The sequence below is a fragment of the Streptosporangium sp. NPDC049078 genome (genome assembly GCF_040648855.1).
Classification (GTDB): domain Bacteria; phylum Actinomycetota; class Actinomycetes; order Streptosporangiales; family Streptosporangiaceae; genus Streptosporangium.
On record NZ_JBEZEL010000018.1, the window covers coordinates 1 to 57671 of the forward strand.

General features: G+C 70.9%; 50 protein-coding genes (1 of these 50 running past the window's edge). 36 read left to right on the forward strand and 14 right to left on the reverse strand.

The window, feature by feature from the left end; genetic code table 11:
* Window positions 1-226: 226 nt before the first annotated feature.
* Window positions 227-412, reverse strand: coding sequence for a hypothetical protein (locus AB0B90_RS28620; RefSeq protein WP_350947319.1), 186 nt, complete (start codon window positions 410-412; stop codon window positions 227-229).
* A 447-nt stretch (window positions 413-859) separates the two neighbouring features.
* On the opposite strand from AB0B90_RS28620, the gene AB0B90_RS28625 reads away from it, so the two are divergent.
* From AB0B90_RS28625 to AB0B90_RS28690, 14 genes are all read left to right on the forward strand, one after another.
* Window positions 860-2536 carry an ABC transporter substrate-binding protein gene (locus tag AB0B90_RS28625; protein ID WP_350947320.1) on the forward strand — a complete coding sequence of 559 codons (1677 nt, stop codon included), beginning with the start codon at window positions 860-862 and terminating at the stop codon, window positions 2534-2536.
* A gap of 3 nt (window positions 2537-2539) precedes the next feature.
* The gene (locus AB0B90_RS28630; RefSeq protein WP_362925773.1) at window positions 2540-3550 is read left to right on the forward strand and encodes an ABC transporter permease; all 1011 of its coding nucleotides are present in this window, start codon (window positions 2540-2542) and stop codon (window positions 3548-3550) included.
* A complete protein-coding gene (locus tag AB0B90_RS28635) occupies window positions 3550-4395 on the forward strand; it encodes an ABC transporter permease (RefSeq protein ID WP_350947322.1) in 846 nt (281 codons plus the stop codon). The genes AB0B90_RS28630 and AB0B90_RS28635 overlap by 1 nt, the downstream gene beginning before the upstream one ends.
* 6 nt (window positions 4396-4401) lie before the next feature.
* A complete protein-coding gene (locus AB0B90_RS28640) occupies window positions 4402-6543 on the forward strand; it encodes an ABC transporter ATP-binding protein (protein ID WP_350947323.1) in 2142 nt (713 codons plus the stop codon).
* A gap of 8 nt (window positions 6544-6551) precedes the next feature.
* The gene (locus AB0B90_RS28645; RefSeq protein WP_350947324.1) at window positions 6552-8609 is read left to right on the forward strand and encodes a hydantoinase/oxoprolinase family protein; all 2058 of its coding nucleotides are present in this window, start codon (window positions 6552-6554) and stop codon (window positions 8607-8609) included.
* Window positions 8606-10330: a hydantoinase B/oxoprolinase family protein gene (locus AB0B90_RS28650; RefSeq protein ID WP_350947325.1), complete on the forward strand. Its 1725-nt coding sequence runs from the start codon at window positions 8606-8608 to the stop codon at window positions 10328-10330. Before AB0B90_RS28645 ends, AB0B90_RS28650 begins: the two co-directional genes overlap by 4 nt.
* Window positions 10323-12167, forward strand: a complete 1845-nt coding sequence (locus AB0B90_RS28655) for a hydantoinase B/oxoprolinase family protein (RefSeq protein WP_362925774.1) — start codon at window positions 10323-10325, stop codon at window positions 12165-12167. Before AB0B90_RS28650 ends, AB0B90_RS28655 begins: the two co-directional genes overlap by 8 nt.
* Window positions 12164-13516 (forward strand): amidohydrolase family protein, encoded by a 1353-nt coding sequence (locus AB0B90_RS28660; protein ID WP_350947327.1) that lies wholly within the window; start codon window positions 12164-12166, stop codon window positions 13514-13516. The genes AB0B90_RS28655 and AB0B90_RS28660 overlap by 4 nt, the downstream gene beginning before the upstream one ends.
* Window positions 13513-14001 carry a DUF4440 domain-containing protein gene (locus AB0B90_RS28665; RefSeq protein WP_350947328.1) on the forward strand — a complete coding sequence of 163 codons (489 nt, stop codon included), beginning with the start codon at window positions 13513-13515 and terminating at the stop codon, window positions 13999-14001. Before AB0B90_RS28660 ends, AB0B90_RS28665 begins: the two co-directional genes overlap by 4 nt.
* Entirely contained in the window at window positions 13998-14987 is a 990-nt protein-coding gene (locus tag AB0B90_RS28670) for a zinc-binding dehydrogenase (protein ID WP_350947329.1), read from the forward strand. Before AB0B90_RS28665 ends, AB0B90_RS28670 begins: the two co-directional genes overlap by 4 nt.
* A gap of 13 nt (window positions 14988-15000) precedes the next feature.
* Entirely contained in the window at window positions 15001-15348 is a 348-nt protein-coding gene (locus tag AB0B90_RS28675) for a TIGR04076 family protein (RefSeq protein ID WP_350947330.1), read from the forward strand.
* A gap of 140 nt (window positions 15349-15488) precedes the next feature.
* Complete coding sequence (locus tag AB0B90_RS28680; RefSeq protein ID WP_362925775.1) at window positions 15489-16517, forward strand: LLM class flavin-dependent oxidoreductase; 1029 nt, start codon at window positions 15489-15491, stop codon at window positions 16515-16517.
* A 151-nt stretch (window positions 16518-16668) separates the two neighbouring features.
* Entirely contained in the window at window positions 16669-18171 is a 1503-nt protein-coding gene (kynU, locus tag AB0B90_RS28685) for a kynureninase (RefSeq protein ID WP_362925776.1), read from the forward strand.
* Window positions 18126-19502 (forward strand): NAD(P)/FAD-dependent oxidoreductase, encoded by a 1377-nt coding sequence (locus AB0B90_RS28690; protein WP_350947501.1) that lies wholly within the window; start codon window positions 18126-18128, stop codon window positions 19500-19502. The genes kynU and AB0B90_RS28690 overlap by 46 nt, the downstream gene beginning before the upstream one ends.
* A 24-nt stretch (window positions 19503-19526) precedes the next feature.
* Here AB0B90_RS28690 and AB0B90_RS28695 read toward each other — a convergent pair whose 3' ends face one another.
* Window positions 19527-20156: a cupin domain-containing protein gene (locus tag AB0B90_RS28695; RefSeq protein ID WP_350947333.1), complete on the reverse strand. Its 630-nt coding sequence runs from the start codon at window positions 20154-20156 to the stop codon at window positions 19527-19529.
* Between the two features lie 95 nt (window positions 20157-20251).
* Between AB0B90_RS28695 and AB0B90_RS28700 the strand changes: the two genes are divergently transcribed.
* Window positions 20252-21469 (forward strand): damage-control phosphatase ARMT1 family protein, encoded by a 1218-nt coding sequence (locus AB0B90_RS28700; RefSeq protein WP_350947334.1) that lies wholly within the window; start codon window positions 20252-20254, stop codon window positions 21467-21469.
* A 9-nt stretch (window positions 21470-21478) separates the two neighbouring features.
* On the opposite strand, the gene AB0B90_RS28705 is transcribed toward AB0B90_RS28700, so the two are convergent.
* The 3 genes from AB0B90_RS28705 to AB0B90_RS28715 all read right to left on the reverse strand — a co-directional run bounded on the left by AB0B90_RS28705 (window position 21479) and on the right by AB0B90_RS28715 (window position 23885).
* Window positions 21479-22144, reverse strand: a complete 666-nt coding sequence (locus tag AB0B90_RS28705; protein WP_350947335.1) for an AIM24 family protein — start codon at window positions 22142-22144, stop codon at window positions 21479-21481.
* Window positions 22145-22248: 104 nt separating this feature from the next.
* Window positions 22249-22908 (reverse strand): DUF47 family protein, encoded by a 660-nt coding sequence (locus AB0B90_RS28710; protein WP_350947336.1) that lies wholly within the window; start codon window positions 22906-22908, stop codon window positions 22249-22251.
* Window positions 22905-23885, reverse strand: a complete 981-nt coding sequence (locus AB0B90_RS28715; RefSeq protein WP_362925777.1) for an inorganic phosphate transporter — start codon at window positions 23883-23885, stop codon at window positions 22905-22907. The genes AB0B90_RS28710 and AB0B90_RS28715 overlap by 4 nt, the downstream gene beginning before the upstream one ends.
* A 456-nt stretch (window positions 23886-24341) precedes the next feature.
* Here AB0B90_RS28715 and AB0B90_RS28720 point away from each other — a divergent pair, with 456 nt between their 5' ends.
* The 5 genes from AB0B90_RS28720 to AB0B90_RS28740 all read left to right on the forward strand — a co-directional run bounded on the left by AB0B90_RS28720 (window position 24342) and on the right by AB0B90_RS28740 (window position 29278).
* Complete coding sequence (locus tag AB0B90_RS28720) at window positions 24342-25088, forward strand: dihydrofolate reductase family protein (protein ID WP_362925778.1); 747 nt, start codon at window positions 24342-24344, stop codon at window positions 25086-25088.
* Window positions 25089-25113: 25 nt separating this feature from the next.
* Window positions 25114-25557, forward strand: a complete 444-nt coding sequence (locus AB0B90_RS28725) for a deaminase (RefSeq protein ID WP_350947339.1) — start codon at window positions 25114-25116, stop codon at window positions 25555-25557.
* A gap of 454 nt (window positions 25558-26011) precedes the next feature.
* Window positions 26012-27238 (forward strand): glycosyltransferase family 9 protein, encoded by a 1227-nt coding sequence (locus AB0B90_RS28730; protein ID WP_362925779.1) that lies wholly within the window; start codon window positions 26012-26014, stop codon window positions 27236-27238.
* A 34-nt stretch (window positions 27239-27272) separates the two neighbouring features.
* Window positions 27273-28316 carry a glycosyltransferase family 9 protein gene (locus AB0B90_RS28735; RefSeq protein WP_362925780.1) on the forward strand — a complete coding sequence of 348 codons (1044 nt, stop codon included), beginning with the start codon at window positions 27273-27275 and terminating at the stop codon, window positions 28314-28316.
* Entirely contained in the window at window positions 28313-29278 is a 966-nt protein-coding gene (locus AB0B90_RS28740; protein WP_350947342.1) for a UDP-glucuronic acid decarboxylase family protein, read from the forward strand. The genes AB0B90_RS28735 and AB0B90_RS28740 overlap by 4 nt, the downstream gene beginning before the upstream one ends.
* Before the next feature lie 170 nt (window positions 29279-29448).
* Here the strand turns inward: AB0B90_RS28740 and AB0B90_RS28745 are convergent, their stop codons facing one another.
* Window positions 29449-30636: an ROK family protein gene (locus AB0B90_RS28745; protein ID WP_350947343.1), complete on the reverse strand. Its 1188-nt coding sequence runs from the start codon at window positions 30634-30636 to the stop codon at window positions 29449-29451.
* Window positions 30637-30922: 286 nt separating this feature from the next.
* Between AB0B90_RS28745 and AB0B90_RS28750 the strand changes: the two genes are divergently transcribed.
* The 5 genes from AB0B90_RS28750 to AB0B90_RS28770 all read left to right on the forward strand — a co-directional run bounded on the left by AB0B90_RS28750 (window position 30923) and on the right by AB0B90_RS28770 (window position 36642).
* A complete protein-coding gene (locus AB0B90_RS28750; protein WP_362925781.1) occupies window positions 30923-32395 on the forward strand; it encodes a sugar ABC transporter ATP-binding protein in 1473 nt (490 codons plus the stop codon).
* On the forward strand, window positions 32392-33435 hold the full coding sequence (locus AB0B90_RS28755) for an ABC transporter permease (protein ID WP_362925782.1): 1044 nt from the start codon (window positions 32392-32394) through the stop codon (window positions 33433-33435). The genes AB0B90_RS28750 and AB0B90_RS28755 overlap by 4 nt, the downstream gene beginning before the upstream one ends.
* Window positions 33432-34370 carry an ABC transporter permease gene (locus AB0B90_RS28760; RefSeq protein WP_362925783.1) on the forward strand — a complete coding sequence of 313 codons (939 nt, stop codon included), beginning with the start codon at window positions 33432-33434 and terminating at the stop codon, window positions 34368-34370. The genes AB0B90_RS28755 and AB0B90_RS28760 overlap by 4 nt, the downstream gene beginning before the upstream one ends.
* Before the next feature lie 32 nt (window positions 34371-34402).
* Complete coding sequence (locus AB0B90_RS28765) at window positions 34403-35611, forward strand: substrate-binding domain-containing protein (RefSeq protein ID WP_362902538.1); 1209 nt, start codon at window positions 34403-34405, stop codon at window positions 35609-35611.
* Window positions 35612-35802: 191 nt separating this feature from the next.
* Window positions 35803-36642, forward strand: coding sequence for a sugar phosphate isomerase/epimerase family protein (locus tag AB0B90_RS28770; RefSeq protein ID WP_350947348.1), 840 nt, complete (start codon window positions 35803-35805; stop codon window positions 36640-36642).
* A gap of 25 nt (window positions 36643-36667) precedes the next feature.
* Here AB0B90_RS28770 and AB0B90_RS28775 read toward each other — a convergent pair whose 3' ends face one another.
* Window positions 36668-38167, reverse strand: a complete 1500-nt coding sequence (locus tag AB0B90_RS28775; protein ID WP_362925784.1) for a hypothetical protein — start codon at window positions 38165-38167, stop codon at window positions 36668-36670.
* A 206-nt stretch (window positions 38168-38373) separates the two neighbouring features.
* Window positions 38374-39333, reverse strand: a complete 960-nt coding sequence (locus tag AB0B90_RS28780; protein WP_362925785.1) for a LysR family transcriptional regulator — start codon at window positions 39331-39333, stop codon at window positions 38374-38376.
* Between the two features lie 327 nt (window positions 39334-39660).
* Here AB0B90_RS28780 and AB0B90_RS28785 point away from each other — a divergent pair, with 327 nt between their 5' ends.
* Window positions 39661-40440 (forward strand): putative hydro-lyase, encoded by a 780-nt coding sequence (locus AB0B90_RS28785; protein ID WP_350947351.1) that lies wholly within the window; start codon window positions 39661-39663, stop codon window positions 40438-40440.
* A gap of 26 nt (window positions 40441-40466) precedes the next feature.
* Here AB0B90_RS28785 and AB0B90_RS28790 read toward each other — a convergent pair whose 3' ends face one another.
* On the reverse strand, window positions 40467-41081 hold the full coding sequence (locus AB0B90_RS28790) for an AAA family ATPase (RefSeq protein ID WP_362925786.1): 615 nt from the start codon (window positions 41079-41081) through the stop codon (window positions 40467-40469).
* A 129-nt stretch (window positions 41082-41210) separates the two neighbouring features.
* Window positions 41211-42050, reverse strand: a complete 840-nt coding sequence (locus AB0B90_RS28795; protein ID WP_362925787.1) for a patatin-like phospholipase family protein — start codon at window positions 42048-42050, stop codon at window positions 41211-41213.
* Between the two features lie 130 nt (window positions 42051-42180).
* On the opposite strand from AB0B90_RS28795, the gene AB0B90_RS28800 reads away from it, so the two are divergent.
* Window positions 42181-43287, forward strand: coding sequence for an RNA-guided endonuclease TnpB family protein (locus AB0B90_RS28800; protein ID WP_362925788.1), 1107 nt, complete (start codon window positions 42181-42183; stop codon window positions 43285-43287).
* A 170-nt stretch (window positions 43288-43457) separates the two neighbouring features.
* Here the strand turns inward: AB0B90_RS28800 and AB0B90_RS28805 are convergent, their stop codons facing one another.
* Window positions 43458-43856 (reverse strand): PPOX class F420-dependent oxidoreductase, encoded by a 399-nt coding sequence (locus tag AB0B90_RS28805; RefSeq protein ID WP_350947355.1) that lies wholly within the window; start codon window positions 43854-43856, stop codon window positions 43458-43460.
* Window positions 43857-43906: 50 nt separating this feature from the next.
* Between AB0B90_RS28805 and soxR the strand changes: the two genes are divergently transcribed.
* The 4 genes from soxR (at window position 43907) to AB0B90_RS28825 (ending at window position 49459) form a co-directional block, all read left to right on the forward strand.
* Window positions 43907-44377, forward strand: a complete 471-nt coding sequence (soxR, locus tag AB0B90_RS28810; RefSeq protein WP_362902528.1) for a redox-sensitive transcriptional activator SoxR — start codon at window positions 43907-43909, stop codon at window positions 44375-44377.
* A gap of 324 nt (window positions 44378-44701) precedes the next feature.
* A complete protein-coding gene (locus AB0B90_RS28815) occupies window positions 44702-47989 on the forward strand; it encodes a cellulose binding domain-containing protein (RefSeq protein WP_362925789.1) in 3288 nt (1095 codons plus the stop codon).
* Between the two features lie 248 nt (window positions 47990-48237).
* Window positions 48238-48810, forward strand: a complete 573-nt coding sequence (locus AB0B90_RS28820; RefSeq protein ID WP_362925790.1) for a TIGR02611 family protein — start codon at window positions 48238-48240, stop codon at window positions 48808-48810.
* Between the two features lie 274 nt (window positions 48811-49084).
* Window positions 49085-49459, forward strand: coding sequence for a hypothetical protein (locus tag AB0B90_RS28825; protein WP_350947360.1), 375 nt, complete (start codon window positions 49085-49087; stop codon window positions 49457-49459).
* Window positions 49460-49739: 280 nt separating this feature from the next.
* On the opposite strand, the gene AB0B90_RS28830 is transcribed toward AB0B90_RS28825, so the two are convergent.
* Window positions 49740-50510, reverse strand: coding sequence for a TetR/AcrR family transcriptional regulator (locus AB0B90_RS28830; protein WP_350947361.1), 771 nt, complete (start codon window positions 50508-50510; stop codon window positions 49740-49742).
* Window positions 50511-50647: 137 nt separating this feature from the next.
* On the opposite strand from AB0B90_RS28830, the gene AB0B90_RS28835 reads away from it, so the two are divergent.
* The 3 genes from AB0B90_RS28835 (at window position 50648) to AB0B90_RS28845 (ending at window position 53132) form a co-directional block, all read left to right on the forward strand.
* Window positions 50648-51658, forward strand: coding sequence for an ATP-binding cassette domain-containing protein (locus tag AB0B90_RS28835; RefSeq protein WP_362925791.1), 1011 nt, complete (start codon window positions 50648-50650; stop codon window positions 51656-51658).
* A gap of 169 nt (window positions 51659-51827) precedes the next feature.
* Entirely contained in the window at window positions 51828-52658 is an 831-nt protein-coding gene (locus tag AB0B90_RS28840) for an ABC transporter permease (RefSeq protein WP_350947363.1), read from the forward strand.
* A gap of 177 nt (window positions 52659-52835) precedes the next feature.
* The gene (locus tag AB0B90_RS28845) at window positions 52836-53132 is read left to right on the forward strand and encodes a hypothetical protein (RefSeq protein ID WP_350947364.1); all 297 of its coding nucleotides are present in this window, start codon (window positions 52836-52838) and stop codon (window positions 53130-53132) included.
* Here AB0B90_RS28845 and AB0B90_RS28850 read toward each other — a convergent pair.
* Entirely contained in the window at window positions 53080-55098 is a 2019-nt protein-coding gene (locus tag AB0B90_RS28850) for a phosphatidylglycerol lysyltransferase domain-containing protein (RefSeq protein WP_362925792.1), read from the reverse strand. The genes AB0B90_RS28845 and AB0B90_RS28850 overlap by 53 nt on opposite strands.
* Before the next feature lie 277 nt (window positions 55099-55375).
* Here AB0B90_RS28850 and AB0B90_RS28855 point away from each other — a divergent pair, with 277 nt between their 5' ends.
* Window positions 55376-56362, forward strand: coding sequence for a hypothetical protein (locus tag AB0B90_RS28855; RefSeq protein WP_362925793.1), 987 nt, complete (start codon window positions 55376-55378; stop codon window positions 56360-56362).
* Between the two features lie 151 nt (window positions 56363-56513).
* On the opposite strand, the gene AB0B90_RS28860 is transcribed toward AB0B90_RS28855, so the two are convergent.
* Complete coding sequence (locus tag AB0B90_RS28860; RefSeq protein ID WP_350947367.1) at window positions 56514-56834, reverse strand: co-chaperone GroES; 321 nt, start codon at window positions 56832-56834, stop codon at window positions 56514-56516.
* A 152-nt stretch (window positions 56835-56986) separates the two neighbouring features.
* On the opposite strand from AB0B90_RS28860, the gene AB0B90_RS28865 reads away from it, so the two are divergent.
* A protein-coding gene (locus AB0B90_RS28865; protein WP_362925794.1) for a DUF885 domain-containing protein crosses the window boundary here: on the forward strand, window positions 56987-57671 show its 5' portion. 968 nt of this gene lie beyond the right edge of the window; the window shows 685 of its 1653 coding nt (coding positions 1-685); it begins with the start codon at window positions 56987-56989; its stop codon lies beyond the right edge, outside the window.

A 57671-nucleotide genomic window follows, 5' to 3' on the forward strand; every position in this document is an offset into this window, starting at 1 on the left:
TAGCTCACGCCCTGCCGGCGTGCCCACTCCGAAAGCTTCACGCGCGCAAGATACATGACTACGTGTGATCATCTTTGCTTATAAAAAATTGAGCAGCTGCCAACCCCTCTCCTCCCGTTGCCGCCGGCTTCCGGTGCCCCCGCCGCTCGCGGGGGTGCCGGAAGCCGTTGTCGTCACAGCAGCCTTTCTCAGGGATCGGCTCCGGCGCACGGGGGACATCCGGGCACTACGGGCGAAGCCGGTGGCCGCCGTCCACCAGGCGGGAGAGCAGGCTGAGGGTGGCCGCGCCCGCCGCGACGCCGCTGAGCACGGAGAGCGGCCAGGCCGACCCGGCCACCAGTGCGAGTGCGCAGGCCAGCACGGCGATCACGACCGCGGTGGTCACGACGAGCAGTACAGGTACGGAGAACATCGACTCACTCCCGCAGGGGGTGTCACCGGGGTTCCGGCGACACGGCGGCCGAGACCCGGATCCGGCCGGATCCGCGCTCGCCCCTACAGGTCCTGCCCGTTCTGAGAGATGTAATCATGTCTGGCGGAGGCATGTGGTCCGCGCTGTGGCCGTCTCGTCGTCCCCGTGCGGGCTCTCCGGGCGGCGCGGCCCTGCCGACAGGGTAGGAAGCGTGGGTCACAGCCGAGCGTCGTTCGTGTGAAATTCAGTGAACACAGCCACTCCTCTCGATCGCCAGATCTCCCAATTGGCTCTCTGAGCATGGGTTTTATCTGTGAACAAGCCTTACTCCCTTGTTCACGGAACTCAGGTCTGATAGAACAAACGGCACATGTAGGTCGAGTGGGTCGTCACTGGAACGATCCGCTCATCTCGCGGCCTAACCCTCATGGCCCCTGGAGGACTGCGATGCCCGGTTTCTCTCACCCCCACGGTCCGGGATCCCCCGCGCTGTCCCGCCGCTCGATCCTGCAGCTCGGGGGTGGGGTCGCCCTCCTCTTCGCGACCGGGTGCGCCGCGGGCACCAAGGCGGGCGACCCCGCCCCCTCGGCGAGCACCGCTCCCGGCGAGAGCGGCGCCCCCGCCGCCAGGGCGTTGCGGATCGCGGTGGGCAGCTACCTGAGCAGCTGGGACCAGGACTTCGTCGGATTCGACCTGACCGCGCTGATGCTCTACAAGAACGTCTTCCCCTACATGATCGACTACGGGGTCACCTCGGTCGGCGACGGCCAGATCCTCGACACCGAGGCGATCGCCCCGACCTTCGCCGAGTCCTTCGAGCCCGACGCCGACAACAAGGTCTGGACCCTCAAGCTGCGCCAGGGCGTCAAGTTCGCGAGCGGCAACGAGATGACCGCCAAGGACGTCAAGTGGTCCAAGGACCGCGCCTTCGCCGCGAAGGCGAACGTCGCCGGGGTCTACCGGCTGATCGGGCTCACCAAGGCCGACCAGGTCGAGGTGGTCGACGACTACACCGTGACGTTCACCCAGGCGTTCCCCAGCGCCCTCACCCGGCAGATCCAGGCCATCTCGCTGTACGTCTTCGACTCGGAAGAGGCGAAGAAGCACGCCACCGACGACGACCCCTGGGCCAAGGAGTGGTTCGCCAAGAACCCCCCGACCGGCGGCTACTTCAACGTGGAGAAGGCGGTCCAGGGCCAGGAGATCCTGCTCAGCGCCAACACCGGCTACCCCGGCACCGACGGCGCAAAGAGCCCGCAGATCAGGCTCACCGTGGTGCCCGCGGCCTCCAACCAGCGCCTCCAGCTGCAGAACGGCGACATCGACATCGCCTTCGGGATCGGCCAGCGCGACATCAAGGACCTCAAGACCACCGAGGGCATCAAGGTCATCTCCGCGCCGAGCAACAACCAGCTCGCCATCCAGATGTCGGTGACCACCGCCCCCTTCGACGACCCCGCGGTGCGCAAGGCGCTCGCCCAGGCCGTCCCGTACGAGCAGATCATCGCCAACGTCTACGGCGGCGACGCGCGGCCCACCAAGAGCGTCGTCCCGCTGGACATGCCCGGCTACTCCGAGACCGGCTACCCCTACACCCACGACGTCGCCAAGGCCAAGGAGACGCTGACCGCGGCGGGCAAGACCTCGATCACCTCCGAGCTGGTCTTCCAGACCGACAACGAGGAGCAGCAGCAGATCGCCGTCCTCGTGCAGAGCGAGGCGAGGAAGGCGGGCATCGAGCTGAAGCTCACCCCGCTCGACCCCGCGACGCTCGCCGAGCGCAGGGAGAAGAAGAACATCCCCCTGCAGATCACCCTGGGCCAGCTCTGGGTCAACGACGTGGAGTACATGCTCGGGACCAGCTTCACCAAGGGGGCGAACCTCAACTACTCCAACTACGTCAACGACGAGATCGAGAAGATCTTCGAGGAGTCCCACACCGTCGTCGACGAGGCCGAGCGCGCCAAGCTCTGGCTGCGCGTGCAGGAGATCATGGCCGAGGACGTGCCGTGGGTCGTCGTCTGCCAGCCCAACTTCAACCTCCCCGTCAGGGAAGAGGTGCAGGGATGGGTGCAGCCGATGGACGGTCTGGCCCGGCTGCGCTACCTGAACGTCACCGGGTGATTCGTGCGCGTCCTCCGGTTCCTCCTCAGGCGGCTGCTCCAGCTCGTCCCGGTGCTCCTCGGGGTGGTCGTCGTGACCTTCCTCCTCGTCAGGGTCCTGCCGGGCGACCCGATCCGTACCATCCTCGGCCCCAACGCCACGGAGGCCGACGCCGCCGCCGCGCGGGCCAGGTTCGGGCTGGACCAGCCCCTGTGGCGGCAGTTCCTCGACTACGTCGGGGGACTGTTCACCGGTGACTTCGGCACCTCGATCCAGAGCGGCACCTCCGTGGGCGCCGAGATGGCCGTGCGTATCGGTCCCACCATGGAACTCGTCGTGATCGCGCTCACCGTGGCGCTGGTGCTGGCCACGGTGCTCGGCATCTGGTCGGCGCGGAACGTGGGCCGGTTCGGCGACCACACCGTCCGCGTCGCGGCGCTCATCGGCAACTCGGTGCCCGAGTTCTGGCTCGGCCTGGTGCTCGTCCTCGTCGGCTACAGCGTGCTGGGCTGGTTCCCCGCGCCCAGCGGCCGGGTGGACCCCGACACCGATCTCAGCCTGATCACCGGCGCGGACCTGCTCGACGCGGCGCTGACGGCGAACGGTCCCGCGTTCGTCTCCGCGCTGGAGCACCTCGCGCTGCCGGTCGCCACGCTGGTGATCGCCATCGTCGCGCCGCTGCTGCGCAGCGTCCGGGCCTCCGCGCTGGAGGTGCTCGCCTCCGAGGCGTACACGGCCGCCGCCGCGCACGGACTCAAGGACCGGCTGCTGCTCCGCGGCTACCTGGTGCGGGCCGCGCTGGTGCGGCTCCCCGCGCTGGCGGCCCTGGTGTTCGGCTTCTCCATCGGCTCGACCGTCCTCGTGGAGTACGTCTTCTCCTGGCAGGGCTTCGGGCAGTGGGCGCTGCGCGGCCTGCTCTACCGGGACTACCCGGTGGTGCAGGCGTCGGTGCTCGTGATCGCGCTGTTCTACGTGGTGGTGTTCCTCATCGCCGACGTCGTCCACGCGATCCTCGACCCGAGAGTGAGGATCTGATGTCGCAGCGCGTCCGGGAGGTCGGCGGGGACCGCGGTTTCGCGTCGTCCCTGATCATCGCGGGCTCCGCCATCCTGGCGCTGGTCGCCGTGGCGGTCGTGTTCGCGCCGCTGCTCAGCGCGTGGGGCCCCGAGGAGATCGACCCCCTCGCGCCCCTCGCGGCGCCGGGCGGCGCCCACCTGCTGGGCACCGACCTCAACGGCATGGACGTGTGGAGCAGGGTCCTGCACGCCGCCAGGCTCGACGTCGGCATCGCGATCGCCGCGGTCGCCGTCGCCGTGGTCGCGGGCAGCCTCGTCGGCCTCGTCGCCGGATACCGGGGCGGCTGGCCGGACGACGTGCTGATGCGAGTTCTCGACGTCTTCCAGGCGTTCCCCACCTTCATCCTCGCTCTCGCGGTGGCCGCGCTGCTCGGCGGCGGGACCGCGAACCTGATCGCGGTGATCGCGCTGGTGAACGCGCCCGCGTACGCCCGGCTGGTGCGGGCCGAGGTGCGCTCGGTGCGGGAACTGCCGTTCGTGGAGGCGTCCCGCACCTCGGGCGCCTCCTTCTGGGGGGTGCTCTGGCGGCACGTCCTGCCCAACAGCCTCACCCCGGTGCGCGTCATCGCCCCGCTGAACTGCGGCTGGGCGATGCTCACGCTCGCCGGGCTGTCCTTCCTCGGGCTCGGCGTGCCGGTGCCCACCGCCGAGTGGGGCGCCATGATCAGCCTCGGTGCCGGAGACGTCGTCGCCGGCCGGTGGTGGACCTCGGTGCCGCCCGGTCTCTTCCTGCTGATCTGCGTCCTGGGCTTCAGCCTCCTCGGTGAGGGCCTGCAGGAACGCGCCGACTCCACGAGGAGGTGACGGACGATGACACTCCTGTCGATCGAGGACCTCTCCGTCGTGATCCACCGCCCCGGACGCCGGGTCGCCGCGCTGAGCGGGGTGAACCTGACCGTCGAGCCGGGCGAGGTGGTCGGCCTGGTCGGTGAGAGCGGCGGCGGCAAGAGCATGGTGGCCCGCTCGATCGTGGGCCTGCTGCCCGGCGGCTCCCGTACGACCGGGAGGGTCCTGTTCGAGGGCACCGACGTGCTGACGATGGGCGCCGCCGAGTTGGAGTCCTTCCGCGGGCACGGCGCCGCGATCTGCTTCCAGAACCCGCGCGGCGCGCTCAGCCCCACCAGGACCGTCGGCCGCCAGCTCGTCGACAGGCTCGTCACCCACCAGGCGCTCGCCCCCGCCCCCGCGCGGGAGGTCGCCGCCGAGCTGTTCGAGTCGGTCGGCATCCGCAGCCCGAGGCGCCGCCTGGACGCCTACCCGCACGAGCTCTCCGGCGGCATGGCGCAGCGCGTCATGATCTCACTCGCCACCGGCTGCGCCCCCGGCCTGCTCATCGCCGACGAGCCCACCACCGGGCTGGACGTCACCCTCACCAGGGAGATCCTCAACCGCTTCCGGCTCGCCGCGAACGCCGAGCGGCGCGGCGTGCTGCTCATCTCCCACGACCTCGCCTCCATCGCGGAGGTCTGCGACCGCGTCGTGGTGCTGTACGCGGGGACGGTGGTGGAGAGCGGTCCGGGACCGCAGGTGCTCGACGAGCCCGCCCACCCCTACACGCGGGCGCTGCTGCGCTCGGTGCCCGACATCGACGGGCGCGCGGTGATCGCCACCCCCGGTGCGATGCCGTTGCTCTCCGAGGAGCCCTCCTCCTGCCCGTTCGTACCGCGCTGCGCGCACGCGACGGAGCTGTGCGTGGCGGAGCGCCCGTACGCCAGGACCCTCTCCTCCGACTGGAGCGCCGCCTGCTTCCACCCCCGCTCGGGGCCGCTCACCGAGTCGTCCGAGCCGCTCACCGGGCCCCTCACCGAGCCGCGCACCGGGCACCTCGACACCCCTTCCCCGTCGCCCACGGAGCCGCCCGCCCGTACGGCCGCCGTCTCGACGGGGGAGGGGACGCACCCCGCTGAGAAGACACACTCGGGGAAGAGGACGCTTTCCGCTGAGACGACGGGCTCGGGAACGGAGACGCGCCCCGGAGGCGGGACGGGCGGGGAGGTGCTGCGCGTCGAGGACGCGCACGTCGTCTACGGTTCCCGTTTCGGCGGCGGGGGTCACCACGCCCTGCGCGGGGTCAGCCTCAGCGTCGCCGCCGGTGAGACCCTGGGCGTCGTCGGGGAGAGCGGCTGTGGCAAGAGCACCCTGGCCAGGCTGATGCTCGGGCTGGTCGCCCCTTCCACGGGGAGGGTCGAGGTGGCCGGGCGGGTCCTGTCCGAGGTGCGCGGCCGGGAGCTGCGCCGCCTGCGCACCCGGGCACAGCTGGTCTTCCAGGACCCGGTGGGTTCGCTCAGCCCCCGGCGGACCGTGCAGGACGCGATCGGTGAGCCGCTGCGCGCCGCCGGGGTGCCCGCCGCCGAGCGCGTCTCACGCGTCGCCGCGGTCCTGGAACGCATGGAACTGGACCCCTCGATCCTGGGGCGGCGCCCGCACGAGCTGTCCGGCGGGCAGGCGCAGCGCGTCGGCATCGCCCGCGCGCTCGTCGGCGACCCCGACCTGATCGTCTTCGACGAGCCCACCTCGGCGCTCGACGTCACCGTGCAGGCGCAGATCCTGAAGGTGATCGCCGAGGTGAGCGGCGACCGCTCGCGCGGCAGCGTCTTCATCTCCCACGACCTGGCCACCGTTCGGGGATTCTGCGACCGCGTCGTGGTTCTCTACCTGGGGCGGATCGTCGAGGAGGGGCCGGTGGAAGAGGTCTTCGGCAACCCCCTGCACCCCTACACCCGGGCGCTGCTGTCCAGCGCCCCGAGCCTCGGCGCCGGGTACGGCGGACCGCGGGTCGAACTGACCAAGGATCTGGAGGAGGCGGACGCCGCCGCGGGCTGTGCCCTCGCGCCGCGCTGCCCCTTCGCGACCGACGAGTGCCGGCAGCGGGAACAGGAACTCCGCCCGTACGGCGCGAGCCTGGTCGCCTGCCACCGCGCCGCCGAGATCCCCGCGCTGATCGAAAGGTGACACCCGCAATGCCCGACCCCAAGCACATCCGTCTGGCCGTCGACATCGGGGGCACCTTCGTCGACGCGATGGAGCTGGACACGCGCACCCACGAGGTGCGCTTCAGGAAGGCCTCGACGACCCCGGCGCGCCCCTGGGAGGGCGTGCTCGACGCGGTCACCGCGCTCGGCACCGACCTGTCGGAGGTGGAGCTGTTCATCCACGGCACCACCCTCGGGCTCAACGCCGTCCTGGAGCGGCGCGGCGAGCCCACCGGGATCATCACCAACGACGGCTTCCGCGACATCTTCCTCATCGGCCGGGGCAACGTGCCCTCCGACCACATGTACGACTTCCAGTACGAGCGGCCCGACAGCCTCGTGCTGCGACGCCACACCGCCGGGGTGCGGGGGCGGCTCGACCACCGGGGCCGGGTGGTCGAGGAGCTCGACGCCGCCGGGGTGCGGGAGGCCGCCCGCGTCCTGGTCGAGGAGCGGGGAGTGGTGTCGATCGCCGTCTGCTTCCTGCACTCCTTCCTCGACCCCTCCCACGAGCGGGAGGCCGCCCGGATCATCCGCGAGGCGTACCCCCAGGTGACGGTCTCGGTCTCCACCGACATCGTGCGGGAGTACCGCGAGTACGAGCGGACCAGCACGACCGTCCTCGACGCCTACATCCGGCCGATCTTCGAGAGGTACGTGGACCGGCTGGAGCGCGGGCTCGCCGAGCGCGGCTTCGACGGGCGATTCCTGATCATGCGCTCCGGCGGCGGTTCCATGACGTCGGCCGTGGCCAAGACCTCCCCGACGCACACCGTGCTGTCGGGCCCGGCGGGCGGCATCGTGGGCGCGGCGCACATCGCCGCCGCCCTCGGTCGCCGGGACCTTCTCACCTTCGACATCGGCGGCACCTCGCTGGACGCGTGCGTGATCGAGCACGGGTCCCCGGTGGCCGCCTACGAGGCGCAGCTGGAGCACTTCCCGCTGCTGATCCCCACCTACGACATCCGCACGATCGGCGCCGGAGGGGGCTCGATCGCGTGGCTGGAGCGGGGATTGCTGAAGGTGGGGCCGCAGAGTGCGGGTGCCGACCCCGGCCCGGTGTGTTACGGCCGGGGCGGCACCCGCCCCACCGTCACGGACGCGGCGGTCGTCCTCGGCTACGTGGACCCGGACCGTTTCCTGGCCGGGACCATGGAACTGCGGGCCGACGCCGCCCGCGCGGCGCTCGACGAGCAGGTGGCCGGGCCACTCGGGCTCAGCCCCGAGGCGGCGGCGGCGGGCGTCTTCGACGTGCTGCTCGCCAAGACCGTCGGCGCGGTCCGGCAGATCACGGTCGAGCGGGGACACGACCCCCGGGGCTTCTCGCTGCTCGCGTTCGGTGGGGCGGGGCCGCTGCTCGCCCCGCTGCTCGCGGCGGAGATGGGCATCGGCGAGGTCATCGTGCCGTTCGCGCCCTCGGGCTTCTCCGCCTGGGGGATGCTCAGCGCCGACATCGTCGACGACTTCTCCCGCACGGTGATGGCCACCCTGGACGACGCCGACCTCGACGGGCTGGAGACGGTGTTCAAGAGCGTCGAGGCCGAGGCGGTCGCCTCCCTGGAGGCGCAGCGGGTCCCGGCGGACCGCATGGTCCTTGAGCGCCAGTTCGAGCTGCGCTACCTGGGCCAGGAGCACTCGCTCATCGTCACCACGGGCCGCGACCTCGACCGCGACGCGATCAGGCGGGCGTTCGAGGAGACCCACGCGGCGCGGTACGGGCACGCGATGGACAACCGGGTGCAGATCCTCAACCTGCGGGTGCGCGGCATCGGCCGTACCGACCGGCCAGAACTGGTGACGCGCCCGCCGGGTGACGGCGACGCGAGCCGGGCGCTGCTCGCCCACAGGGACGCCTACGACTTCGGCACCCGCGCCACGGCGTCGTTCGCCGTCTACGACCGCGCGCTGCTTGAGCCGGGCGACGCGTTCGAAGGCCCTGCCCTGGTCGACGAGGGCACCTCGACCACCGTGGTCCCCTCGGGGCAGCGGGTCGAGGTCGAGGAACACGGCTACCTGCTGGTACGGCTTGTGGAGGCGACGTCATGACGGAGCGGCTGGACGGTGCTCGATCGGACGGCGCCGGAGTGGACGGCGCCGGGGCGGACGGCGCTCGATTGGACGGCGCGACCGCCGAGGTGGTGCGCAGTTACCTGCTCGCGGCGGCGGAGGAGATGCGGGCCACGCTGATCCGCACCTCCTTCAACCCGGTGATCTACGAGGTCCACGACTTCGGTATGTCGATGTACGACGCGGACCTGCGGCTGATCGCCGAGGCCACCGGACTCACCTTCTTCCTCGGCGCCAACGACTTCTCACTCCGTAAGGGGGTGGAGTATGTCGGGCGGGAGAATCTGCGTCCCGGTGACGTGGTGTTGTTGAACTATCCGTACTGGAACGCGGCACACGCGTATGACGCGACGTTGTTCTGCCCGGTTTTCATGGGCGAGGACCTGGTGGGTTTTTTGTGTGTGCGGGCTCACTGGATGGATCTGGGGGCGAAGGATCCGGGGTATGTGCTGGATTCCACGGATATGCATCAGGAGGGGATTATCTTTCCGGGGACGAAGGTGTTCTCGGAGGGGGTGGCGAATCGGGAGATCATTGAGTTGATCCGGTTCAATTCGCGGATGCCGGATCTGGTGATCGGTGATCTGAACGCGCAGGTCGCCGCGCTGCGCACCGGCGAGCGCCGTTTCCAGGAGATCCTGGAGAAGTTCGGCCGCCCCACCGTGGAGGCGGCGGTCCAGCGGATGGTCGAGGACGGGGAGGCGCGCACCCGCGCCGCCCTCGCCGAGCTGCCGCAGGGCTCGTGGACGGCGGTCGACTGGCTGGACGACGACGGGATCACCGAGGATCCGGTCCGCATGCAGGTCACCGTCACCGTCGCCGACGGCACCTTCACCGTCGACTTCGCCGGTTCCTCGCCCGCCACCGCAGGGCCCATCAACATGCCGTTCGGCGCGACCATCGCGATCTGCAAGGTCGTCCTGAAGGCGCTCACCTCGCCCGACGAGCCGTCCAACTTCGGTACGACCGTTCCTCTTGAGGTGCGGGCCGAACCGGGCACGCTCTTCCATGCCGTCTACCCGCAGCCGACGTTCACCCTGTGGACCGGCATCGTCGCGGTCGAACTCATCCTGAAGGCGCTGGCACAGGGCATGCCCGACCGGCTTCCCGCCTCTTCGGGGGGTGACGTGCCGGGGTTCATGATGGTCGGGATCCATCCGGAGACCGGGCAGATGTTCGCGGTCAGCAACAACGACCCGGTGGGCTGGGGCGCGACCCCGTCCCACGACGGCATGAACGCCGCCACCCACGTCTCGGGGAGCACGGGACGCATCACCCCGATCGAGGTTCTGGAGGCCAGGACCGGGATGTTCTTCGAGCGGGTGGAGATGCGTGAGGACTCCGGCGGCGCGGGACGGTTCCGGGGTGGGGTGGGTTTGCGGCGTGACATTCGTTTCGTGGTGCCGGGGGAGTTCCTGTCGGTGATCAAGAAGACGCGGTCGCGGCCGTGGGCGCTGGAGGGTGGGCTGGAGCCGGAGCCCAACCAGGTGGTGGTCTTTCCCGGCACCGAGCGTGAGCATCGGGTGAGCACGAAGCGGACCAGGGTGGAGGTCGGCGACCGGATCACGTTGCTCACGGCCGGTGGCGGTGGGCACGGGGATCCGCGCGACCGCGATCCCGACCTGGTGCGCCGCGACGTCGCCGAGGGCTACGTCTCCCCCGAAGCCGCCCGCGAGACCTACGGGATCGACGATGTCTGAGCCCGCCGCCTCCACGCCGTCCGGCCCCGCCGTCCCAGGGGCCGCGGTCTCCGACCCGTCCGGCTCCGCCGTCCCAGGGACCGCGGTCTCCGACCCGTCCGGTCCCGCGGCCCCGGAGTCCACCGGGCCCGCCGCCTCAGGAGGGCGAAGGGCCGGCCGCGCGGGCGGCGGCCTCGGCCCGGTGGACGGCGCGACGGTCGAGGTGGTGCGCAGCCACCTCTCCTCGGTCGCCGAGGAGATGCGGGCCACGCTCGTCCGTACCGCCTTCAACCCGGTGATCTACGAGGTGTTCGACTTCGGCATCTCCGTCTACGACGCGGATCTTCGTCTCGTTGCCGAGTCGACGGGGCTGAGCCGCTTTCTCGGCGCCAACGACTATTCCATCCGTAAGGGGGTGGAGTATGTCGGGCGGGAGAATCTGCGTCCCGGTGACGTGGTGTTGTTGAACTATCCGTACTGGAACGCGGCGCATTCTTACGACGCGACGTTGTTCTCTCCGGTGTTCGTGGATGCCGATCTGGTGGGTTTTTTGTGTGTGCGGGCTCACTGGATGGATCTGGGGGCGAAGGATCCGGGGTATGTGCTGGATTCCACGGATATGCATCAGGAGGGGATTATCTTTCCGGGGACGAAGGTGTTCTCGGAGGGGGTGGCGAATCGGGAGATCATTGAGTTGATCCGGTTCAATTCGCGGATGCCGGATCTGGTGATCGGTGATCTGAACGCGCAGGTCGCCGCGCTGCGCACCGGCGAGCGCCGCCTCCGCGAGCTGTACACCCGCTACGGCGGGGACGTCGTCGCCTCCGTCGTCGAGATCGTGATCGCCGCCGCCGCCGAGTCCGCCGCCGAGGCCGTCGCCGGCCTGCCGCAGGGCTCGTGGACGGCGGTCGACTGGCTGGACGACGACGGGATCACCGAGGATCCGGTCCGCATGCGGGTCACCGTCACCGTCGCCGACGGCACCTTCACCGTCGACTTCGCCGGATCGTCCGGCGCGACCGCGGGACCGGTCAACCTCCCGTTCGGCGCGACCATCGCGACCTGCCGGGTCGCGTTCAAGGCGATCACCACGCCGACAGAGCAGACCAACGCCGGGCACTTCGCCCCGCTGGAGGTGCGGGCCGAACCCGGCACCCTCTTCCACGCCGCCTACCCGGCGGCGACCTTCACCCAGTGGACGGGGACGGTCGCCCTGGAGCTGATCTACAAGGCGTTGGCGCAGGGCATGCCGGAGCGGCTTCCCGCCTCTTCGGGGGGTGACGTGCCGGGGTTCATGATGGTCGGGATCCATCCGGAGACCGGGCAGATGTTCGCGGTCAGCAACAACGACCCGGTCGGCTGGGGCGCGACCCCGTCCCACGACGGTATGAACGCCGCCAACCACCTGTGCCAGACCCAGGCCCGCAACACCCCCGTCGAGGTTCTGGAGGCCAGGACCGGGATGTTCTTCGAGCGGGTGGAGATGCGTGAGGACTCCGGCGGCGCGGGACGGTTCCGGGGTGGGGTGGGTTTGCGGCGTGACATTCGTTTCGTGGTGCCGGGGGAGTTCCTGTCGGTGATCAAGAAGACGCGGTCGCGGCCGTGGGCGCTGGAGGGCGGGCTGGAGCCGGAGCCCAACCAGGTGGTGGTCTTTCCCGGCACCGAGCGTGAGCATCGGGTGAGCACGAAGCGGACCAGGGTGGAGGTCGGCGACCGGATCACGTTGCTCACGGCCGGTGGCGGTGGGCACGGGGATCCGCGCGACCGCGATCCCGACCTGGTGCGCCGCGACGTCGCCGAGGGCTACGTCTCCCCCGAAGCCGCCCGCGAGACCTATGGAGCCGAGGTCGTCCGATGAACGACATGGTCAACGATGTGGTCCTGGTCAACTGCACCGTCACCGACGCCCGCGCCGCCGGTTCGGGAGGTCGTACGGCGGGCGTCCCGTTCTCGGGCGACGCTGCCATCCGGCCGGCCCGGACGACGGACGGGCGGATCGCCGACGCCGCGGTCCGGACGGCGGAGGGGGAGGGGCGGATCGCCGACGCCGCGGTGTGGATCCGGGGTGACAGGATCGCGGCCGTGGGTCCTCGCGAGCGGATCCTGGAGCGGACGGGCGACGCCCAACTGCTCGACCTGGACGGCGCGTACGTCACCCCCGGCCTGGTCAACATGCACACCCACCTGTCCCTGTCGCTCCCCGGCCAGGGAGGCGACAGCGTCAAGAACATGACGGCGCACGAGCTCGCCCTCTACATGGCCGACGGCGCCCGGCGCACCCTGCACTGCGGGGTGACCACGGTGAGGTGCGTGGCCGAGAAGGACCACGCCGACTTCGCACTGCGCCGGGCGATCGAGTCGGGCCGGGCGGCCGGCCCGCGCATCTTCACCGCCGGTCGCGCGCTGGTCTGCACCGGCGGCCACGGGCACGAGGGGAGCGACACCCTGGAGTGCGACGGCGCCGACGGGTTCCGGCGCGGGGTGCGCAGCCAGATCAAGGCGGGCGCCGACCTCATCAAGATCATGATCTCGGGCGGGATCGCCGGGGAACACGAGCAGATGGACACCCCGCAGCTGTTCTCCGACGAGCTGGCGGCGGCGCTGCAGACCGCGCACGCCTGGGGCCGCAAGGTCACCGCGCACGCGGGTCCGGCGGCGGTGATCGCCGAGGCCGTCGAGATGGGCCTCGACTGCGTCGAGCACGGCTATCAGCTCACCCCCGAGGTCGCGAAGAGGATGGCCGAACGCGGCACGTCCCTGGTGCCGACGCTGCTCGTCACCCGCTGCAAGGAGTTCTTCGACGAGCTCGGGGTGCCGGAGTGGATGCAGTGCCGCTCGCTCGGAGCCGGCCCCCGCCACCTGGAGAGCTACGCCATCGCCCTCGACGCGGGGGTGGACGTCCTGCTGGGCAGCGACATGCCGCCGTTCTGGGACTTCGAGGGGACGAACGCCTCGGTACGCGAGCTGGAGTGCATGTCCGAAGGCGGTCTCGGCCCGGCCGGAGCACTGTACGCGGGCACGCTCGGCCCGATCCGCTGGCTCGGCGCCGAGGCCGACCTCGGCACCGTCGAGGTCGGCAAGTACGCGGACCTCATCGCGATGGACGCCGACCCGCTCGCGGGCACCTCGGCCTTCCGCGGGGTCCGCTGGGTGATGAAGGGCGGCCGGGTCGTCCGCGACGACCGGTCGGGATGGGAGAAGCCGTGAACACCGGCTCCGAGGTGGGCACCGACCTGATGGGAGAAGTCGTGAACCCCGACTCCGAGGTGGACGCCGACCCGATGGGAGAAGTCGTGAACACCGGGTCCGGTGCGGACGCCGACCTGATCGCGGCCGGCATCGACGACATGTACGACGCGTTCCTCGCGGCCGACCGCCACCGCTTCGACGGGCACCTGCACGACGCGGTGACCACCTGGGAGACGCACCTTCCGGGACCGCTGAGGACCCGGCGGGAACTCGACGCCTACCGCGACGAGAGGGACGGCTCGGGTGCGCGTCCCCGCCTCGCCAGGCTGGAGGCCGAGGACAAGTGGATCGACGTGTGGGACGACACCGGCGTCGCCCGCTACGTGCTGGTCGCCCAGCCGCCGGACGGACCCGTCCAGCGCAGCCGGGTGACCGACGTGCTGCGCCGCGTCGGCGGGGACTGGCTCATCGTGCACCACCACTCAGAACTGCTCACGTCGTGAACCGGCGGCTGGTCGCCTACGAGCACGGCGAGCCCGAGGAGGTCCTCTCCCTGGCGGAGGTGCCCGAGGAGCGCGCCCCCGGCGACGGCGAGGTGCGGATCGCGGTGCGGGCCGTCGGGCTGAACTACCTCGACGTCATGCTGTGCAGGGGCACCTACCCGGTACGCCCGGATCCGCCGATGACGCCCGGCGTCGAGGCCGCGGGAACGGTGGTCGCCGCCGGGGCGGGTGCCGAGCACCTGGAGGGCAGGGCGGTCCTCGCCTGCCCCACCCTGCCGCACGGGGCCCTCGGCGACGTCGTCACCGTCGACGCCGCCCTCGTCGTGCCCTACCCGGACGGGCTCGACCCCGTCACGGTCGCGGCCCTGCCCGTCACGTACCAGACCGCGTGGTTCGCGCTGCGCAGGGCCGGGCTCGCGGCGGGGGAGACGGTGCTCGTGCACGCGGGTGCGGGAGGTGTCGGCATCGCCGCCACCCAGCTCGCGCTCGCCTTCGGGGCGCGGGTGATCTGCACGGCGGGTGGCCCTGCCAAGACCGCGCTGTGCCGGGAGAACGGTGCGGCCGAGGCGATCGACTACCTGGAGGTCGACTTCGCCGCCTCGGTGATGGACCTGACGGACGGCAACGGCGCCGACGTCGTCGTCGACCCCGTCGGCGGCGACGTCCTCGCGCGCTCGCTGGACTGCCTCGCCTTCGAGGGGCGCCTGGTGGCCGTCGGTGCGGCCGGAGGATTTCCGCCGCCGGTCGACCCGATGGCGTTCGTCGCCGCCAACGCCTCCCTGGTCGGGGTGTCGTGGGGGTCGGCGTACCCGTGGCGGAGACCCGACGCGGTGCGGGACGCCTACGAGGAGCTGTTCGCCCTGCTCGACTCGGGCGCCGTACGGCCGCTCGTGTCGCGCGTGGTGAGCCTGGCGGAGACCCCCGCGGCCCTGGCCGACCTGGCCGAACGCCGTACGACAGGAAAGATCATGGTCCGGACGGGCTGAGGGAGGAAGCGGCGTGAACGACATCAGTGGGAACGGCGGGGACGAGCAGGGCGACATGGAGCTGTACGACCTGCGGGTGGTGGTCGACCGCATCGAGGGCAGGTCCGTCTGCGGGATGGAGGTGGGCGACTGCTTCACCCTGGAGAACAGCGCCCACCTGCGGCTCCCCGACGGCGAGCACTTCTGCGTCTACGCGCTCGCCTCGGTGCTGCCGTTCCTCGCCGCCAAGCAGCGCGACCTCGCCGAGGGCGACTGGCTGGAGCGAGACACCCTGTTCACCTGCCCCGACCCGGAGGAGCGGCTGGTGATGCGGGTCGAGCGGACCGGGCGCCGCCGGATGAACTCCGCCGACCTGACCTGAGCCGACCTGACCTGAGAAGGACCCGCGATGACCGGCGTGCCGGAGGGATCCCCGAGGACCGCCGTGATCACGCGGCGATCCGCGACGACCGCAGACTGTGAGGAATCCGTGACGAACGCCACCGGGCAGGAGAGCCCCCGATGACCGCCGAGATCGGCCTCGGCCTGCAGAGCGACAAGCGGGCCGGTGACTACGCGCGGCTCGCGCGCCGCGCCGAGGAGCACGGCTTCGACGTGCTGAGCGTGTTCGGCGACCTGATGTACCAGCCGCCGATCTTCCCCCTGCTGGAGATGGCCGCCGCCACCGGCCGGGTGCGGCTCGGCGCGGCCTGTCTCAACCCCTACTCCACGGCACCGTACGAGATCGCCGGGCAGCTCGCCGCCCTCGACCTCGCCTCGCACGGCCGCGCCTACCTCGGGCTGGCACGCGGCACCTGGCTCGGCGCGGTGGGCATCGCCCAGCCCAGGCCGCTCACCGCGCTGGCGGAGGCGGCGGAGGTGGTCTACCGGCTGCTCGCCGGTGACACCGGAGGGTACGAGGGGGAGATGTTCCGCCTCGCGCCGGGCACCGGGCTGCGCTACCCCGTACACCGGCCCCGGCCGCCGCTGCTGCTCGGCACGTGGGGGCCGAGGGGGGCGGCGCTGGCCGGACGGATCGCCGACGAGATCAAGGTGGGCGGCAGCGCGAACCCGGCGATGGTCGGGGTGATCCGCGAGCGGGTCGCGGCCGGGGCGGTGGCGGCCGGGCGCGATCCCGGCGCGATCGGGGTCGTCCTGGGCGCGGTGACCGTGGTGGACACCGACGGCGTCGCGGCCCGCGCCAAGGCGCGCGGCGAGGTCGCGATGTACCTCGCGGTGGTCGCCGACCTCGATCCGACCGTGGAGATCCCCGCCGACCTGCTCGACAGGGTGAAGACGTTGGTCGGGGAGGGCAGGGACACCGAGGCGGGGCGCCTCGTCCCCGACGACCTGCTCGACCTGTTCGCCTTCTCCGGCACCCCCGAGCAGGTCGCCGCGCAGGCCCAGGCCCTCATCGACGCGGGCGCGCACCGGGTGGAGTTCGGCACCCCGCACGGTCTCAGCGACGACCGGGGCGTGGAACTGCTCGGAGCCGAGGTGCTGCCGCTGCTGGACCGATCCCCCGCGGCGCGGGGCGGTGGCCCGGTGTGAGGCGCGACACCCTCCGGTGACGCTCCGTCATCTTGAAACCGGATGCCCCGAGAACCTTCCGTCCGGAAAGCACACGGCCTGAATCGTCTCACTCTCCTGATTTTCACCTCAGTTCGGTATGGGTGAACATAAGAGAGGAGAAGGAGATGATGTGACGAGTGAACGCGCCGGGGGTCCGGCAACGGAGATGTCGGGCGTGACGGTCGAGGAGACCGGGGGCCTTGGCGATCCGCATGACACCGGCGGTGACGTGGACCGCACCTCGCGCCGCGACCTGGGCGGACACGAAGGATCCGGTGGCCGTGGCGGCCTCGGGCAGGGCGGTCTGCCCGGTGAGCGGGAGGCGCTCGCCGCCGACGCCGAGACCGCGCGACAGGCCGAGGCCGCCGGAAGGCCGGTGTGCCGCCGCGCGGAGTTCCTCGTCCCGCCCGCCCCCGCGACCTCCCGGCACCCCGAGCTCGCCTACTTCGCCGGCAACTCGCTCGGCCTGCAGCCCCGCGCCGCCCGCGCCGCGATCTCCGCCGAGCTGGACGACTGGGCCCTGCACGCGGTCGAGGGCCACCACCGCGCGGCGCACCCCTGGCTGCCCTACCACGCGGAACTGCGCGAGGACGCCGCGGCGCTCGTGGGCGCGTTCCCCGACGAGACCGTGGTGATGAACTCCCTCACGGTCAACCTGCACCTGATGATGGCGACCTTCTACCGCCCGGCCGGTGAGCGCACCCGCATCGTGATCGAGGACCACGCCTTCTCCTCCGACAGCTACGCGGTGCGCAGCCAGGCCGTGCACCACGGCCTCGACCCCGACGAGACGGTGGTCCGGCTGCGCCCCCGCGAGGGCGAGGACTGCCTGCGCACCGCCGACATCGTGGACTACCTGGCCCGCGAGGGGCACCGGGTGGCGCTCGTGCTGCTGGGCGGGGTCAACTACCTGACCGGCGAGTTCCTCGACATCCCCGCCGTCACCGCGGCCGGGCACGCGGCCGGGTGCCGCGTCGGCTGGGACCTCGCGCACGCCGCGGGGAACGTGCCGCTCGCGCTGCACGACTGGGACGTGGACTTCGCGGCCTGGTGCTCGTACAAATACCTCAACTCGGGGCCCGGCGCCGTCGCCGGATGCTTCGTGCACCGGCGCCACGTGACCGATCCCACGCTGCCCCGGCTCGCCGGATGGTGGAGCACCGAGGAGGCGACCCGCTTCGAGATGCGACCCGAGCTCGTCCCGGTACCCACCGCCGACGCCTGGCAGATCTCCAACCCGCCGATCCTCGCGATGGCCCCGGTGCGGGTCTCGCTGCGGATGTTCGCCGAGACGGGGATGGCGGCGCTGAGGGAGCGGAGCCTGGCGCTCACCGGCTACCTGGAACGGCTGCTCACCGAGGTGGTCCGCGACCGCCCGCTGGAGATCGTCACGCCCGCCGACCCGGCCAGGCGCGGAGCCCAGCTCTCCCTGCGGGTGACCGGCGGCGTCCCCGGCGCCGGCGGCGCTCTCGATGCCGCGGCTCTCGCCGACCGGCTGCACGAGGTCCACGGCGTCCTCGCCGACGTGCGGCGCCCGGACGTCATCCGGCTCGCCCCCGTGCCCCTGTACTCCACGTTCCACGACTGCTGGCGGGCCGCCGACGCGCTCGCCAGGGAGGTGAGCCCGAGATGAGGTCCCCCGGCGAGGTCGCCGTGGTCGGCGCGGGGCTGGTCGGCTGCCTGACGGCCTGTTACCTGGCCCGCCGAGGCTACGAGGTCACCCTGTACGAGCGCAGGCCCGACCCGCGCGAGGCCACGCCTGAGCGCGGGCGCTCGATCAACCTGGCGATCTCCGAACGGGGGATCGACGCGCTGCGCCGGATCGGGCTGGACGAGGCCGTGCTGAAGGCCGCGCTGCCGATGCCCGGCCGGATGATGCACGCCCCCGACGGCACGCTCAGCTTCCAGCCCTACAGCGCGGGAGGGCAGCGGGCGATCAACTCCATCAGCCGCTCCGAGCTCAACCGCACCCTGCTGGACGCCGCCCTCGGCATGCCGGGGGTCCGCGCGCTCTTCGAGCACCGGCTGACCGGACTCGACGTCGACTCGGGCCGGATGGACTTCGACACGCCCGGCGGTCCCGTCACCCGCACCGCCCAGGTCGTGCTCGCCGCCGACGGCGCCTACAGCGCGGTACGGGGACGGCTGCAGTTCCTGCCCGGCTTCGACTTCAGCCAGGAGTATCTCGACTACGGCTACAAGGAGCTGACGATCCCGGCGCGCGACGGCGGGTTCGCCCTCGACCCGGGCGCGCTGCACATCTGGCCGCGCGGCAAGGCGATGATGATCGCCCTGCCCAACCCGGACAGGTCCTTCACGTGCACGCTGTTCTGGCCCAAGTCGGGGCCGGGCAGCTTCGCCGAACTGGACACCGCGGAGCGCTTCGAGGAGTTCTTCGCCGCGAACTACGCCGACGCCCACGCCCTCATGCCCGACCTCGCCGACGACTACGCCCACAACCCGATCGGGCACCTGGTCACCATGCGGGCCCGCCCCTGGCACGTACGCGGCACAGGGGGAGCGGTGGTCGGCCTGCTCGGAGACGCGGCCCACGCGATCGTCCCCTTCTACGGCCAGGGCGCGAACTGCGGCTTCGAGGACTGCGTGGAGCTCGACCGCTGCCTGGAGGAGGCCGGCGACGACTTCCCCAGGGCCCTCGCCATGTACGGGGCCCGGCGCAAGGAGCACGCCGACACCATCGCCGAGCTCGCGCTGGAGAACTTCGTCGAGATGCGCGACAAGGTCGCCTCCCGGTCGTTCCTGCTGCGCAAACGCGTCGAGCACGGCCTGGAACGGCTGCTGCCCGGCGTCTACGTCTCCCGCTACGAGCTCGTCTCGTTCAGCACGGTGCCCTACGCCGAGATCCAGCGGCGCATCTCCCGCCAGCGCGGGGCGGTCGCCGCCGGGGCGCTCGGCGCGCTGGCCGCGGTCGCACTGGCCACCCGCGCCCTGCGCCGCCGCTGACCGTCTTCGCGCCCGGGGGAGGGGTCAGAACAGCCGGGGGGTCACCACGGACACGACCGTGGTGACCCGGTCGGTGTCGTTGAACATGCTGTGCGGGACGGTCGACCTCAGGTGGACGCTGTCGCCCGGGTACAGCCGGTGCTCGACGCCGTCGACCTCGTACAGCAGCTCGCCCTCCAGCACGAAGGCGAACTCCTCCCCGGCGTGACCGTAGGAGTTCTCGCGTTTGCCGCCGGGCGCGATGTGCACCAGCAGCGGTTCGAGCACCAGGTTCGGGCCCCTCGCCGAGAGCATGCGGTAGGTCTGCTGGCCCGAGATGTATTCGGTGGCGGCCGTCGCCGAGCGGGTGAGCGTGAAGTGGCTCGGCAGATGGGAGACCGGGGCGCGCGTCTCCTGTGTCTCCTCCTCGGGCGGCACGTCGTTGAAGAACTCCGCCACGCTGCGGTCGAGTGCGGTGGCCACGCTGTTGAGCGCGGTCAGGCCGATGGAGGAGATCCCCCTCTCGACCTGCGAGAGGAACCCGATCGAGAGCCCGGAGTGGGTGGCGAGACCGCGTAGGGTCAGACCGCGCTCCTTACGGAACTGCCGCATCCGGGCTCCGACGGCGTCGTGGCGGTCCAGCTCCTCACCGCTGTGACGCTCCGATGTGCCCACCCGCGGCTCCCTCCGTCAAGCGGCGTGGCCGCCTGTTCGCTCTAGCTAAACATATTTCATAACAAGAGTCGTCGCGCGTCAAAAAGGAGTCGGAAATGGCAGACGGTGATGCTCGGCAGCGGGCCGCAGGGCCCTGGGCGCCGCAGGATCCGCAGGTGTTCCTGAGCGACGTCCCCGGTTCCTATCCGTGGCGCGTTCTTCATGAACGGCACCCCGCCCTGATCGAGAAGGTCCGCACCGCCACGCCGTACGACCTCGGGGTGAACCGGGCACTCGACCTGCTGCTTGAGGAGATCGAGGGGGTGATCGAGCCGCTTGAGGAGTCCGCGCACGACCGTGACCTGTGGGAGAGCTGGGACCGGGGCCATGTCGGGCGGCGGTGGGACGACGCGCCGTTCCTGTGGGCGGAGAGTTACTTCTACCGCAGGCTGCTGTCCGCGGTCGGCTACTTCGGGCCGGGCCCGTGGCGAGGCGTCGACCCGTTCGAGCCCTTCAAGCAGGCCGAGCTGCTCGGCGAGGCCGTCGACGAGGAGCTCGGCGAGCTCGACGCCCTGGCCGAACTGCCCTCCGCCGAGCGGGCCCAGGCGCTCGTTCTGCGGGCGCTGTGGGGGAACCGGGCCGACCTGGTGTTCCGGGTCGCGGCCGGCCCCGAGCTCGCCGGGCGGGAGTCCGGGCTCCTCGCCGACGACAGCGCGCTCCTGTGGTCACTCGTCGACGGCGGGGAGGCCGGTCGCGGAGGGCTCACGAGGATCTGCCTCGTCGCGGACAACGCCGGGAGCGAGCTGCTGCCCGACCTCGTCCTCATCGACCACCTGCTGCACGCCAGGGGAGCGGAGGAGGTCGTCCTGCACGTCAAGCCCCTGCCGTACTACCTGTCCGACGCCACCCCCGCCGACGTCCTGGCCTGCCTGCGCCGGATGGCCGCCGCCGGCGGCGAGGCGGGAGAGGTCGCGGGGCGGCTGCGGGCGGCGCTCGGGTCGGGGAGGCTGCTCCTGCGGGCGTACGCCTTCTCCTGCGCGCCCCTGCCCTACCACGAGATGCCTTTCGGCATGCGGGAGGACTTCGCGTCCGCGTCACTAACGATCATGAAGGGTGACCTGAACTACCGCCGCCTCGTCGGAGACAGGGCCTGGCCGCACACCACCCCGTTCGCCGAGGCCACCGCGTACTTCCCAGGCCCGGTCGTGGCGCTGCGCACCCTGAAGTCCGAGGTCGCCGTCGGCCTGGACGGTGACGTGGTCACGTCGCTGGAGGCCACGGGCGGTCCCTGGCTGACCACCGGTGCCCACGGCCTCATCCAGGCCAGGGCGTGAGCGGCCGGGTCAGCCGGAGCTGGAGATGATCGGGCCCTCGCTCGCCTGGACGAGGACGAAGCCCTCACCCCTGAACGCGAGCTGCAGAGCCTCGCCGCTGCCTCGCCCGATCAGGGCCCCCGCCTTCATCGTGCGGTTGACCCCCACGTGCAACCCCGCGCTCCAGCACACCGCGGACTGGCCGTCGGCGAAGGTCGGCGCCTGGGAGGTGTCGAGGAGCACGGGGGCGCCGTGCGCGGTGACCGCCACCCAGCCGGTGCCCTTGAGCGTGGTGTTGAACAGGCCGCCGGTGGCGACGCCCGCGCCCTGGACGCGCTGGATGTCCCAGGTGAGCTGCGGGTCGAAGGCGAGCAGGTTGGTGCCGTTGACGGTGAGCGCCTCGTCCTCCAGGTAGAACAGGTGCACGTCGGTGGCGTTGTCGGCGAAGAAGATCACGCCCTGCCCGCGGACGCGCATCAGCGGCGCGCCCTCCCCGCTCACCATCTTCTTCAGGAAGCGGCCGACGCTCCCCGCGCCCTCGTAGTCGAAGTCCATCTGTCCCTGGAAGGCGACCATCGATCCCTGCCGTGCCAGGACCTCTCCGTTCAGCCGCACCCGCAGCATCTTGGCGTTCTGCAGGGCGAAGTGGCCGGGGAACCGGTCCTGGTCAAGGTTTCCGAAGAACGAACTGCGCACGGGAGATGCCTCTCAGCGTCGGGGACGTCGCACGGTGAACGGTCGCATGAGATTGACGAATCCGGCCGCGCGGGAGTTCCCTTCGGCGATTCCTCGGCGGCTCCTCAGTGGCTTCGTTTGAGCATCGCGTCCGCGAGCGCGTCGGCGGCCTCGCCGAGCCGGCGGCCCACCGCGTCGAGCCGCGACAGCAGCTCGCGCCTGCGCAGGGTGTCCATGGTCAGCCGCTCGGCGAACAACTCGGCGAGCCGGGCCTGGTAGAGCTGGCGGACGCGACTGCACGCCTTGCGGGTGGCGAGCACGGCCCCGGTGACCGAGGCCGGGTCGTCGATCATCTTCAGTACGGCGCCCTCCAGCTCGTCGAGACCGTCGATCACCGCCCGCAGCGGCTCGACCGCGAACCGCACGTCCTGCGGCCCGAACAGGTCGATCTCGCGCACACAGTCGCGTAGCTGGTCCAGCACGTCGTCGATCGAACGGGAGAGCCTGAACAGGTCCTCCCTGTCGAGAGGGGTCGCCAGCACCCGCCGCAGGATCCGTACCAGCCGGGCTCTGGCCTCGTCCCCCTCGTGCTCCACGTCGGCCATCCGGGCCCGCGCCTTCGACCGTTCGATCTCGCCGTCCGCGACCGAGAGGGCGAGCACGGCTCCCGCCCGCGCGATGGCGACCTGCTCCCGCACCAGAGAGACGATCCGCCGCCCCGACCGGCCGCGCAGGTCGTCCCAGGCACGCGCGAACCTCCGGGTGCGGCCCTCGGTGCCGCTCACATCAGCCTCAGCGCGAGACCGCCGAGACAGCCCAGCGCCATCGACGACGGCAGCGTGACCAGCCATGCCGTACCCACGTTCACGACGCCCTGCCATCGCACTCTCCTCGTTCCCTCGCTCGTCGCCGCGCCGACCACCCCCGCGGTGATCGACTGGGTCATGCTCACCGGGCTTCCCAGGGCCGAACTGCCGAGGACGGCGCCGGTGGCCGCCGTCTCGGCGGAGACGATGTGCAGCGGGCGGGTGATGACCACCCCGCGGCCCAACCGGCCTCCGACGCGGATCAGGCTCGTCAGGGCACCGGCGAGGAAGAGCGCCACGAGGGCGGCCATCCACACCGGCGGGACCTCGACGGGCCCCACCCCGCCGAGCCCGTGACGGCTCACGCCGATCGCCACGCTCACCACCGCGATCATCTTCTGGCCGTCGTTCACCGCGTACGCCACGCACTGGGCCGAGTAGGCGAGCAGGTGGGTGGTGAACACCAGTCGCGGCATGCGGCGGTAGGAGGGCACGTGGTGCGACAGGGCCCCCAGCAGATAGCCGAGGGCCAGCCCGGCGAGGGGCGCGCAGGCCCCGATCGCCAGGACGGTGCCCAGCTCCCTCCACGACACGGAGAGCCCGGCGCCGAGTCCCGCGCCGCTGATGCCGCCGATCACCGCGAGGGTGAGGCTGGTCGGCAGGCCCCTGCCGGTCAGCACCGCGACCACCGCCACCGCGATCACCACTCCCATCAGGAACGCCGCCGCGCCGCCGCTCGTCCCGAGCCCGGCCAGCCGCTCGGTGAACGTGCGCGCGACCGCGACCCCCAGGAGGTACGGGACGGCGAAGAGCACGGCCACGAGGAGCACGGTGACCGCCCATCCGGGGGAGCGGGGGAACCTGAGCCCGAGACCGATGATGGTGGCCCCGTCGTTGGCCCCGCTGGCCAGCACGAAGAGGATCGCCACGACGGCGAACGCGAGGGTCCATCCCATCAGCGGTGATACCGCCGTTCGTGCCTCGCGCCCGCGCCGCACCGGTCTCCCGGATGCCTCGCCGTCACGCCTCCCCCTCGCCCCCGGGAGCGCGGAGGGCACGGGCGGTGCGGAGGGCGGGGACGGCGAGGGCGGCGAGGGGGTGCGCGCGGCCGGTGCCGCGGAGACGGTGGCGGGTCGGCCTTCCGAGAGGACGGAGGAGACCTGGGGATGGTCCGTGGCCACATCTCGGCGGACTCGCGCGCATTTATGCCCCTTCAATGAGAAAGCTTTAGTTTTAGGTTAACAGAGGGTAAACGAAGGGGGAATTGCCGCTGACGTACAGATGACATCCTGTCTTCGCCGATACGCGACCGGCGGGAAGTGGCCGGGCAGGACGCGCGGAGGCGGACGTCGCCGCGAGCGGGTACGGCGAGGTTGTTACGATCGGCCGGTGCCGAGGCGGGGAGGTGGAGGGTGGGCGAGCGCCCCTACGTGCTGCTGAGCTGCGCGATGTCCGTCGACGGATACATCGACGACGAGACGCCGCGGCGGCTCATGCTCTCCAACGACGAGGACTTCGACCGGGTCGACGCGGTCCGCGCCACCTGCGACGCGATCCTGGTCGGAGCCGGCACCGTCCGCCGCGACGATCCGCGACTCCTCGTCAGATCGCGGGAGCGCGCGCTGGAGCGGGTCGCGCGCGGCCTGCCGCCGTCTCCCGCGAAAGTGACGCTCACCGCCACCGGGGACCTCGACCCGGGCGCCGCCTTCTTCACGGCCGGTGACGCGGAGAAGATCGTGTACGCCGCGCCGGCGGCGGTGGCGAAGCTCGACGGGCGTCTCGGCGGGGCCGCCGAGGTGGTCGACGCCGGTGCCCCGGGTGCCGACGGCGGCACGGACGGCACAGTCGGCGCGATCGGCACGGGCGGCACGGGCGGTACGGGCGGCACGGTCGACCTGGGCCGTGTCCTGGGTGACCTGTACGGGCGGGGGGTGCGCCGCCTGATGGTCGAGGGCGGTACCTCCGTGCACACCCGCTTCCTGCGGGAGGATCTCGTGGACGAACTCCACCTCGTCGTCGCCCCGTTCTTCGTCGGCGATCCGGCGGCCCCGCGTTTCGTCGGGGGCGGGGAGTTCCCCCGTGACCGCGATCGCAGAATGGACCTGGCGGAGGTCCGCAAGATGGGCGACGTCACCCTCCTGCGCTACCTGCTGACCTGAGACGCCGTCCACGGGGGAGGCCGAGATGAGCGACCGCGAATGGCTGGAGCTGGCGTGCGACCTGGCGCGGTCGTGCCCGCCCTCGGAGACGGCCTTCTCGGTCGGCGCCGTGGTCGTCTCCGCCGACGGTGAGGAGATCTCCCGGGGCTACTCGCGGGAGAACGATCCGCACGTCCACGCGGAGGAGTCGGCGCTGGCCAAGATCTCCCCGGACGATCCCCGGCTGGCCGGCGCCACGGTCTACAGCAGTCTGGAGCCGTGCAGCGCGCGAGCCTCGCGTCCCAGGACCTGCACCCGGCTCATCCTGGACAGTGGCGTGCGGCGCGTGGTGATGGCGTGGCGCGAGCCGCTGGTCTTCGTCGACTGCCACGGGGCCGAGGAACTCGCGGCGGCCGGGGTGACCGTGCTGGAGATTCCCGAGCTGGCGGACCGGGCCCGCGAGCCCAACGCCCACCTCGTTCCCGGCTGAGGGGCTCTTCGCCCGGCTCTCCGGCCGATCGGCTCCTCGCCCGCCGCCTCCCGTGCCTGCCCCCGGGTCGTTCGGGTCGTCCGGGTCGTTCGGGTCGTCCGGGTCGTCCGGGTCGTCCGGGTCGTCCGGGTCGTCCGGGTCGTCCGGGTCGTCCGGGTCGTCCGGGTCGTCCGGGTCGTCCGGGCTCGCGGTGCTTCGTTACCCGGCCGATGGGCCGGGTAATCGCGGCAGTGATTACTTATAGTGATAAAAGTAATTGCATAATCCTCTTAACTGCGCTTATGTACGATTTTTCGGTTTGTGTAGTCGCTCCTCTCGGTAGTCAGTAGATATCGAACGAGAGGCCGAGCGCCATGGGATTTCTCGGTAAAAATGCGACATTTCGTGACTCATTGGCTGTTTTGTTGGTCAATGGGGAGATCGCCCACGTCGTGACGCGACCGGGGGAGCGACGGTGACCGGCACCGTTCTCGTCGCCCGCCTGGACAAGGCGGGCGATGTCCTGCTGGCGGGACCCGCGATCCGCGCGGTGGCCGCGAGCGCGCGGGAGGTCGTGCTGCTGACCGGGCCGTACGGCCGGGCCGCCGCCGAACTGCTGCCCGGGGTGTCGAGAGTGGTGGAGTGGCGTACGCCGTGGATCGATCCCGCCGCGCCGCCCGTGACCGGCACGCACGTCCTGAGGTTGCTGCGCGTCGTCCGTGACGTGGCTCCCGACCAGGCGCTCATCCTCACCTCGCACCACCGGTCTCCGCTGCCGCTGGCCCTGCTGCTCAGGCTGGCGGACACGCCGAGGATCGCCGCGATCTCCACCGACCATCCGGGCTCGCTGCTCGACGTGTGGCACGTCGTCGACGAGGAGGCGGACACGCCGGAGCCTGAGCGAATGCTCGGGCTGGCCGCGGCGACGGGATTCGAGCTCCCGGCGGGAGACGCGGGCGGCCTCGCCGTACGGCACCCGCTGCCCGATGTCGGCCACCTCACCGGGGCGCCGGGCTACGTGGTCCTGCACCCCGGCGTCTCGGCACCCGCCAGGGCGTGGCCGGAGGAGAACTGGGCGCGCGTGGTCCACGACCTGGTCCGCTCGGGTCGCAGGGTCGTCGTGACCGGCGACCGGGACGAGCGGGGACTCACCGCGCGGATCGCCTCCGGCGCCGGGCAGCACGGCCTGTCGCCGGGGCCCCTCTTCGCGGGCGACTGGATGAGCGAAGGCCCCACCCGCCTGCGCGGCTGGGAGGTGGACGAGCCCGCCTTCACGGCGGGCTGGGTCGACGGTGGGTCGGCCGCGACGGGTGGCCGGGGTCCGAACGGACACCCGGGTCCGCGTGACGGGCGGCCCGGCGGCCACCCGGGCAGGTCCGTCGTCGACCTGGGCGGCAGGACGACCTACCCCGAGTTCGCCGCGGTGCTCGAAGGAGCGTGCGCGGTGGTCGTCGCCGACGAGGGACCCGCCCACCTCGCGGCGGCGGTCGGCACACCGGTCGTCGGCCTGTTCGCCTCCGCCGGGCGCTGGGCGCCGTACGGGGTGCCGGCCGTGCTCCTCGGAGACCGGTGGACGCCCCGCGAGACGACGTGGGCCGCAGCCCGTCCGGTCGCCGGTCACCCGTGTCCGGCGTCGGTGCCGAGCGCGCGGGTCGTCGAGGCGGTCGAACACCTGACGTTTGTGAAAGAGGTCGTCACATGAGGATCGCCCCGACGTTCGCGAAAGAGGTCGTCATATGAGATTCCCCCCGGTACCGGACCATGCGCGTCCCTCTGATGCCGGCAGCGAGACCGGCAGCGAGACCGGCGGTGACACCGCGAGGCGGAACGTCGCCCCGGAGGACGACCGGCCGGTCATGATCGTGCTGCGCGGGCTGGGACTGGGTGACCTGCTCACCGTCGTCCCCGCCCTGCGGGCTCTGCGGCGATCCCACCCCGGCCACCGGATCGTGCTGGCCGCGCCCGCCGCGCTGGCGCCCCTGGTGCCGTTGATCGGCGGGGTGGACGAGGTGTGCGACGTGTCGGGCCCCGGTCACGTGCCGCGCCTCGGGCGGCGCGTCGACGTCGCCGTCAACCTGTACGGCGGTGGCCGGCGAGGCATCGCCGCGCTGCACCGCACCGGCCCGGCGCGACTGCTGACCTACCGGCATCCCGCCTTCCCCGACGCGTACGGACCGGACTGGCCCGACGGCGTGCACGAGGTGCGGCGCTGGTGCGACCTGCTCGGCTGGTACGGCATCGAGGCCGATCCCGCCGATCTGGAGCTGGAGCGCCCTCTCCTCGCCGACGAGGGCTCGCGGCCGGTCGTCATCCACCCGGGAGCCGCGTACCCGGCCAGGCGCTGGCCGCCGGAGCGGTTCGCGCTCGTGGCCGCGGAACTGCGGGACAACGGGCACCAGGTCGTGGTCACGGGGAGCGAACGGGAAAGGGACCTCGCCGAACGGGTGGCCCTGCTCGCGGGGCTGCCGTCCACGTCCGTGCTCGCCGGGCGCACCGGGTTGCTCGAACTGGCCGGGCTGGTGGCGAGGGCGCGGCTGGTGATCTGCGGCGACACCGGCGTGGCTCACCTGGCGGCCGCCTTCCTCACCCCCTCCGTGACGCTGTTCGGCCCCGTCTCGCCCGCGCTGTGGGGACCGCCGCCGGCGGGACCGCACACCGTCCTGTGGGCGGGAGGTCTCGGCGATCCCTACGGGTACCGGCCCGATCCGGGACTGCTGGAGATCGGGGTCTGGGACGTCCTCGACGCCGCCGCGCGCCTGATGGAGGTGGGGGTGCGGTGAACGGGCGGCGGGTGGTGGTGACCGGTGGCGCGGGATTCGTCGGGTCACACCTGTGTGAGCGGCTGCTGGGCGAGGGGGCGGAGGTGGTCTGCCTGGACAACTTCCTCACCGGTTCGCCGGCCAACGTCGGGCACCTGGTCGGGTTGCCCGCCTTCCGGCTGGTGGAGTGCGACGTCACGGGTTTCCTGCGGGTGCCCGGGGAGGTGGACCTGGTGTTGCACCTCGCCTCGGCGGCCTCGCCGGTGGACTATCTGCGCCATCCGATCGAGACGTTGAAGGCGGGCAGCCTGGGCACGCTGCACGCGCTGGGACTGGCCAGGAACAAGGGCGCCCGGCTCGTGCTCGCCTCCACCAGCGAGGTCTACGGAGATCCGCTGGAGCATCCGCAGCGCGAGACCTACTGGGGCAACGTCAACCCGGTGGGACCGCGCAGCGTCTACGACGAGGCCAAGCGGTTCGCCGAGGCGCTGACCACCGCGTACCGGACCTGTCACGGCACCGACACCGCGATCGTACGGATCTTCAACACCTACGGGCCGAGGATGCGCCCCTATGACGGCCGGGCCATTCCCACCTTCGTGCGCCAGGCGTTGCGCGGTGAGCCGATCACGGTGGCCGGCGACGGGGGGCAGACCCGGTCGGTGTGCTACGTCGACGACACCGTGGAGGGGATCCTGGCTCTGGCCCGCGGCGAGATGACCGGGCCGGTCAACATCGGCAATCCCACCGAGCTGAGCGTGCTGGCCCTCGCCGAGACGGTCCGTCACCTGACCGGCTCGGAGTCACCGATCCGCTTCGTCGGCCGCCCCGACGACGATCCGCAGATCCGCCGTCCCGACATCTCCCTCGCCGTCTCCGCGCTGGGGTGGCGGCCGAAAATCGACGTCATCGAGGGACTGCGCCGTACCATCGCCTGGTTCGCGCGGGAACTCAGCGCGTCGCAGGAGCTGATCCCCCGCTGAGAGCCCGCCTTTCCGCCGGAGCCGGGGCGGATCGGGAAAGCCCCCTACCCGCCGGGAAGCGGGGCAGGCGGGGTGGATCGCGACCCTCTGCCCGCCGGGGAATCGCGGCCCTCTACCCGCCGGGAAGCGGGATGGGCGGGGTGGATCGCGAAGGCCGCACCGAGGATCGGTCAGACGGCGGGGAGGGCGACGGAGCGGTCGACGCTGCCGGGGGCGAGCACGTGCTCGATGACCATGACGGCGGCGCCGATCACCCCCGCGCGGTCGCCCAGCTCGCTGGCGGTGATCGTCAGGTGCTGGGTGGCGAGGGGCAGCGACCGGCTGTAGATGACCTCGCGGAGCCCGGCGAGCACCTGCTCACCGGCCTCGGAGATGTCGCCGCCGACCACGATCACCGAGGGGTTGAAGAAGTTGACGATCGAGGCGAGCACGTCGCCGACCTCGCGGCCCGCCTGCCGGATGAGCTGCACGGCGTCGGTGTTGCCCGCGCGTACGAGGCGGACCACGTCGCGGCTGTCGTCGGCCTCCACCCCGTCCGCGGACAGCTTGGCGGCCATGGCGGCGCCGCTGGCGACGGCTTCCAGGCAGCCGATGTTGCCGCAGCGGCAGACGGTGTCCAGGGCCGAGGCCACCCGGATGTGACCGATGTCGCCGGCCGCGCCCTGGGCGCCCCGGTGCAGGCGGCGGTCGCTGATGATGCCGCAGCCGATGCCGGTGCCGATCTTGACGAAGATGAGGTGGTCGGCGCTGGGGCGGGCGGCCCAGTGCTCGCCCAGCGCCATGATGTTCACGTCGTTGTCGACGAGGACGGGGGCGCCGAGGCGCGAGCCGAGCCACTCGGGAACGGGGAAACCATCCCATCCGGGCATTATCGGCGGATTGACCGGGCGTCCCGAGCTGTGCTCGACCGGGCCGGGGAGGCCGACGCCGATGCCGCAGATCTCCTCCGGGCGGTGGCCGATCTCGGCGAGCATCTCCTCGAAGGTGCGCTGGAGCCAGCCGAGTGTCTCCTCGGGGCCGCGGTCTATCGGCACCTCGGCCGCGCGCTCGGCGAGGACCGTGGTGCCGAGGTCGGTGACCGCCACCCGGGCGTGGGTGGCGCCGAGGTCGGCGGAGAGGACGACGCGGGCGGTGCGGTTGAACGTGAAGGCGATGGCGGGGCGGCCCCCCGAGGAGATGGCCTCCTCGGTCGGGATGATCCACTGCTGGCTCAGCAACGCGTCGAGACGCTGGGCCAGGGTGGACCTGGCCAGCCCGGTGAGCTGGACCAGTTCGGCCCTCGTTCTGGCCTGACCGTCGCGCAGGATGTTGAGAAGCGCCCCCGCACCGGCGATCGAACCGTTCGCTTCGCTGAACATGCACACAGTCAACACCCCTTGTTTCCGCTGCGTCAAAGCGACTTAGGCGCTCGGCCTGCCTCATTATGCCAAATGGTGACATCCTTTTGCTTGACCATCGCCATAAGAGCGCTTTAGCATCCGGACACATGAAGGAAATCGGCCGGTTACCGACGAATCGATTACCATCCGGTGACGTCGGGACCGGATTTTCGGATGTGTTAGCCCTATCCCTGATATCCCAGGTGTCCCTGGCACCTAAGACGCGTTTTCCCGCCGCCGTATCTCGCGCGGGGACGGTAGCCTCATGATCCTGAGAATGCGTGGCATCGCCAAGAGTTTTCTCGGAGTCCGCGTACTGAGCGGGGTCGATCTGGAGGTCGCCGCCGGAGAGGTGCACGCGGTCGTCGGAGAGAACGGCGCGGGAAAGTCCACGCTGATGAAGGTTCTCGCCGGGGTGCACGCCCCTGACGAGGGCAGCGTCGAGATCGACGGCACCGAGGTCTCCTTCGCCCACCCGGTCGAGGCGCAGCGCGCCGGGGTGGCGATCATCTACCAGGAGTTCAACCTGCTGCCCGAGCGCAGCGTCGCCGAGAACGTCTTCCTGGGCCGCGAGCCCGTCCGGCGGGGGCTGGTCGACAGGGAGGCGATGGAGACAGCCACCGCCCGGCTGCTCCAGGAACTCGGTGAGACCTCCTTCACCCCCCGTGACTTGGTCCGTCACCTCTCCATCGCCCAGCAGCAGGTCGTGGAGATCGTCAAGGCGCTCTCCCAGGACGCCCGGATCATCGTGATGGACGAGCCCACGGCGGCACTCGCGGATCACGAGGTGGAGCTGCTCTACCGGCTGGTGGCCCGCCTGCGGGAGCGGAAGATCGCCGTCCTCTACATCTCCCACCGGCTGCGAGAGGTCTTCGACCTGGCCAACCGGGTGACGGTGCTGAAGGACGGCACGCTGGTCAGGACCGCGGACACCGCCGAGATCACCTCCGACGAGCTGGTCCGGCTGATGGTCGGCCGCGACCTCGGCACCTACTTCCCCGACCGGGGCACGGATCCGGGAGAGGTGCGGCTCAGCGTGCGCGGCGGAGGCAACGCCGTGCTCGACGGAATCGACCTCGAACTGCGCGAACGCGAGATCCTCGGCGTGGCCGGCCTGCAGGGGTCGGGCCGCACCGAGCTGGCCAAGGCCCTGTTCGGCGCCGAGCCGTTCACGCGCGGCACGATGAGCCCGCTGCGGCCGGCGTCGGTGCGGCAGGCCGTGGCCGCCGGGATCGGCCTGGTGAACGAGGACCGCAAGGCCGAAGGGCTCGCGCTGCGCCAGTCCGTACGGGACAACGCCCTGCTGGTCTCCCGCTCGGTGCGCAGGATCGGCAACGGCGGCAGGATCGGCGGGACCGGCGGGACCGGTGTCCTCGAACTCCTGGAGGCGGTACGGCTCCACCCGCCCCGCCCCGAGCAGGAGGTCCGCTACCTGTCCGGCGGCAACCAGCAGAAGGTCGTGCTGGCCAAGTGGATGACCGTGGCGCCGAAGGTCCTGATCTTCGACGAGCCCACGCGCGGGGTCGACGTGGGTGCCAAGGCCGCCATCCACGACCTGATGCGCGGCCTGGCCGAGGACGGAATGGCGATCATGATGATCTCGTCCGAGCTTCCCGAGCTGATCGGCATGAGCGACCGCGTCGTCGTGATGCGCGACGGCCGCATCGCCGGTGCGCTGCCCGCCGGATCCTCGGAGGAGGCCGTGATGCGCCTGGCCGCCGGTGAGGTGACGTCGTGACCGGCCCTGGCAGGCCCGCGGCGGCCACCGGCACCGCCGCGCCCGCCGCCCCCGTCCCGCAGGAAGGGGAGAGAAGGCGCGCCCTGGCGGGCCGCATCGGCTCGACCCAGGTCATCTACCTCGCCCTGGCCGGGGTCATGCTCGTCGGATGGGTGCTGGTCGCCCTCGACGGGGGCGACTTCCTCACGCTGGAGACCATCGTCGGCATCCAGCAGCGCTCGGCCGCGCTGGGCATCGTCGCCGTCGGTCAGACGCTGGCGATCCTGGTCGGGTCGCTGGACCTGTCGGTGGCGTACCTGATCAGCCTCACCTCCCTCGTCGCGGCCGAGATCATGGCCGGGCAGGACGGCGGGATCGTCCCCGGCGTCGCGGCGGTGCTCGCGGTGAGCGCGCTGATCGGGCTGGTCAACGGCCTGGTCATCACCCGGCTGCACGTCCACGCCTTCATCGCGACCCTCGGCACGGCCCTCATCGTCAAGGGGATCGTGGACCACCTCTACGACGGTCCCGCGGGCAGCGTGCCCGAATCCTTCCAGCGGCTCGGCTACGACAGGATCGGACCGGTCCCCGTCTCCGCGCTGCTGTGGGCCGCCGTCGCGCTCGCCGCCTGGTTCCTGCTGCGCCGCACCAGGCTCGGGTACCGGATCTACGCGGTCGGCGGTGACGAGGAGGTGGCCAGGCTGTCCGGCGTACGGACCGGCAGGATCGTCGTCGCCGCGCACATCCTGTGCTCGGTCTGCGCGGGCGTCGCCGGGCTGCTGCTGGCGAGCAGGCTCGGCGCGGGCGCGCCCACGGTCGGCACCGACGGCGGCTACGACCTGGAGTCGATCGCCGCGGTGGTACTCGGCGGTACGGCCCTGGCCGGAGGCAGGGGCGGGGTCGCCGGGACGGTCGGCGGGGTGTTGCTGCTCGCCGTGCTCGACAGCGTCTTCAACCAGCTGGAGGTCAACGCGTTCTTCAAGGACGTGGTCCGCGGCCTGGTGATCGTCGTCGCCGTGGCCGTCTACGCCCGCCGCGGCGCGAGGAGGCGATCCCGATGAGAGCCCTCAGGTCCATGGGGCCGATCCTCGCCGTGCTGGCGGTGCTGCTGGTGCTGATCGCGCTGGTGAACCCGTTCTTCCTGGAACCCGCCGGGTTCCTCGCCTTTCTCAAGAGAGCCGCACCGCTGGTCATCCTGGCCGCCGGGCAGTACTTCGTGATCGTCTCGGGGGAGTTCGACCTGTCGGTGGGGTCGCTCGTCACCGTGCAGGTCGTGGTGGCCGCCCGGCTGATCGACGGGCAGGAGCAGGCGACCTGGCCGGTGCTGGCCCTGCTGATCGTGATCGGGCTGCTGGTCGGGCTCGCCAACGGGGCCATCACCACCAAGCTGAGGGTGCCGTCGTTCATCACCACGCTCGGCATGATGCTCGTGCTGTCCGGCGCGGTGTTCCTGTGGACCGGTGGCGCCCCGCGCGGCGCGCTGTCGGAGACGTTCCGGATGTTCGGTCGCAGGGACCTCGGCCCGGTGCCCTGGTCGGTGCTCATTCTTCTCGTCGCGGGCGCCGCGGCGATCCTCCTCATGCGCTCCGACTTCGGCAAGCGGCTCATCGCCACCGGCGACAACGAACGCGCGGCGGGACTGTCCGGGGTGAGGGTCGACCGGACCAGGATCGCCGCCTTCGTCATCTCCGGCCTGGCCGCGGCCGTCGCGGGCATCCTGCTCGGCGGCTTCGCGGGCGTCTCGGCCCAGGTCGGGCAGGGCCTGGAGTTCCAGGCCATCACGGCCGTCGTCCTCGGTGGCGTCGCGCTCGGTGGCGGGCGCGGCTCCGTGGTCGCCGCGATGGCCGGGGCCTTCACCCTCGAAGCGCTGTTCACCCTGCTCAACCTGTACGGGATCTCGGGGGCCCTGGAGTTCGCGGTCCAGGGCGTGATCATCATCGCCGCCGTCGCGGCGAGTTCCGTACGGCTTCCGTTCAGGCGCGCCCTACGCGTCTGAACGCCCCCCCAGAGAAACAAGGAGAGCCTTCTTTGAACAGATCGATCACGGTGCTCGTCGCGGGTGTCTCCGCGATGTTGCTCGCCGCGGGATGCGCCAGTGACAAGCCGGTGACCTCAAGCGCGGCGCCGGAGAGCTCGGCGGCCGCCCCTTCCACCGCCGCGTCCTCCAACACCGGAGAGCAGTCGAAGTTCTTCGTCCAGGCCGACTACGACGCCCAGCTCGCCATGCGGGCCCAGAGCGCGGAGGGGCCCGCGGACAAGCCGTGGGAGCAGGCCATCGCCCCGGAGATGGTGGACACGGCCAAGTACAAGAAGGACGGTCCCTACAACCTGTGCTTCTCCAACGCGGCGGTGAACAACCCGTGGCGGCAGGTGGGCTGGAAGACCATGCAGGCCGAGGTGGCGCTGCACAAGGAGATCAAGAAGTTCACCGCCCTCGACGCGGAGGGCAAGGACGACAAGCAGATCTCCGACATCGCCGAGCTGGTCGGCAAGGGCTGTGACGCTCTGATCGTCTCGCCCAACACCACCGCGACGCTCACCCCCGCGGTGACGGGCGCCTGCCCCAAGGTCCCGGTGATCGTCTTCGACCGAGGCGTGGAGACCGACTGCCCGGTGACGTTCATCAACCCCATCGGCGGTTACGCCTTCGGCGCCGACGGCGCCGAGTTCCTGGTGGAGAAGGTGCCGGCAGGGGGCAAGGTCCTCGCGCTGCGGATCCTGCCGGGCGTCGACGTGCTGGAGACCCGCTGGTCGGCGGCGAAGGTCACCTTCGACCAGAGCCAGCTCGACGTGGTCGGGGTGGAGTTCACCGACGGCGACGCGGCCAAGACCAAGAGCATCGTGAGCGACTACATCCAGCGGCACGGCAAGATCGACGGGGTGTGGATGGACGCGGGCGCGACCGCCGTGGCGGCCGTCGAGGCGTTCGAGGACGCCGGGGTCCCGGTGCCGGCGATCGTCGGCGAGGACCAGCAGGACTTCCTGCAGAAGTGGAAGAGCGGTGGCCTCACGGCCGTCGCACCGACCTACCCCACCTACCAGTGGCGCACCCCGATCATCGCCGCCCTGAAGATCCTCAAGGGTGAGGAGGTGCCCAAGACCTGGAAGCTGCCCCAGCCCAAGATCACTTCCGAGAACCTGGACACCTACCTGCAGCCCAACATGCCGCCGCTGCACTACGCGCTCTGCGGTTGCGAGAAGCTGCCGGACTTCCCCGCCGCCTGGGGCGGTAAGTAAGGCCGATCTCCCCGCGGGCCGGGGCGATCCCCCCGGCCAGGGCGGTGAGCAAGGCGGATCCACCGGGCTCCGGGCACCGCGAGACGGTGCCCGGAGCCCGGTGCCACGAGGCTCACGAAGGGCCCGCCAGACGAGTCCGCCGACGGGCTCGGAGACATCGAGTACGCGTTCAGCACGAAAAGGGGTTGCCGATGTTCCCCATCGGGGTCAACACGTGGGTATGGGTCTCGCCGCTGACGGACGAGGATCTCGCCCGGCTGGCGCCGAAGGTGGCCGACTGGGGGTTCGACGTGATCGAGCTACCGGTGGAGCAGGCCGGAGACTGGGATCCCGCGCGGGCGGCCGAACTGCTGGGGAGCCTCGGGCTGAAGGCCTCGGTGGTCCTCGTCATGCCACCGGGCAGGGAACTGGTCGGCGCCGACGCGGCGACGGTCGCCGACACCCAGGACTACCTGCGGCGATGCGTGGACGCCGCCGTGACGGTGGGCAGCCCGGTGATCGGCGGACCCGCCTACGCCTCGGTGGGGCGGACCTGGCGGATGTCGGAGGAGGAGCGCAAGAGCTGCTACGCCGAGCTGCGGGAGAACCTGACCCCGGTCGGCGCGTACGCGGCGGAACGCGGGGTGACGGTCGCCGTCGAACCGCTCAACCGCTACGAGACCAGCCTGGTCAACACCGTCGAGCAGGCCGTCGAGGCGGTCGGCGGGATCCCGGGAGTCGGCCTCGCGCTGGACGTCTATCACATGAACATCGAGGAGCGGGACCCGGCGGCGGCCGTACGGCTGGCCGGGGATCTCGTCGCGCACGTGCAGGTGTGCGCGAACGACCGCGGTGCGCCGGGGGCCGACCACATGGACTGGCCCGCCCTCGCCGACGCGCTGCGCGCCGTGGACTACCGGGGACCGCTCTGCATCGAGTCGTTCACCGCGCACAACCGGACGATCGCCACGGCCGCCTCGATCTGGCGCCCCCTCGCCGACACGCAGGACGACCTCGCGACCACGGGCCTGGCCTTCCTGCGCACCCTCTGACGGGCTTTCGCCCCCCTTTGTCCGTTCAGCGGCCGGTGTCGTCGTCCGTCACCGTGGAGTCCGCCGCCTCGGCCGCGTCCGTGCCGGGGGCGGCGGCGGGTGCCCGCCGGGGGCGCCTGAAGAAGGCGGCCACCGCGTAGGGGTCGACGGGGTCGGAGAGCAGGGCGAGCATCTCCTCCCCGCGTTCGGGATCGACCTTGAACGGGTGACCGAACACGTGCGGCCCCGTCCCGTCGTCCAGCAGCCTGGTCAGCATCAGGTCGCCCGGTATCGCCTGCCCGGAGAGCAACTCGTCGACCAGCCTCACCCGCTCTCCGGTCCCGTCCCCGAGGGCGGCCACGGTGATCTCGTCCCCGGACACGTCGAGGACCTCCCACAGCCGCAGCGGCGTCCGCCGCCAGGACTCCAGCAGCTCCACCTCGTCGTCGCGCAGCCACTCGGCCCGCGCGTCCAGGAACTCGCCGACGACGTCGTTCTCGAACAGCGCCAGGTCCGCGAGGGCGGGCTCCGCCACCCGGACACTCAGCGCGATCAGATCCTCGATCAGCCGCCTGCGGGCCGGGCGGTAGGCGTACGTGAGCAGCTGCCGGAACAGGTGCGCGGCCCGCTCGGGCAGCGGAGCCCCGGGGGTGGTGCGGCACGCGGCGTACTCGGCCGCGTCGCGAACGGCCGGTGCCAGATCGGGGGAGAGGGAGAGCACCTCGGAGATCAGCCCTGCAGCCTCGAACGAACGGCCCTCGCCCTCGGCGGACCTCGCGATCAGCAGCAGAGCGGCCGGCTCGGTGCGGGGCAGTGCCTCGACCAGTGCCGGGCCGAGCGGCTCGCGCTCCACCTCGTCGGCGACCCTCGCGAGCACCGCGTCCGACCGCGACAGGTAGGTGACGGCTTTGGAGAGGTCGGCGCCCTCCCCGTACGTGCGCAGCGCGCTGCGCACCAGGGCGAGCCTGATGATGTCCAGCGGGGCCAGGTCGGCGACCGACGCCGTGTCCCACGGGGCGCCCACGATGCCCACCCGGCCCTCGCGCAGCTCCAGCGAGGCGTTGAGCAGCAGCGGGGACAGCGGCGGCAGCGGGTCGGCGAAGGTCTCGGGGGCCTTCATCAGCAGCTCCAGGACCACGACGTCGACCGGCACGCCGGGACTGGGCTCCAGCCCTTCCGCGAAGGCGCGCAGCGCGTCGAGCGCCTGCTCGCCGAACTCCTGGACGACCCGCATCACCCGTTCGGCGGGGACGTCGTCCAACTCGGTGACCGACAGTTCCAGGGTGCCGCCGCGCAACCGCAGCGCGATCACCTGCTCCGGCTCCACCCCGGCGAGCCAGCCGTCGGGTCCGGTCAGGACGGGCTCGCCGGTGTCGAGCGAGGTCCGCACCCGGCCGCCGCCCGCCAGGGGAACCCCCGCACCGTCGGCCAGCCGTGCCCACAGCCGCAGGTCGTCGGAGGCGGGCAGCACCCCGCTCGCCAGCTCGGCCCGGGTGGCGAGGTGCGTCAGCACCGCGCCCTCGCTCAGCGTCAGAAGGTCGCTCATCCCCCCATTGTTCTCGACGCCCGGACGTGGAGAGGCCGCCCTCCCCGCCAGGAGCTCGCACAAGCTCGTGGCGGGGAAGGGCGGCGGGGACGGCCGGGCCGCGGGGGCGGCGGACCGGCCTGGTCTCTGGAACCCTTCGGGGGGTGCCGTCAACGTAACGGGGTGCACCTGAGGCGCGCCTCTATCAGATGCCCCCTACCGTCACGTTATGGCGAGGTGCCCAGCCGGGGGTTCTCGGTCAGCCACGCCGCGTATCGTCTGCTCCGTCCGATCGCGTCGGAATGCGCGGCCTTCGCGTGTTCGAGGATCGACGCCGCGACCGTGGCGCTCGCGGCCTCCGGGTGCCAGCCGAGCAGCTGCCGCCAGCGCAGCGGGGCCCCGGCGAGCGGTACCAGCTTCAGCCCTTCGGCGGGCTGGAAGGTCGCCTGACACAGCGCGGCGGCGCGTCCGACCTTGGCCAGGTGCATGCAGGTGGCCACGTCGGTCTCGTAGATGGTCTTGGGGGTGAAGCCGGCGCGGGCGCAGGCCGTGGCGAAGCAGTCGCCGAAGCAGCCGTCGCCCGGGGTCACCGTCCACTGTTCGTCGGCCAGCTCCGCGAGCTCCACCTCCTTCCTGTCCACCAGCGGATGGTCCTCGTTGAGCAGCACGAAGACCGGGTCGGTCCCCACGGTCGACCACACCACCGGCCCCTCCACCGGCGGAGGGCTCTCTCCGCAGGCGCCGATGAACGCGAAGTCGATCCGGCCCAGCATCACCATGGCGGTGAGCTCTCTCGCGGACCAGGAGGTGTGGGTGCTCACCGGGGTGGACGGCCAGGCGGTGGCGAGGCGGTCCACCAGGCCGCCGAGTATCGGGCCGTGGGTTGCGCCCAGCCGGTAGCTGGGAAGGTCGGCGTTCGCGTTGGCGAATCGAAGTGCCTCCTCCTGGAGCTCGCGGGCCGCGGGCAGCAGCACCAGCGCACGTGACAGGACCAGCTGCCCCAGGGGCGTGGGCCTGGCGCCGTTGTGGTCGCGTTCGAAAAGAGCTCCCCCGAGAACCCGCTCTATCCGTTTGAGCTGCGCCGTCAGCGCGGGTTGGGCCAATCCGAGGTGGGTGGCGGCCTTGGTGACGCTGCCGGCCTGTGCCACCGCGCGCACGATCTTGAGGTGTCGGAGCTCGAGATCCATACCGGGAACGTAAGGCCGGGGCGTTATACCTGCAATGCAAACTTGTCATGAAATATGACTCAATTTTGTCGAATCGTTCCAAAAACGTTTTAGGCGCCTTAATTTGGGTATTTATGGATGGCCGTTAGTCTCTTTCCGGCCGTCTCGCTTTGAGGACAGCCGCCCCCGCCGGCCGGAGTCTGACAGCGGTGTCCGACATCCGAGATTCCAGGGACCGGAGTTGCGCCGAAGTTTCGGCTGTCGCAGACACCGATATCCAGCATCCGTATCCTCGCCCGCGGCCGGGGAACGCTGGGCGGCGGACGGCGCCGAGGTTATGATCCGCCGATGGACGTAGCGGCGCTCACCCCGGCGCGGGCCCGGAGTCACTTCAGGGAGGGGCTGCGAGTGCCCACCGCGGGGTGGTGCCGAGGCTGGACCCAGGCCAACCTGCTCGCCGTGCCCCGCGAACTCGCCTACGACCTGCTCCTGTTCGCCCAGCGCAACCCCGTCGCCTGCCCGGTCCTGGACGTCGGCGATCCCGGTGCGGTGAGCACCGTCCTGTTCGGCGGCGACCTTCGCACCGACCTGCCCGCCTACCGCGTCTACCAGGACGGCAGGGCCGTGGCCGACGTCGGCGACGTGCGCGACCTCTGGCGGAACGACCTGGTCGCCTTCCTGCTCGGCTGCAGCTTCACCTTCGAGGACGCGCTGCTCAGGGCCGGGGTTCCGGTACGGCACATCGAGACGGGGACGAACGTGCCCATGTATCTCACCTCGATCGCCTGCCGTCCCGCGGGATCGCTGGGCGGCCCGCTGGTCGTCTCGATGCGCCCCGTCCCGGCCTCCCTGGTTCCGGCCGCCGTACGGGTGACCGCGAGATATCCGGCCGTGCACGGAGCACCGATCCACGTCGGCGCCCCCGAGGAGATCGGGATCGCCGACCTCGGCGTCCCCGACTTCGGCGATCCCGTCGAGGTGCGGGCGGGGGAGACCCCGGTCTTCTGGGCCTGCGGGGTTACGCCGCAGGCGGCCGTCATGGCGAGCGGGGTGTCCTTCGCCATCGGCCATCTCCCGGGCCACATGGCGATCACCGACGCCAGGGACGACCGCTTCCAGGTCCCCTGAACGCTGCCCTCTCCGTCACCGGGCGTTCAGGCCCGGGCAGTGTCCTCGGTGTCCTCAGCGTCCTCAGCGCCCCGGGAGGTGACGAGTCTTTCCAGCTGCGACGTGAGCGAGGGGGCGCCGGGACGGTTGTCGATCTCGTCGTGGAGCACGACGGGCGGCTCGTCCACCCTGATCGCCCGCAGGTAGTCCTCGAAGCGGTCGAGCTTGCCCGCGTCCCTCGCGAGCCCTCTCGCCTCCAGCCGGGCCCGCAGCGCGGGGCCGTCCGAACGGATCCAGAGGAGACGCACGGGCGGGCCGCCCAGCCGCTCGACCCAGCGTCCCCACACCGTCGCGTCGTGCACCTGGGTGGTGAAGGGGCCCTCCAGCATCACCGGACAGCCGTGGGAGCGGATCTGGCGGGCGACCTCGGTCAACCCCTCGTATTCATAACGCTTGATGTTCTGGTCGTACCAGCGGCCTTCGCGCTCCCCGTCGTCACGTCCGTGGGCGCGGAGGGTGGCCGCGACGAAACCGCCGTAGACGGTGTCCTTGTCGAGCAGCGCGGGAACCGGGTCGAGCAGCGCGAGCAGCGCCGCCGCCACGGTGGACTTCCCCGCCCCCGGTGGCCCGCTCACCACCCACAGCGGAGCCACCCCGCTCACCCTCTCTCCGCGGTGAATCCCGCCGGGGGCACCGAGGGGGTCGCCGCACGTTCCGTCGCAGCCCTCGGTGTACCCCCGTGCACCCCGCGAGAGAACCTGTCGTAGGTCCGCCTCCGGCCGGTCACGATCTCAGTCCTTCCAGGCCCTGGCCACGCTCTCCTGGGCGGCGGGCGCCTGGGCGAGGCCGGCCTGGAAGGCGGGGCGCCACAGGGCCGGGTCGAGGACGTTGGTGCCGAACACGGCGACCGACGCCTCGTCGGGGACGACGTGGGCGACGGTGGCCTCACCCAGTTCGGCGAGTTCGGCTTCGAGGCGGGACCTCGGTGAGACGTGCGCCAGCGGTTCCAGGAGGACCACGGCGGAGCTGCCCGCCGCCAGGTCGGCGTTCGTCGCCGAGCGGACCCCGCCGTCCATGTAGCGGCGCCCCCCGATCTCCACCGGAGGGAACACGCACGGGACCGCGCAGCTGGAGGCGACCGCCGCCACCAGTGGAGCCCCCGATTCGCGCTCCCAGACCACGAACTCGCCGGTCCCCGTGTCGACGGCGGTGATCAGCAGGCGGCGCTCCGGCCACTCCTTGACGGGCAGCCGGTCGCCGATCGTCTCGATCCTGGCACCGGTGTCCTGCATCGCGAGGGCCATCTCGCCGACCCGGCGCCGGGCCTCCAGGGGTTCCAGGGACGGGTCGTAGAGCACGCCGAAGGCGGCCATCACCGCCTCCATGTCGACGGCGGAGGCGTTCGAGGCAGTCGAGACGTTCGAGACCCCCGTTTCCGCCTGGACGCCGACCGCGCTCTCCAGGTCGGCCTCGGTGGCGACGAGCGTCCCGACCACCGATCCGGCGGAGGTGCCGATGATCAGGTCCGCCTCTCCCAGCTCGATGCCGGCCCGGCGCAGACCGGTGACGATCCCCGCCTCCCAGGCGATGCCCGCCACGCCCCCGCCACCCAGCACCAGTGTTCTCGTCATGCGCCATTCATATACCTCCAGCGTGGATACTCCGGCCTTCAGGCCGGAGAGTAAACGCGGCACAGCACGGCACGGATCTGAAATCGAACACACGTCCATTGTTAGCTGATCTTGCGTTAGAATGTGAGGTATGGCGCAGACCGTGAAGCGGGCGTTCAAGTTCCGCTTCTACCCGACCCCCGAGCAGGCCGAAGAGCTTGCCCGGACGTTCGGCTGCGTGCGCCTGGTCTACAACAAAGCCCTCGAAGAACGCACCCGCGCCTACACGCTGCAAGGCCACAAGACCTCCTACGTGCAGTCGTCGGCCGCGCTCACGCAGTGGAAGAAAACCGACGACCTCGCGTTCTTGAACGAGGTCTCCTCGGTGCCGCTTCAGCAGGCACTGCGCCACCTTCAGGCGGCGTTCACGAACTTCTTCGCCAAACGGGCGAAGTACCCGGCCTTCAAGTCCCGCAAGAAGTCCCGGCTGTCGGCCGAGTACACCCGCTCCGCGTTCAAATACCGGAACGGTCAGCTCACCCTGGCGAAGTTGGACGGCCCGCTGAACGTCGTGTGGTCGCGCCCACTGCCCGAAGGAGCAGAGCCGTCCACGGTGACGGTGTCGAAGGACGCGGCGGGCCGCTGGTTCGTCTCCATCCTGTGCGAAGACACCATCCGGCCGCTTGACCCGACGACCAACGCGGTCGGGATGGACGCGGGCATCACGGCTTTGGCGACGCTGTCGACCGGAGAGAAGATCGTCAACCCCCAGCATGAGCGGGCCGACCGCAAGAAGCTCGCCAAGGCTCAGCGCAACCTCTCCCGCAAAGAGAAGGGGTCGGCGAACCGGGCCAGGGCGAAACTCGCCCTCGCCCGCGTGTACGCCCGCATCGCCGACCGTCGCCGCGACCATCTGCACAAGGTCACCACTCGTCTCGTCCGTGAGAACCAAACGGTCGTGATCGAAGACCTCACCGTGCGCAACATGGTCAAGAACCACAGCCTGGCTCGCGCCGTCTGCGACGCCTCCTGGCGCCAGATGCGGTCCATGCTGGAGTACAAAGCGGCCTGGTATGGGCGGGAGTTGCTGGTCGTGGACCGGTTCTTCCCCTCGTCCAAGCTGTGTTCGGCGTGCGGCGCCCTCCAGCGGTCCATGCCGCTGGGTGTCCGCGATTGGGTGTGCGCCTGCGGCGCGGTCCATGACCGGGACGTGAACGCCGCCAAGAACATCCTCGCCGCCGGGCTGGCGGAGAGGTAAAACGCCTGTGGAGCCGGTGTAAGACCTCAAAGGGGAATCCTCCTGGCGGGCGACTGGCGGTGAAGCAGGAACCCTCACGGGCGACCGTGGGGAATCCCCTCCCTTCAGGGAGGAGAGGAGGTCAAACCTGATGGCTCTTTCCCGCAGAAGAAGCGCCCGAGGACGCGGAGTCAGACGTCACGGCCCCTCATGCCCTCCTGGGTGGGGTCGACGCCCCAGGAGATGATCCGCCGGGGATGGATGCGGATGATCTCCCGGCTCAGGTACGGGGAGGGCGGTTCGTGGTCCTCGACGGCCTCGGCCTCACCCCGGATCTCCACGCCCCGCACCCGCCAGGGGTCGGTGGAGGCGACGTCGTCGACCACGAAGGCCACCCGCGGATTCGTCCGGACGTTGTGGAACTTCCTGGTGGTGCCCATCGCGCGGCCGTAGATGTCGACGACGCCGGTCTCGGTGTCGACGCGGAAACCGGTCGGGCTGTTCTGCAGGGAACCGTCGGGGCCCGTGGTGGCCAGTCGGCCCAGGCGCTGCCCTTCGAGATAGGCGAGCTCCGCCTCCGTGAATGTCATGTACTCACTCTGTAACCTCAATGTTGATTGAGGTCAAGTTAGACTGGCGCATGCCCAACAATCCGGAGATGAGTGTCGGCCAGCTCTCCGCGCGCAGCGGGGTCGCGGTCTCCGCCCTGCACTTCTACGAGGCCAAGGGGCTGATCCGCAGCCGTCGCACCGCGGGTAACCAGCGCCGTTTCCCCCGTGACACGCTCCGCAGGATCGCCTTCATCAGGGTCTCCCAGCGCGTCGGGATCCCGCTCAGGACGATCCAGCAGGCGCTGTCGGCGCTTCCCGACGAGCGCACCCCCACCAGGGAGGACTGGGCGAGGCTCTCGACGGTGTGGCAGGACGAGCTCGACGACCGCATCAGGCAGCTCGAACGGCTCCGCCACGGCCTGACCGACTGCATCGCCTGCGGGTGCCTCTCCCTGGACCGCTGCGCGCTCGCCAACCCCGACGACGTGGCCGCCGCGAGAGGACCGGGCTCGCGCCTGATGCTCCCGCCCCGCCAGAGCTGCGCTCCCTGCGAGGTGTGAGGAGGTCCGTCCCGCGGGCCGGGGCCGATGCCCCGTGTCGCTCCCGCGCGCGGCTCCGGTGTGGCGTTCTCGCACCGATCCCGCACCTAGGGCAATGGGCGGCGGCGACGGGCGACAGGGCGCGCCCCTGCGGGAGCGCCGATGCCCCCCCCGGGGGATTCACCGTAGGTTTGTTAGTTGTCTAGTCAAACTATTGACGATCCGGGGTCCGGCATGTGAACCTCTGGGCGTTCATGCACGCGCATCATGGCGGTCGAAGGTCAGGGTCCCGTCACCTGATCGTGCATGGCGGTTTGTCCGTTGCATTGCGAAGGGAAGCCGTACATGCGAAGAAGGCTGTTCAGCATGCTCGCCGCCGTGGCGGTGGCGTGCGCGTCGGTCGGCGCGGCCGTCGGGGGCGCCCAGGCGTCCGCGTCGGGGACCGCGGCGAAGACCGCGGTGAAGGCCGCGACAAAGACGGTGGCGACCGGGACCGGTTCCGCGGCCGCCGCGGAGACGTACCAGTGGAAGAACGTGAGGATCGACGGCGGCGGGTTCGTGCCGGGGATCATCTTCAACCAGACCGAGAAAAATCTGATCTACGCCCGCACCGACATCGGCGGCGCGTACCGCTGGGAACAGGCGAGCAAGAGCTGGACCCCGCTGCTCGACTGGGTGGGCTGGGACAAGTGGGGCTACAACGGTGTGGTCAGCCTCGCCACCGACCCGGTGGAGACCAACCGTGTCTACGTCGCCGCCGGGATGTACACCAACAGCTGGGACCCCAACAACGGGGCCATCCTGCGCTCCGCGGACAAGGGCGAGACCTGGCAGGCCACATCGCTGCCCTTCAAACTCGGCGGCAACATGCCGGGCCGGGGGATGGGGGAGCGGCTCGCCGTCGACCCCAACAGGAACAGCGTCGTCTACCTCGGCGCGCCCGACGGCAACGGCCTGTGGCGCAGCACCGACAAGGGGGTGACCTGGGCCAAGGTCGCGAGCTTCCCCAACCCGGGGAACTACGCCCAGGACCCCTCCGATCCCAACGGCTACCTCAGCCACCGTCCCGGCGTGGTCTGGGTGACCTTCGACCCGACCTCGGGAACCGCGGGGAACACGACACAGAAGATCTACGTGGGCGTCGCGGACAAGGCGAACACCGTCTACAGCTCCTCGGACGGCGGGACCACCTGGAGCAGGGTCGCCGGACAGCCCACCGGCTACATGGCGCACAAGGGCGTGTTCGACCGCGTCAGCCGCACGCTCTACATCGCCACCAGTGACACCGGCGGTCCGTACGACGGCTCCAAGGGCGACGTGTGGAAGCTCAACACCACCACCGGGGCCTGGACCCAGATCAGCCCGATCCCCTCCAGCTCGTCCGACAACTACTTCGGCTACAGCGGCCTCACGATCGACCGGCAGAACCCCGGCACGATCATGGTCGCGACCCAGATCTCCTGGTGGCCGGACGTGATCTTCTTCAGGTCCACCGACTCCGGCGCGACCTGGACCCGCGTCTGGGACTTCACCTCCTACCCGGACCGCAGCCTCCGCTACACGATGGACATCTCCTCCTCGCCGTGGCTGACCTTCGGGACCAACCCGCAGCCGCCGGAGACGACCCCCAAGCTCGGCTGGATGACGGAGTCGCTGGAGATCGACCCGTTCGACGGCAACCGGATGATGTACGGCACCGGTGCCACGATCTACGGCACCGAGGACCTCAAGAAGTGGGACACCGGCGGCAAGTTCACCATCAAGCCCATGGTCAAGGGGCTTGAGGAGACCGCAGTCCTCGACCTGATCAGCCCGCCGACCGGCGCCCCGCTGGTCAGTGCCCTGGGTGACCTGGGCGGCTTCCGGCACACCAACCTCGACGCCGTACCGCCCATGCTGTTCACCTCGCCGGTCTTCACCTCGACGACCAGCCTCGACTACGCCGAGACCAACCCGTCGGTCATGGTCCGCGCGGGCAACTTCACCGACGCCGACCGGCCGAACGACAGTCACGCCGCGTTCTCCACCGACGGCGGCGCCAACTGGTTCCAGGGCACCGAACCCGGTGGCGTCAACGAGGGCGGCACGATCGCCGCCGCGGCGAACGGCTCCCGGTTCGTCTGGGCGCCCAAGGGCGTGGGCGTGCACTACTCGGTCGGCTACGGCAACACCTGGACCCCCTCCACCGGACTCCCGACGGGAGCCGTCGTCGAGTCCGACCGGGTGAACTCCAACAGGTTCTACGGCTTCAGCGGCGGAAAGTTCTACGCCAGCACCAACGGCGGCGTCTCCTTCACGGCCACCGCCGCGACCGGACTGCCCGCCGAGGGCAACGTCAAGTTCAAGGCCGTACCCGGCCGCGAGGGCGACATCTGGCTGACCGGACCCGCGAACAGCGCGGGCGCCGCCTCGGGCATCTGGCGCTCCACCAACGGCGGCGCGTCGTTCACCAAGTTGTCCGGCGTCACCGACGCCGTCAACATCGGCTTCGGCAAATCCGCCACCGCCGGTGGCTACCAGGCGCTGTACACCCTCGCCACGATCGGCGGCGTGACCGGCGTCTTCCGCTCCGACGACACCGGCGCGAGCTGGGTGCGGATCAACGACGACAAGCACCAGTACGGCAACGCGGGCGAGGCGATCACCGGCGACCCGCGCGTCTACGGCCGCGTCTACCTGGGCACCAACGGCCGGGGCATCCTGTACGCCGACAACGACGGGACCGTCCCGCCCCCCGACACCGTCCCGCCGACCAGGCCCGGTACTCCGGTGGCTTCGGCGATCACGTCGTCGGGTGCGACGTTGACCTGGGCGGCTTCGACGGACGCGGTCGGGGTGAGTGGTTACGACGTCTACCGTGAGGCGGGGGCGACGGATGTCAAGGTGGGGTCGCCGACCTCGCCGTCGTTCGCGCTCACCGGGTTGACCGCCGACACGTCGTACACCTTCTACGTGATCGCCCGTGACGCGGCGGGCAACAGTTCGGAGGCCTCCGTCCCGGTGACCTTCAAGACCCTCGCCGGGCAGGTCGACACCGTCCCGCCGACCAGGCCGGGCACTCCGGTGGCTTCGGCGATCACGTCGTCGGGTGCGACGTTGACCTGGGCGGCTTCGACGGACGCGGTCGGGGTGAGTGGTTACGACGTCTACCGTGAGGCGGGGGCGACGGACGTGAAGGTGGGGTCGCCGACCTCGCCGTCGTTCGCGCTCACCGGGTTGACCGCCGACACGTCGTACACCTTCTACGTGATCGCCCGTGACGCGGCGGGCAACAGTTCGGAGGCCTCCGTCCCGGTGACCTTCAAGACCCTCGCCGGGCAGGTCGGCGGCGGCTGCACCGCGACCTACGCGGTGTCCAACTCCTGGCCCGGTGGTTTCCAGGGCGAGGTGACCGTAAAGAACACCGGCACCTCGGCGACCACCGGCTGGACCGTGAAGTGGTCGTTCCCGAACGGTCAGACGATCACCCAGCTCTGGAGCGGCACCCACACCCAGACCGGTGCGGCCGTCACCGTGAAGAACGTGAGCTGGAACGGCGTCCTGGCCCCCGGAGCCTCCACCTCGTTCGGTTTCGGCGCCTCCTGGACCGGCACCAACGGGGTCCCCTCCACCGTCACCTGTACCGCCCCCTGACCGCCTCCCGCCCGCTCTCTCACCGTTTTTCCCGCAGAGGGCGGGCGGGGGCCCATCCGGGAGGCGATCGAACGCCATCAGGTCGCTCCTCGCGCCCTTAAAAGGGCGAGAGGGGCGACCGCGGCGATCTCGGGACTCCCCCCTGAGGACCCCCGGCCCTCCCCCCTGAGGATGATCTGAGGACGTCGGCGGGGCCGGGTCGCCCAGCAGAGCCTATTGTGGAAGAAACCGACTGTGCTGGGGAGAACATGACGATCTCAGATGGGGTGCGCGAGCCTCACGGCGCGACCGGGCAGCCGTCTGAGACCGGCACCGGCGGCGTACGCGGAGAGACCGGCCTCGGTGGCGTCCAGGGCGAGGCCGCCGTCGGCGGCGCCGGGAGTGACCGCCGGGTCGAGCTGGGCGACGCCGACGCGCTGAAAGACGCGGCGGCCGGGCGGTCCGGCATCCACGGCTGGCTCGACGGCGTCAGGTCCACCAGCGCGGGCCGTCTCACCCTGAAGATCGTCATCGGCGTGATCGGCACCGTACTGGTCGTCGGCGGACTGATCATGGTGCCCTTCCCCGGCCCCGGCTGGCTGGTCGTCTTCGCGGGGCTCGCGGTGCTGGCCACCGAGTTCCACTGGGCGCACCGGCTGCTGGAGTTCGGCAAGCGGACCCTGTCGGCCTGGACGGCCTGGCTGGGCCGCCAGGGCTGGAGCGTCAAGATCCTGGTCGTCGCCGTCGCGGCGGTGACCGCCACCGCGATCGTCTACTACGGCCTCAAGCTCAGCCTCCACATCGACCTGATCGTCGAGGCCCGGAAGTTCCTCATCCGATAGCCGCCCTCGCTCCGCTTCTCCTGGGCCCGCCGCGACGACGGCGTCCTGTCCGGCCCGCAGGGCTTTCCCCGGAATGTCCCGCCTCCGTGCCGTCACCCACGGCAACGGCGCCGGCGGCACTCTGACCGCCTATGACGCACGCTGTCCGGGAAACGGGACCGGCGCTCCCCGGAGTTTTACCCAGGCCCTTCCACCTCGTTATCTTTCGCGGATGTGACTCTTCGTAGTGTCTCCACGTCCGATCCGCAGAGACGAGTAAGGAGAGTGACGTTCGATGCGCGCCCTGTCCTCGATGTTGGTCCTGGCGGCCGCCGGAGCCGTCGCACTGACCGGCACCCCCGCCCACGCCGACGACGTCAACCTGGCCGCGAGGGTCCAGCCGGGCGAGGAGGTGTTCCTCACGCCCGAACTCGTCCCCGGAGCCCGGTACGGCGGAAACGTTCTGGTCAAGCTCGACGAGAACAGCGTGCCCGTCAAGGTGAAGATCGGTAACTGCCGCGGCAGGTACGTCGGGTCGGTGCCGATCGCCGCGAACGACCACGCCGCGTACGTCGCCGCCACCACCACCCCGCCCGCCCAGTGCATCCGCTACCGGGTGAAGAACATGGGCAACCAGCCCGCGGCCATCACGGGCACCGGTTACTACTAAACCGGCCCTCCGGGGTGTGCGGGACGGAAACGGCGACCAAGGCCGTTTCCGTCCCGCACACCCCGCTTTTTCTGTTTCCGGCACCGACCCCCGCCCGCGACCGGCGCAGGGCGGCGAATCGATCGTCGGCCCTCGCCTCCACGACCGGCGCGGGGACGCGCTCGCGGTGTGCCGCCACGATCGCCACCCAGGTCCCGAGAGAAAGCGGGGAACGGTCTGAGGGGACGGCGTCCGTTCTCCTGTGACGGATCGTCCGCGGGGCACTCCTCGGGATCCGGGTTCATGAGCGATTCCGGCCCGCGATCAGGGCGGCGATTCCGGCCAGGATGCGGTCCAGGCCGAAGGTGAGGGCGTGTGCGGGGTCGGAGATCGCCTGGTGGGCCTCGCCCGCGGCCTGGCCGACCCGGGAGGCGACCGGGAAGCGGGTGCCGTCCATGATCTTGTCGAGCAGCGGGGCGTTGGACACCCACCACTCGACGTCGGTCATCCCGCTCTCCTCCTGGACCCGTGCCTGGTTGGCGGCCGTTCTGGCGGTGCTCTGCACGTGGCTGAGGACCAGGGCCAGGACGGAGTCCATCTCGACGTCCGTCAGGCCGACGCCGTCCAGCGGGCGTAGCTCGGCCTCGTACTTGAGCGAGGCGTTCGGTCCCAGGGTGGAGCGGGCGTCGATGACCTGCAGCATCCACGGGTTGCGCCGGTAGAGGTCCCAGTTGCGGGCGGCGACGAACTCCAGCGCGCCCCGCCACCCGCCCGGTTGCCGGGACGGGGCGTCCACGTCGTCGTAGAGCTCCCCGTACGCGGTGTCGACCATGAGGTCGACCAGCTCGCCCTTGCCGGGGACGTGGGTGTAGAGGGACATGGTCCCGACCCCCAGTCGCTCGGCGACCTGGCGCATCGAGACCGCTTCGAGCCCTTCGGCGTTGGCCAGCTCGACGGCCGCCAGGACGATCGAACGCACCGTCAGCCCCGAGCGCCCCGGCTTGCTGTGCGAGCCCCACAGCAGCGCCAGGCTGCGTGCCGGGTCGGCGTCGGAAGCTTTCTTCGCACTCACGGGAACAGTCTCCAGATTCTCGGCGTTGGGACCACCGTAGCTGAGCCGTACGGTGTACGGTACGGTCTACGTTCAAAGAACGCGCAGATGTGGGGCGAACTGCCGGTGAGTGCCGGACGGGAAGACGGGTGCGAAGAGTGAAACCAGCAGACGCGAGGGCGGCCGGACGGGACGCGGCGGCGATCGCCGCCTACGACCTGCGAAAGAACTACACGGGTGCCACCGAGGGCACGGGTCTCAACGGATTCGACCTGGAGGTGGCGGCCGGAACGGTCTGCGGCCTGCTCGGTCCCAACGGCGCGGGCAAGACCACGGCGATCAGAATCCTGTCCACGCTGCTGCGCCCGGACTCGGGCCGGGCGAGCGTCGCGGGATTCGACGTCCGTACGCAGGCGCGGCAGGTGCGCGAGCGGATCGGGCTGGTCGGGCAGTACGCGGCGGTCGACGAGATCCTCAGCGGGCGGCAGAACCTGGTGATGTTCGGCAGGCTGAACCATCTGCCCGCGGCCGGGGCGCGGAGGCGGGCCGACGAACTGCTGGAGCGGTTCTCACTGGCCGACACAGGGGCCAAGCCGGTCGGTGAGTATTCCGGCGGCATGCGCAGGCGGCTCGACCTGGCGGCGAGCCTCATCGTCTCGCCCCGGGTGCTGTTCGTGGACGAGCCCACCACCGGCCTCGACCCGGCCGCCCGCCAGGAGGTGTGGTCGGCCATCCGCGACCTGGTCGGCTCCGGCACGACCGTGCTGCTCACCACCCAGTATCTGGAGGAGGCGGACCGGCTGGCCGACCGGATCACCATGCTCGGCGCGGGCCGGGTCGTGACCGAGGGCACCCCGGAGGAGCTGAAGTCCGCCATCGGCGGCGACTGGCTCGACATCGTCCTCACCGACCCGGCGGACGTGGCCGCGACCGAGGCCCTCGCGGCGCGGGTCGCCTCCGGTGAGATCCACGTGGACGCCGAGGCGCGCCGGGTCAGCATCCCGGTCGCCGAGCGCACCCGGGCGCTCGTCACCATGGCCACCGCGCTCGGTGACGCCGGGATCGAGCCGGTCGACGTCACACTGCGCCGCCCCACGCTCGACGAGGTCTTCCTGCACCTCACGGGCGGCGCCGAGAGCACGACCGCCCACGCCGGGGCGTCCGCGTGAGCACCGTGACCTCGCTCTCCCGCGAAAGGGACCGGACGGACATCGCCGCCGTGCGCTCCGGCGCGGGCGGTCACCGTTCCCGGTGGGCCCCCGCCGAGTACGACGATCCCCGATGCGGAGGCATCCGCGTGAGTACCACGATTCCGACCCCCGATGCGGAGGCATCCACGTGAGCACGACGACCCCGACCACGCCCGCCGCCTCCCCGCTCGCCCGGTTCGGCTGGGCGCTGGCCGACTCCTGGACCATCACCCTGCGCGACCTGAGCCACTGGGGCCGTCGCCCGGGAACGGTCGCCGTCGGATGGCTCTTCCCGGTCCTGATGGTGCTGATGTTCGGCGGCCTGTTCGGCGGCGCCATCGGCGTCCCCGGCGGGGGCGGCTACTTCGACTTCCTGATCCCCGGCATGTTCGCGATGACGATGCTCTTCGGCCTGGAGAGCACGATGACGGCGGTCACCACCGACGCGGCCAAGGGCGTGACCGACAGGTTCCGTTCGATGCCGATGAGCGCCTCGGCGGTCGTGATGGGCCGCGGGATCGCCGACATGCTCAACTCGGTCGTCGGGCTGGCCGTCATGATCGGGGCCGGACTGCTGCTCGGCTGGCGCGCCGGGGGAGGGGTGCCCGACGCGCTGGCCGCCGTGGGACTGCTCCTGCTGCTGCGCTTCGCCCTGATCTGGGTGGGTATCTACATCGGCCTCGTCGCGGGAGGACCGGAGGTGGTGACGTCGGTGCAGATCCTGGTCTGGCCGGTCGGCTTCCTGTCCAGCGTGTTCGTCGACCCCGCCACCATGCCCGGCTGGCTCGGCGCGATCGCGGAGTGGAACCCGCTCTCGGCCACCGCGACGGCCGCGAGACGGCTCTTCGACAACCCCGGCTGGGCGGGGGAGTCGTGGATCGTGCAGAACGCCACGCTCATGGCGGTGCTCTGGCCGCTGCTGCTGATCGCCGTCTTCCTGCCGTTGTCGGCGCGCAGGTTCCGCCGGCTCGGCGGCTGACGGGGCCGGTATCCGAGGCTGTCAGGTCTTTCGGCCGGGGAAAGTCCTGTTTCTTTATGGATGACAACATTTGCCACCGGGAGAAGATGCTCCGCGTTTTACATCGCCGCTCCGCGTTTTACATCGCGGTGACGGAATCCGTCGAGGACTGTAACTGACCGTAGTGAACCTGAGGGCATGAGTGAGACGGAACGGGAACGATCCGCCTCGGGGTGGACGCTCAACAGGGAACTGCTCAACGTCGGCGCGATCATCGTCGCCGCCGGTATAGCCCACCTCGTCATGGGGCTGATAGGGCACGAGAAGTACGGACCGTTCATGCTCGTGCTGCTCGGCGGGGTGCTCGTCGCGGCAGGGCTCGGTCATCGGTTCTACGAGCACCGGCGCCATCACGTTCCCGCGGTCATGGAGGTTCCCATGGTCATGGAGATGGAGTGCGTGAGGTGCGGGGAGGCGCCGGGCGGAGGGGCCTGACGCGGCGAAAGGCGATCCTGGGAAGGCGGAGGGAGACGAAGGCCTCCGCCTGGAGCGCCGACAGGCCGATCCGCGGAAGGTCCCGCGCCGAGGGATAGACGAGGAATCGGGGTTTCCACAGCGGCTGGAACTTCGCGTTGAACCTGTACAGCGACTCGATCTGGAACCACCTGGACAGGAAGACCAGGACGCCGTACCAGAGACGGAGGATCGGGCCCGCACCCAGCCGCTCGCCCCTGGCGAGCGCGGCGCGGAACATCGCGAAATTGAGCGAGACCACGCTCACACCGAGGGCCGGGGCCGCCTGCAGGGCCTTGACGATGAGCAGGTCGTTGAGGCCCGGGTCGGCGTCGTGGTCACGGCGCATCAGGTCGAGGGAGATGCCGTGCTCCCCCCAGGGGACGAAGTGCAGGACGGCGCGGATGTCCTCACCCGCCTCTCTCCCGTCCTTCGCGGCATCCTTACCGTGCGCGTCGCCCGCGCCGGTCATGCGGCTCGCGCCGCCTTTGCCGCCCGCGCCGGTGGTGCCGCTCGCACCGTTCACCTCGTCCTGGCCGCCCCTGTCGCCGTCCCCGGTCTCCGCGCCGCCTGCGCCGTCCGGGCCGTACTCGCGATCCCCGGAATCCCCGGAATCCCCGGAATCCCCGGAATCCCCGGAATCACCGCTCTTCGCGGTGTTTCCTGAGCCCTCGGTGCCATCGGGGAGCCTGTGCGCCGTGACGACGACGCATTCGGCGTCGGCGGGGTCACCGAAGCGGCCGAGGGCCATGGAGAAGCCCCGCTCGGTGTCCGTGCCGCGCCAGAAGTCGGCGGCGTGCCGGATCCGGTCCTTCTCCGCCTCGGTGAGGTCTCCGACCCGCCGTACGAGACAGGTGTAGCCCGCGCGCTCCACCCGCTTCACCATCTGCCGGACGTTGCGCATCGCCCTGCCCTCGAGGGTGAAGCCGGCGACGTCGACGATCGCCTCGTCACCGATCTCCAGGGCGGACAGGCGGCCCTCCCTCGTCCAGATCTCGCCGCCCGTCTCGCTGCAACCGATCACGGCGGGCACCCAGGCGTGCCGTTCCGCCTCCTCCATGAACCGCCTGATCGCGCCCGGCCACGCCTCGACGTCCCCGATGGGATCGCCGCTGGCGAGCATGACCCCCGAGACCACCCGGTAGGCGATCACCGCCTTGCCCGTCGGGGAGAACACGACGCTCTTGTCGCGGCGCAGCGCGAAGTAGCCCAGCGAGTCGCGGGCGCCGTGTCCGGCGAGCAGCGCACGGACCGCGGCCTCCTGCTCGGGGCCCAGTTCGGCGACGGGCCTCTCCGGCCGCAGCGCGAGGTAGAGGGTCGTCACCGCGGTGAGCGCGCCGAGACCGAGGAGTGAGAAGTAGACCAGGTCGGCGGTCCGCTCCGAGGAGTATCCGACCGGGCCCTCCACCCCGACGAGGCCGAGCAGCACGTGCTGGAGCCGCTCTCCGGCGCTGGGATCACCGATGATCGTCCGGGGGTGGGCGTTGACCACGACCCAGCCGATGACGATGTCCAGGGCGCCCAGGGCGAGGAGGTTCCACAGCGCCCGCCGGCGGGTCCGGGGGTCGGAGAGGGCGTAGAACTCGCGCTGTCTGACCACGAGCAGGGCGACGACCAGCGTGCTGAGGAGGGCGGTGAAGGGGCGGTGCGAGTGCAGGAACTCGGTGAGAACGCTCAGTGGCAGGAGCACCATCACCGCCTGCCAGGCCCTTCTCTTCCTGCGCCGGAGACCGTGGGCGAGCATGACGATGAGGATGCCCAGGACGAGCGAGGCGGCCTGGGCGAGAGAGGTGAACGTCCCCGGCAGGAGTCCGGTGAGCTCGCCGACCCGGCTTCTCCTGAACGAGGGCAGCACGGCCCTGAGGATGTCCAGGACGCCGATCGCCATCGCCGCGTAACCGGCCGCGGTGGGCACCCAGGAGTGGGGCGCACATGACCGATCCCTCATGGGAGGACATTAATCGGCGATACGGCCGCTAACTCCATGACATGGCTCATCGTGGCCGAATCCAGCCCACTTCGTCCGGGTGACTTTGCGTTGCCCGCTCGCGTTTTCGGTTCGTCGCTCGCGCGTGTCCTCGATTTTCCGTCTCACGCGCTTCCAGTGTCTCCTCACCCCGCTCACCCTCTCCCACACCTCTTCTAACCGATTCGTTCTAGATCACGATCTTGAGGGCTTTCCGGCTTAGGATGCCGCCGTGTCCGTGACTCCTGGGATTTACAGAGTGGTTGGAAGCCTGGCGCTTCTGGTCTCGGTGCTCGTGCCGGTTCCGGCGGCCGCACACGCCGCCGAGCCGGCCGCCGCCGCACCCGCCGCCGCGCCTCTCGCCGCGCCTCTCGCCGGGCCTCTCGCCGCGCCCGTCGACATCGTGCTGCCCGGCACCCGGGTCACCGTCAGGGAGGATTCCAAGGACGCGCTCAGAGTGACCTCCTACTCCTTCGGCAAGATGACCTACCTGCGAAGGGGCGCCGGATTCACCCGGCAGGCCGCCTACCAGGAGATCACGGTCGCGCCGAAGGCGACCAAGGCCCTCGCGGTGCCCGTCTCCTACCAGGAGGGCTACGACTCGGTCGTCCTGCTCGACCTCGCGGCCTCCAAGAGCACCAGGATCCGCACGGTGAAGAAGCCGCTCGTCGCGCACTACGTCCACTGGAACCGCAGGGGCGACAAGGCGGTGCTGACCGTCGAGAGAAAGAGCGGATCCGCGTGGGTGACCTCCGGCTTCGTGGTCGTCGACACGGTGGCGAAGACCGCCAAGAGCGTGACCGTGGCCAATGTCGACAAGGCCGCGAGGTTCCGCTGGAGCTCCGACGGTCTCGATGTCGTGGCCGAGTACGCGGGGGGCACCCGCTTCTACGGGCAGGACGGCGCGATCCGCCGCACCCTGGCCAAGACCGGCAGGCCCGCCGGTGGGGAGGACGCCTTCACCCCTTCGGGGCGGAGCCTGATGACCTGGTGCCCCTCCAGTTACACCGAGCACGTCTGCGTCTGGGACCGCACCTCGGGCAAGCTCGTGAACAAGGTGCCGGGCATCAAGCCGAAGGCCCTGTGGGGCTGGTGGGACGAGACGCACTTCATCGCGGTCGTTCCCTCCTCGGGCCACTACCAGGTGGTCCTGTCCACGCTGAAGGGCAAGGTGACGCGGGTCCTGGCGGCCTTCTCCGCCGACGACTGGTCCAACAAGCTCTATCTCGGCTACACCCGGCGGTGACCGGCGGCGGGTGAGACGCCCGCGCGCGGGTGCGGTGCGCGGGCGGTACCGCCGGAGGCGCGGGCCGTGTCATCGGGGTCACCGGAGACCTCGGAGGGCCGGGGAGGCGGGTGCCGTCGACGGCGCGGGCCGGTGTCGCCGGAGACGGCCGTCAGAGATACAGGCCGGTACCGTTGTCGGTCTGCGGGGTGGCGATGGCGTGCAGGTCGCGCTCGCGCATCACCAGGTAGACCTGGCCGTGGACCTCGACCTCGTACTGCTCCTCGGGGTTGAACAGGACCTTGTCGCCGACCTTCACCGCGCGGACGTTCTGGCCCGCGCCGCAGACCTCACCCCAGACGAGGCGGTTGGCCATCTTCACCGTCGCGGGGATGACGATTCCGGCCGTGCTGCGGCGTTCCTCGGACTCCTGCTCGATCTTGACCATGACACGGTCGTGGAGCATCTGGATCTCGAATTTCGGGTCACCCACGAGACGAGTTTATGGGAATCGCGGGGGCGTGCTCGCTCGTCCGCGAACTCCGGTCCACCCGAGGCCCACATGTCCGGGTGATTCGGGCCGCGGGAGAGCCGGCGGGCGGCAAGACCGGTGACGAGATCATCGGCCCAGTAGGATCCGGCGTTATGACGTCTCCTGAGCTCGTGAGCGGCTTTCTCGACTGGTATCTGGCGGCGAATCCCTCCTACGCCGCCCTCGCGGGCGCGCAGGGGTACGACAGGACTCTCGGTGACTTCACCGAGTCCGGAATCCTCGCCAGGGAGCGTGAGACGCGCCGATGGCTGGAGCGCCTTCAGCGGGTCCGGGCTCCCGGGAGCCCCGGAGCTCCCGCGGGCCCGGAGAGGCGGGAAAGGTCCGAGAGCTTCGAGGACGAGATCGACCGGGAGCTGGTCATGTCCATGCTGCGCGGCGAGATCGCGTACGAGACGTGGCCCCTCTGGCGGCGCGATCCTTCCGCCTACGTGGGGCCGATCTTCTCCTCGATGTTCGGGCCGTTCCTGCAGCGGCTGTCCCCCGAGGCCGAACTGGTGGACGCGGCCGTCGCGCGGCTGGCCGAGGTGCCGGACGTCATCGCCGCCTGCCGGGCGAATCTCGATCCCGCCCTGGCGGCTCCGCTGCTGGTCCAGCGAGGGCTGGGCCAGTCGCGGACCGCCCGGCGCTTCCTCACCGAGACGGTCCCCGGCCAGGTCGCCGACGAGGCCCTGCGCGCCCGGCTGGCGGCCGCGGCCGAACCCGCGGCGGCGGCCTTCGACGAGCTGGTGGGGTTCCTCGAAGGTTTCCGGGCGACCGGCACCTGGCGGATGGGGGAGG

Bases quoted from the DNA above. Each gene is read 5' to 3' on its own strand.
- AB0B90_RS28625 (WP_350947320.1), top strand. From the start codon at position 860: ATGCCCGGTTTCTCTCACCCCCACGGTCCGGGATCCCCCGCGCTGTCC.
- AB0B90_RS28780 (WP_362925785.1), bottom strand. From the start codon at position 39,333: ATGGATCTCGAGCTCCGACACCTCAAGATCGTGCGCGCGGTGGCACAG.
- AB0B90_RS28640 (WP_350947323.1), top strand. From the start codon at position 4,402: ATGACACTCCTGTCGATCGAGGACCTCTCCGTCGTGATCCACCGCCCC.
- soxR (WP_362902528.1), top strand. From the start codon at position 43,907: ATGCCCAACAATCCGGAGATGAGTGTCGGCCAGCTCTCCGCGCGCAGC.
- AB0B90_RS28650 (WP_350947325.1), top strand. From the start codon at position 8,606: ATGACGGAGCGGCTGGACGGTGCTCGATCGGACGGCGCCGGAGTGGAC.
- AB0B90_RS28820 (WP_362925790.1), top strand. From the start codon at position 48,238: ATGACGATCTCAGATGGGGTGCGCGAGCCTCACGGCGCGACCGGGCAG.
- AB0B90_RS28815 (WP_362925789.1), top strand. From the start codon at position 44,702: ATGCGAAGAAGGCTGTTCAGCATGCTCGCCGCCGTGGCGGTGGCGTGC.
- AB0B90_RS28735 (WP_362925780.1), top strand. From the start codon at position 27,273: ATGAGATTCCCCCCGGTACCGGACCATGCGCGTCCCTCTGATGCCGGC.
- AB0B90_RS28745 (WP_350947343.1), bottom strand. From the start codon at position 30,636: ATGTTCAGCGAAGCGAACGGTTCGATCGCCGGTGCGGGGGCGCTTCTC.
- AB0B90_RS28620 (WP_350947319.1), bottom strand. From the start codon at position 412: ATGTTCTCCGTACCTGTACTGCTCGTCGTGACCACCGCGGTCGTGATC.
- AB0B90_RS28635 (WP_350947322.1), top strand. From the start codon at position 3,550: ATGTCGCAGCGCGTCCGGGAGGTCGGCGGGGACCGCGGTTTCGCGTCG.
- AB0B90_RS28660 (WP_350947327.1), top strand. From the start codon at position 12,164: ATGAACGACATGGTCAACGATGTGGTCCTGGTCAACTGCACCGTCACC.
- AB0B90_RS28760 (WP_362925783.1), top strand. From the start codon at position 33,432: ATGAGAGCCCTCAGGTCCATGGGGCCGATCCTCGCCGTGCTGGCGGTG.
- AB0B90_RS28825 (WP_350947360.1), top strand. From the start codon at position 49,085: ATGCGCGCCCTGTCCTCGATGTTGGTCCTGGCGGCCGCCGGAGCCGTC.
- AB0B90_RS28795 (WP_362925787.1), bottom strand. From the start codon at position 42,050: ATGACGAGAACACTGGTGCTGGGTGGCGGGGGCGTGGCGGGCATCGCC.
- AB0B90_RS28645 (WP_350947324.1), top strand. From the start codon at position 6,552: ATGCCCGACCCCAAGCACATCCGTCTGGCCGTCGACATCGGGGGCACC.
- AB0B90_RS28725 (WP_350947339.1), top strand. From the start codon at position 25,114: ATGAGCGACCGCGAATGGCTGGAGCTGGCGTGCGACCTGGCGCGGTCG.
- AB0B90_RS28805 (WP_350947355.1), bottom strand. From the start codon at position 43,856: ATGACATTCACGGAGGCGGAGCTCGCCTATCTCGAAGGGCAGCGCCTG.
- AB0B90_RS28750 (WP_362925781.1), top strand. From the start codon at position 30,923: ATGATCCTGAGAATGCGTGGCATCGCCAAGAGTTTTCTCGGAGTCCGC.
- AB0B90_RS28775 (WP_362925784.1), bottom strand. From the start codon at position 38,167: ATGAGCGACCTTCTGACGCTGAGCGAGGGCGCGGTGCTGACGCACCTC.
- AB0B90_RS28680 (WP_362925775.1), top strand. From the start codon at position 15,489: ATGACCGCCGAGATCGGCCTCGGCCTGCAGAGCGACAAGCGGGCCGGT.
- AB0B90_RS28800 (WP_362925788.1), top strand. From the start codon at position 42,181: ATGGCGCAGACCGTGAAGCGGGCGTTCAAGTTCCGCTTCTACCCGACC.
- AB0B90_RS28770 (WP_350947348.1), top strand. From the start codon at position 35,803: ATGTTCCCCATCGGGGTCAACACGTGGGTATGGGTCTCGCCGCTGACG.
- AB0B90_RS28785 (WP_350947351.1), top strand. From the start codon at position 39,661: ATGGACGTAGCGGCGCTCACCCCGGCGCGGGCCCGGAGTCACTTCAGG.
- AB0B90_RS28850 (WP_362925792.1), bottom strand. From the start codon at position 55,098: ATGAGGGATCGGTCATGTGCGCCCCACTCCTGGGTGCCCACCGCGGCC.
- AB0B90_RS28700 (WP_350947334.1), top strand. From the start codon at position 20,252: ATGGCAGACGGTGATGCTCGGCAGCGGGCCGCAGGGCCCTGGGCGCCG.
- AB0B90_RS28845 (WP_350947364.1), top strand. From the start codon at position 52,836: ATGAGTGAGACGGAACGGGAACGATCCGCCTCGGGGTGGACGCTCAAC.
- AB0B90_RS28655 (WP_362925774.1), top strand. From the start codon at position 10,323: ATGTCTGAGCCCGCCGCCTCCACGCCGTCCGGCCCCGCCGTCCCAGGG.
- AB0B90_RS28715 (WP_362925777.1), bottom strand. From the start codon at position 23,885: ATGGGATGGACCCTCGCGTTCGCCGTCGTGGCGATCCTCTTCGTGCTG.